The organism is Candidatus Chloroploca mongolica, assembly GCF_004762035.2.
Taxonomy (GTDB): domain Bacteria; phylum Chloroflexota; class Chloroflexia; order Chloroflexales; family Chloroflexaceae; genus Chloroploca; species Chloroploca mongolica.
Genome location: NZ_SIJK02000017.1, coordinates 50,159 through 107,829, shown reverse-complemented (window position 1 = coordinate 107,829; position 57,671 = coordinate 50,159). Strand labels below are relative to the sequence as shown.

At 60.7% G+C, this 57,671-nt stretch carries 45 protein-coding genes and 1 pseudogene (1 of these 46 cut by a window edge); 32 read left to right on the top strand and 14 right to left on the bottom strand.

Annotation, left to right across the window (positions count from 1 at the left end; all coding sequences use genetic code 11):
* From EYB53_RS11330 to EYB53_RS11280, 11 genes are all read left to right on the top strand, one after another.
* Positions 1-531 carry the 3' portion of a carboxypeptidase regulatory-like domain-containing protein gene (locus EYB53_RS11330; protein ID WP_135478298.1) on the top strand. It extends 45 nt beyond the left edge of the window, so the window shows 531 of its 576 coding nt (coding positions 46-576); its start codon lies beyond the left edge, outside the window; its stop codon occupies positions 529-531.
* A 14-nt stretch (positions 532-545) separates the two neighbouring features.
* Entirely contained in the window at positions 546-1,769 is a 1,224-nt protein-coding gene (locus EYB53_RS11325) for a phage tail sheath family protein (RefSeq protein WP_135478297.1), read from the top strand.
* Positions 1,770-1,780: 11 nt separating this feature from the next.
* Positions 1,781-2,242, top strand: coding sequence for a phage tail protein (locus EYB53_RS11320; RefSeq protein WP_135478296.1), 462 nt, complete (start codon positions 1,781-1,783; stop codon positions 2,240-2,242).
* Positions 2,243-2,514: 272 nt separating this feature from the next.
* Complete coding sequence (locus EYB53_RS11315; protein WP_167857357.1) at positions 2,515-3,693, top strand: hypothetical protein; 1,179 nt, start codon at positions 2,515-2,517, stop codon at positions 3,691-3,693.
* A 3-nt stretch (positions 3,694-3,696) separates the two neighbouring features.
* Complete coding sequence (locus tag EYB53_RS11310) at positions 3,697-4,503, top strand: CIS tube protein (RefSeq protein WP_135478293.1); 807 nt, start codon at positions 3,697-3,699, stop codon at positions 4,501-4,503.
* A gap of 202 nt (positions 4,504-4,705) precedes the next feature.
* Entirely contained in the window at positions 4,706-6,226 is a 1,521-nt protein-coding gene (locus EYB53_RS11305; protein WP_135478292.1) for a phage baseplate assembly protein V, read from the top strand.
* Between the two features lie 28 nt (positions 6,227-6,254).
* On the top strand, positions 6,255-6,596 hold the full coding sequence (locus EYB53_RS11300; protein ID WP_135478291.1) for a hypothetical protein: 342 nt from the start codon (positions 6,255-6,257) through the stop codon (positions 6,594-6,596).
* Positions 6,597-7,031 (top strand): GPW/gp25 family protein, encoded by a 435-nt coding sequence (locus EYB53_RS11295; RefSeq protein ID WP_135478290.1) that lies wholly within the window; start codon positions 6,597-6,599, stop codon positions 7,029-7,031.
* A complete protein-coding gene (locus EYB53_RS11290) occupies positions 7,031-9,592 on the top strand; it encodes a baseplate J/gp47 family protein (protein ID WP_135478289.1) in 2,562 nt (853 codons plus the stop codon). Before EYB53_RS11295 ends, EYB53_RS11290 begins: the two co-directional genes overlap by 1 nt.
* Complete coding sequence (locus EYB53_RS11285) at positions 9,579-10,103, top strand: hypothetical protein (RefSeq protein ID WP_135478288.1); 525 nt, start codon at positions 9,579-9,581, stop codon at positions 10,101-10,103. The genes EYB53_RS11290 and EYB53_RS11285 overlap by 14 nt, the downstream gene beginning before the upstream one ends.
* Before the next feature lie 408 nt (positions 10,104-10,511).
* Complete coding sequence (locus tag EYB53_RS11280; RefSeq protein WP_135478287.1) at positions 10,512-11,570, top strand: type IV secretory system conjugative DNA transfer family protein; 1,059 nt, start codon at positions 10,512-10,514, stop codon at positions 11,568-11,570.
* A gap of 148 nt (positions 11,571-11,718) precedes the next feature.
* Here the strand turns inward: EYB53_RS11280 and EYB53_RS11275 are convergent, their stop codons facing one another.
* The gene (locus EYB53_RS11275; RefSeq protein ID WP_167857355.1) at positions 11,719-11,871 is read right to left on the bottom strand and encodes a hypothetical protein; all 153 of its coding nucleotides are present in this window, start codon (positions 11,869-11,871) and stop codon (positions 11,719-11,721) included.
* Between EYB53_RS11275 and EYB53_RS11270 the strand changes: the two genes are divergently transcribed.
* A complete protein-coding gene (locus EYB53_RS11270) occupies positions 11,870-12,856 on the top strand; it encodes a hypothetical protein (protein WP_135478286.1) in 987 nt (328 codons plus the stop codon). The genes EYB53_RS11275 and EYB53_RS11270 overlap by 2 nt on opposite strands.
* Before the next feature lie 179 nt (positions 12,857-13,035).
* On the top strand, positions 13,036-14,211 hold the full coding sequence (locus EYB53_RS11265) for a transposase (RefSeq protein ID WP_135478285.1): 1,176 nt from the start codon (positions 13,036-13,038) through the stop codon (positions 14,209-14,211).
* A 109-nt stretch (positions 14,212-14,320) separates the two neighbouring features.
* Here the strand turns inward: EYB53_RS11265 and EYB53_RS11260 are convergent, their stop codons facing one another.
* From EYB53_RS11260 to EYB53_RS11250, 3 genes are all read right to left on the bottom strand, one after another.
* Positions 14,321-15,553 carry a hypothetical protein gene (locus EYB53_RS11260; protein ID WP_209949609.1) on the bottom strand — a complete coding sequence of 411 codons (1,233 nt, stop codon included), beginning with the start codon at positions 15,551-15,553 and terminating at the stop codon, positions 14,321-14,323.
* 140 nt (positions 15,554-15,693) lie between these two features.
* Positions 15,694-16,989 (bottom strand): ABC transporter ATP-binding protein, encoded by a 1,296-nt coding sequence (locus EYB53_RS11255; RefSeq protein ID WP_135478283.1) that lies wholly within the window; start codon positions 16,987-16,989, stop codon positions 15,694-15,696.
* A gap of 17 nt (positions 16,990-17,006) precedes the next feature.
* A complete protein-coding gene (locus EYB53_RS11250; RefSeq protein WP_135478282.1) occupies positions 17,007-17,843 on the bottom strand; it encodes a helix-turn-helix domain-containing protein in 837 nt (278 codons plus the stop codon).
* A gap of 399 nt (positions 17,844-18,242) precedes the next feature.
* Between EYB53_RS11250 and EYB53_RS11245 the strand changes: the two genes are divergently transcribed.
* The 6 genes from EYB53_RS11245 (at position 18,243) to EYB53_RS11220 (ending at position 22,677) form a co-directional block, all read left to right on the top strand.
* Positions 18,243-18,446, top strand: coding sequence for a hypothetical protein (locus tag EYB53_RS11245; protein WP_135478281.1), 204 nt, complete (start codon positions 18,243-18,245; stop codon positions 18,444-18,446).
* Positions 18,447-18,774: 328 nt separating this feature from the next.
* Positions 18,775-20,028: a 7-cyano-7-deazaguanine synthase gene (locus tag EYB53_RS11240; protein WP_135478280.1), complete on the top strand. Its 1,254-nt coding sequence runs from the start codon at positions 18,775-18,777 to the stop codon at positions 20,026-20,028.
* Positions 20,029-20,060: 32 nt separating this feature from the next.
* Positions 20,061-21,263, top strand: a complete 1,203-nt coding sequence (locus EYB53_RS11235; RefSeq protein ID WP_135478279.1) for a helix-turn-helix domain-containing protein — start codon at positions 20,061-20,063, stop codon at positions 21,261-21,263.
* Between the two features lie 98 nt (positions 21,264-21,361).
* A complete protein-coding gene (locus EYB53_RS11230; protein WP_135478278.1) occupies positions 21,362-21,847 on the top strand; it encodes a hypothetical protein in 486 nt (161 codons plus the stop codon).
* Positions 21,848-21,979: 132 nt separating this feature from the next.
* The gene (locus tag EYB53_RS11225) at positions 21,980-22,411 is read left to right on the top strand and encodes a hypothetical protein (protein WP_135478277.1); all 432 of its coding nucleotides are present in this window, start codon (positions 21,980-21,982) and stop codon (positions 22,409-22,411) included.
* Between the two features lie 62 nt (positions 22,412-22,473).
* On the top strand, positions 22,474-22,677 hold the full coding sequence (locus EYB53_RS11220; protein WP_135478276.1) for a hypothetical protein: 204 nt from the start codon (positions 22,474-22,476) through the stop codon (positions 22,675-22,677).
* A 186-nt stretch (positions 22,678-22,863) separates the two neighbouring features.
* Here EYB53_RS11220 and EYB53_RS11215 read toward each other — a convergent pair whose 3' ends face one another.
* The 5 genes from EYB53_RS11215 to EYB53_RS11195 all read right to left on the bottom strand — a co-directional run bounded on the left by EYB53_RS11215 (position 22,864) and on the right by EYB53_RS11195 (position 29,955).
* A complete protein-coding gene (locus EYB53_RS11215; protein WP_135478275.1) occupies positions 22,864-24,363 on the bottom strand; it encodes a KAP family P-loop NTPase fold protein in 1,500 nt (499 codons plus the stop codon).
* Positions 24,364-24,503: 140 nt separating this feature from the next.
* Positions 24,504-26,663 carry an SUMF1/EgtB/PvdO family nonheme iron enzyme gene (locus EYB53_RS11210; RefSeq protein WP_167857354.1) on the bottom strand — a complete coding sequence of 720 codons (2,160 nt, stop codon included), beginning with the start codon at positions 26,661-26,663 and terminating at the stop codon, positions 24,504-24,506.
* A gap of 28 nt (positions 26,664-26,691) precedes the next feature.
* Entirely contained in the window at positions 26,692-27,051 is a 360-nt protein-coding gene (locus tag EYB53_RS11205) for a DUF5615 family PIN-like protein (RefSeq protein WP_135478273.1), read from the bottom strand.
* Entirely contained in the window at positions 27,048-27,377 is a 330-nt protein-coding gene (locus tag EYB53_RS11200) for a DUF433 domain-containing protein (protein WP_135478272.1), read from the bottom strand. Before EYB53_RS11200 ends, EYB53_RS11205 begins: the two co-directional genes overlap by 4 nt.
* Positions 27,378-27,705: 328 nt before the next feature.
* A complete protein-coding gene (locus EYB53_RS11195; RefSeq protein ID WP_135478271.1) occupies positions 27,706-29,955 on the bottom strand; it encodes an SUMF1/EgtB/PvdO family nonheme iron enzyme in 2,250 nt (749 codons plus the stop codon).
* Between the two features lie 481 nt (positions 29,956-30,436).
* On the opposite strand from EYB53_RS11195, the pseudogene EYB53_RS26615 reads away from it, so the two are divergent.
* The 8 genes and pseudogenes from EYB53_RS26615 to EYB53_RS11155 form a co-directional block, all read left to right on the top strand.
* Positions 30,437-30,502, top strand: a pseudogene (locus tag EYB53_RS26615) (hypothetical protein); the annotation flags it as partial.
* Between the two features lie 566 nt (positions 30,503-31,068).
* Positions 31,069-32,502, top strand: a complete 1,434-nt coding sequence (locus EYB53_RS11185) for an ABC transporter substrate-binding protein (RefSeq protein WP_167857353.1) — start codon at positions 31,069-31,071, stop codon at positions 32,500-32,502.
* Between the two features lie 66 nt (positions 32,503-32,568).
* Positions 32,569-34,224: a carbohydrate ABC transporter permease gene (locus EYB53_RS11180; RefSeq protein WP_135478267.1), complete on the top strand. Its 1,656-nt coding sequence runs from the start codon at positions 32,569-32,571 to the stop codon at positions 34,222-34,224.
* Between the two features lie 9 nt (positions 34,225-34,233).
* Entirely contained in the window at positions 34,234-35,448 is a 1,215-nt protein-coding gene (locus EYB53_RS25590) for a carbohydrate ABC transporter permease (protein WP_254151027.1), read from the top strand.
* Between the two features lie 230 nt (positions 35,449-35,678).
* Entirely contained in the window at positions 35,679-37,334 is a 1,656-nt protein-coding gene (locus EYB53_RS11170) for an IS1182 family transposase (RefSeq protein ID WP_135478266.1), read from the top strand.
* Positions 37,335-37,486: 152 nt separating this feature from the next.
* Positions 37,487-37,741, top strand: coding sequence for a DUF4160 domain-containing protein (locus EYB53_RS11165; protein ID WP_135478265.1), 255 nt, complete (start codon positions 37,487-37,489; stop codon positions 37,739-37,741).
* Positions 37,742-37,757: 16 nt separating this feature from the next.
* Positions 37,758-38,036, top strand: a complete 279-nt coding sequence (locus tag EYB53_RS11160) for a DUF2442 domain-containing protein (protein WP_254151028.1) — start codon at positions 37,758-37,760, stop codon at positions 38,034-38,036.
* An 89-nt stretch (positions 38,037-38,125) separates the two neighbouring features.
* Entirely contained in the window at positions 38,126-38,428 is a 303-nt protein-coding gene (locus EYB53_RS11155) for a hypothetical protein (protein ID WP_135478264.1), read from the top strand.
* A gap of 162 nt (positions 38,429-38,590) precedes the next feature.
* Here EYB53_RS11155 and EYB53_RS11150 read toward each other — a convergent pair whose 3' ends face one another.
* The 3 genes from EYB53_RS11150 to EYB53_RS11140 form a co-directional block, all read right to left on the bottom strand.
* Positions 38,591-39,955 carry a GIY-YIG nuclease family protein gene (locus EYB53_RS11150; protein WP_135478263.1) on the bottom strand — a complete coding sequence of 455 codons (1,365 nt, stop codon included), beginning with the start codon at positions 39,953-39,955 and terminating at the stop codon, positions 38,591-38,593.
* 292 nt (positions 39,956-40,247) lie between these two features.
* Positions 40,248-40,667, bottom strand: coding sequence for a type II toxin-antitoxin system VapC family toxin (locus tag EYB53_RS11145; protein WP_135478262.1), 420 nt, complete (start codon positions 40,665-40,667; stop codon positions 40,248-40,250).
* A complete protein-coding gene (locus EYB53_RS11140) occupies positions 40,658-40,924 on the bottom strand; it encodes a hypothetical protein (RefSeq protein ID WP_135478261.1) in 267 nt (88 codons plus the stop codon). Before EYB53_RS11140 ends, EYB53_RS11145 begins: the two co-directional genes overlap by 10 nt.
* Positions 40,925-41,043: 119 nt before the next feature.
* On the opposite strand from EYB53_RS11140, the gene EYB53_RS11135 reads away from it, so the two are divergent.
* The 5 genes from EYB53_RS11135 (at position 41,044) to EYB53_RS11115 (ending at position 49,253) form a co-directional block, all read left to right on the top strand.
* On the top strand, positions 41,044-43,245 hold the full coding sequence (locus EYB53_RS11135; RefSeq protein ID WP_135478260.1) for a hypothetical protein: 2,202 nt from the start codon (positions 41,044-41,046) through the stop codon (positions 43,243-43,245).
* A 385-nt stretch (positions 43,246-43,630) separates the two neighbouring features.
* Positions 43,631-44,785, top strand: a complete 1,155-nt coding sequence (dnaN, locus tag EYB53_RS11130) for a DNA polymerase III subunit beta (protein WP_135478259.1) — start codon at positions 43,631-43,633, stop codon at positions 44,783-44,785.
* A gap of 342 nt (positions 44,786-45,127) precedes the next feature.
* Positions 45,128-45,781, top strand: coding sequence for a JAB domain-containing protein (locus tag EYB53_RS11125; protein ID WP_254151026.1), 654 nt, complete (start codon positions 45,128-45,130; stop codon positions 45,779-45,781).
* 575 nt (positions 45,782-46,356) lie between these two features.
* On the top strand, positions 46,357-48,066 hold the full coding sequence (gene ltrA / locus EYB53_RS11120) for a group II intron reverse transcriptase/maturase (protein ID WP_135478258.1): 1,710 nt from the start codon (positions 46,357-46,359) through the stop codon (positions 48,064-48,066).
* A 650-nt stretch (positions 48,067-48,716) separates the two neighbouring features.
* Positions 48,717-49,253, top strand: coding sequence for a hypothetical protein (locus EYB53_RS11115; RefSeq protein WP_135478257.1), 537 nt, complete (start codon positions 48,717-48,719; stop codon positions 49,251-49,253).
* Positions 49,254-49,330: 77 nt separating this feature from the next.
* Here EYB53_RS11115 and EYB53_RS11110 read toward each other — a convergent pair whose 3' ends face one another.
* Together EYB53_RS11110 and EYB53_RS11105 are read right to left on the bottom strand one after the other, a co-directional pair.
* Entirely contained in the window at positions 49,331-51,271 is a 1,941-nt protein-coding gene (locus EYB53_RS11110; RefSeq protein WP_135478256.1) for a type I restriction enzyme HsdR N-terminal domain-containing protein, read from the bottom strand.
* 11 nt (positions 51,272-51,282) lie between these two features.
* Positions 51,283-57,192 carry an MIT C-terminal domain-containing protein gene (locus EYB53_RS11105; protein ID WP_167857352.1) on the bottom strand — a complete coding sequence of 1,970 codons (5,910 nt, stop codon included), beginning with the start codon at positions 57,190-57,192 and terminating at the stop codon, positions 51,283-51,285.
* Positions 57,193-57,671: the final 479 nt, after the last annotated feature.

Below are 57,671 nucleotides of genomic sequence, written 5' to 3'. Positions count from 1 at the left end.
AAACGCGCACCGCTTCAGGTCTTGTTGCGCTATGTCGTTACCACCTGGGCCGAAGATATTCAGGAGGCGCATCGCCTGCTGGGTGTTCTCGTGTTTGCGGCCCTGGATAAAGCAGAGTACACCGTTGAACTGGTACCCCAGACGGCGGCAGTCTGGTCTTCATTTGGTGTCCCTCCACAGCCAGCCTTCCTCCTCCTCGTGCCCGCCCGCTTTCCCCGTTCTGAACCGGATGTGCCGATGGTTGCCCAACCACTGGTTATACATTCCGGATTAATGGTGTCGCTCTATGGCAAGTTGGTTGGTCCAGGTGATAAGCCCATTAAGGGGGCACGCATCGAACTACCTGCACTCCAGATGGGACATTATACCGATACCCAGGGCTGTTTTCACTTTGCTAGCGTGCCTGATATGCCCACCGCTACGCTGTTGTCGGTGAAGACGAGAGGACGCGAGTTTGAGGTGAAAGTCAAGCCTGGTCCGTCGTCGCTTGATGAGCCGCTGCTGATCCATGTTGATTTGTTGGATCAATAAGGTAGAGGGGTGCTATGCCAAACTATATGACCCCAGGCGTGTACGTTGAGGAGATCGAACGTGGTCCAAGGCCAATCCAGGCTGTTGGTACCAGTACAGCCGCTTTTGTCGGGCGTGCTCCCAATGCCAACGCCCATGTCAATGAAGCTGTTGCGCTGAATAATTGGCAGCAGTTTGTTCGCGAGTATGTTCCTGACAATGCTGCAAGTACGCATCTGTCTCATGCTGTCTATGGCTTCTTTCTGAATGGCGGGCGACGTTGCTATGTTGTCAATATCGGGTCAGGGCAGTCAATCGCTGGAGGTGGGAGCGAGCGTTCAGGTGTAGAGGTATTGGAGGAGATCGATGAGGTGGCCATTGTGGCGGCTCCGGGGTTTAGCGATGTTGCATCGTATGATGCCTTGCTGACCCATTGTGAGAAACTCAAGGATCGCGTTGCGATCCTTGATGCCCCTGCTCGCGTTGACAACATTGATCTGCTTACGCGAGTTGCTACCGTTCAGGTTGCGGCGCCACCCGCGGCCGCAAGTGGCGAGGACGCTAGTGGTAGCCCTCCACGTCAGCCACCGAAGCCCCAGGGTTTACGCCCACGTCAGTCTGATCGGGGATATGGTGCCTTCTATTTTCCCTACATTATTGTGCGCGATCCGCTTTCTGGGCAGCAGATGGCTGTGCCGCCTTCAGGTCATGTTGCCGGGGTGTGGGCACGCAGCGATGCTCAGCGCGGTGTGCATAAGGCGCCGGCCAATGAAGCGCTCCGTGGGGCACTCAATTTGACCTACCGGCTTACACCTGATGAACAGGGCGAGTTGAACCAAAATGGAGTGAATTGTATTCGCTTTTTCCTCCGCGAGGGTATTCGCATCTGGGGCGCTCGTACGGTCGCTGATGGCAGCAGTGAATGGCGGTATCTCAATGTGCGCCGTCTGTTCACGATGATTGAAGAGTCAATTGCGCAAAGTACGCGCTGGATCGTCTTTGAGCCTAATGATCAGTCGCTCTGGAAGTCGATTCGACGCGATATTCGTGCGTTCCTTACGCGTCTGTGGCGCGATGGCGCCTTGATGGGGAATACGCCCGAAGAGGCGTTTTTTGTCAAATGTGATGCGGAGACTAATCCCCCCGACGTGATCAATGCGGGGATGGTTGTCACCCTGATTGGTGTTGCACCGGTGAAGCCAGCTGAGTTTATTATCTTCCGCATTAGCCAGTCTGAAGGAAGCGTCGAGATTGAGTAAGGAGGTCACGTATGTCAGATCCAGGTGCCTCTGGAGGGCAAGCCGGCGTCTTTGCCGATCCGTATCGTGTATATAATTTCAAGCTTGAAATTCAGGGTATTACCGCAGGTCATTTTACTGAATGCAGTGGCTTTGATATTCAAGTGCATGCAATCAGATATCGCCAGGGTGGGGTGAATGAAGTGGTGCATCGTGTTCCCGGGCCGGTCACGTATGGTGATATTGAACTGCGCTATGGGTTGACTGATTCGCGTGAACTCTGGGATTGGTTTATGACTGCAGTGGAGGGGCGGGTTCAGCGGAAGAATATTTCGATTTTGATGCTTGACAGTCGCGGTGTGGCAGAGGTGATGCGTTGGGATTGCATTAATGCCTGGCCTGCACGTTGGCGCGGTGCACCGCTGAATGCGCTGGATCATGCGTTGGCGATTGAGACCTTGACGATTGTCTTTGAAACCCTTGATCGAGCGTGAGGTATGCCGCTATGCGTCGCTGGCTTTTGTATGCAGTCGGTCGGCAGATGGAGCATTGGGGTGATGTCTTGCTGCGCCGTGCCGGAGTTGCTTCAGTTACAACTGAGCAGCATATCCCGACACCCCCTGCACCTCCACAGACGGATGCTGCGCCTGCTGCAACAAATCCGCTAGACCAGCGCCCTGAGCCGCCAGAGCATTGGCGGCATCATGTGCGCAGCAGTGGCCCACCTGCCCATTGGCTGGCTGTGGTTCGTCAGCATGCGCCTCAGTTGCTCGATCCTGTCGATCGTTCAAGCACATGGCAGATTGCTCCGCCCTCGACTGCATCAGAATACCGAGCACCGCACCAGCCCTCACCAGCCATGCAGCCTGAGTCTTCCCCATACGATGCGCCCTTCCCGCCCGCGCAAGAGGTTGACGCTGAACGTGATCTGCCTCAGCAGCGTGATGCTGAACCGCGTGGGCTTGATCATGGGCCTATCTACCATGTGCCGTTGCCACGTCGCACCCAGTCAGTTGCTCATATTCGCCCTGATCAATCAATTGCAGTGCCCAATGAACGCCAGGGGCAGACTGCAGATACATCCGAAGAGCATGGTGCTTCCTTAGCTAGCCAGCAGCTTCATGCCCCTCTGCACGAACGCGATGATCAGCGTGAGGTGCAGGGCATGGCTATGCGTCGCCAGATATTTCCAGAGGTCGTTCATTCTGTCGCTCCCTCGCTCAGGGAAGATGCGGAAGAAAACGCGCCCTCCGACCAAACGCTCGCCGCATCTCTGCTTGCTCATGAAGTTCAGGCACAGACAGCATATGCCGCTGGCGAGCAAGCAAGACTAGCATCCGGCCCCAACGCTACCCCCCTCGCCCCAGAGTTCGCAGATGAACAGGAGGGACGCCTTACAGACGCTTTGTCGCATAGCGATGTTGGCACTTCACTTTCCGCTCGGCATGCAGCGATGAAAAAGGCGGTAGAAGAACATGCCAGCCCCATATCCTTCACTGATGTTGGCACTTCACCTTCCGCTCGGCATGCAGCGATGGAAAAGGCGGTAGAAGAACATGCCAGCACCATATCCTTCACTGATGTTCGCACGTCACCTTCCGCTCGGCATGCAGCGATGAAAAAGGCGGTAGAAGAACATGCCAGCCCCATATCCTTCACTGACGAACGCATGTCACAAAGGCACTCACGTCCTTCAGAAGAGGGCGATCGAACGGCACGTCTGAACCCTGCTTTCCAACAACAGGCTCCCTATGAAGATCCCTGGCCCAGATTGTTCCCTGACCCTCACGCCGAAGTGCAGTTGTTGCCTCCATCATTAGATGAACGTTGGATTGCTCTACCAGATATAGCAACCGAACCAGGAGGCGAGATGCAGCAGCAGTTACGTCAATGGGAACGGTATCAGCGTCTGGAGCAGGAGCGTCGTGGCTGGCACAGGTGGTGAAGCATGGAGCGTGTCGTTTTTTTGCTCGAAAGTACTGGTGAACAGATCAGTTGTCTGTTGAATCCCAACACGTTATTGATGCGACGTGTGGCAGGCATCCGCACACGCCAGTCGGTAGGTGGGCAACTGACTGGTGCAGGTCTGACCGACGACCCGCTCATCTATACGGGTGGTGGGCACACAGAGCTTGAACTGTCATTGCTCTTTGATGTCAGTCTGACTGGCTCTTCAATTCAGACTGATGACGTACGTGACCTGACTCGCCCTCTATGGAACCTTACCGAAAATACGCTGTCAGCAGATGGCACCACTCAACTCCGACAGGTGCGGTTTGTCTGGGGCAAAGCCTGGAACATCCCTGGCATCATCACTGCCGTGACTGAGCGTTTGGAGCAATTTACGATGGTAGGGGCACCGGGTCGTTCCTGGTTGCGTATGCGCTTCGTGCGGGTCAGTGAGCCCATTATGCGCCCGACTGGCAGCCAGTCCACCTCTCAGGCCACCTTAACGCCAGAAGAATTGGCCATGCTTGGACCTGACGCCTTAGTAGAGCATGTAACTTCGTATGAAACTACAGCTGGCAGTACAGACGATCAACCAGAACTCGGTGAACGATTATATGTCGTAGCATCGCGATTTTATGGGGAGGCACCACTATCATATGCTGACCAGGACATGCAAACTGCCGCGCTGTGGCGCCTGATTGCTTGTTTTAACGATATTGCAGACCCATTGCGGATCACTGCAGGCAGCATACTGCGTCTTCCACCACTGTCTGCACTCCTTGCTGCCTTACGTCAGCAACAATGACCCGTGGTGGAATTCCGGGGCTAATGAATATTCAATATTAAATTGGGTATATGGTAGTGCCGACTTCAGTCGGCTTCTAGCTCAGCCGACTGAAGTCGGCACTACCGAATTTAATTCTTAAAACTCATCAGCCCCGGGCGCAACTCCCTCTACATAAATAAACCCATATGGAATATTATAACTAATAAGTGACAAATAAAATATGCAAAAACGTATCTATAGACCACATGTAAAAATAGAATTAAACGGCATTGAAATGCCGTCTCAAGATACACACACATTGCAGGCCATCATGGTACAGCAGCAACTGTCCTTGCCGTGCCAATGTGAACTGGTATTTGTTGACCCTCCCCAGCATCTGAGTGCCGCACACCGCCTTGCCCCCGGTACCTCGCTGCGCATCCGTGTGCCTGATCAGCGTGATCCTCTATTCGTGGGCGAGATCACGGCGCTCGAATATACCTATGATCCAGCGGGTGGGCGTGAACTACGTGTGCGTGGGTACGATTTGTTGCATCGCCTACGCAAGCGCCAGTCTGTGCGCAGTCATGTGCAGGTAAGCCTGTACGATCTAGCTCAAGAGTTGGTCGCTGACATAGGATTAACAGTAGATGCCACTGAACATGGCCCACTCTGGCAACAACGGATCCAGGCTCGCCAATCTGATTTAGAATTATTGACCACAATTGCCGACGCCTGTGGTCTCTATGTGGTGGTGCGTGAGCATGTGCTGCATTTGTTGACGCTGGCAGGTATCGGCGAAGCTGTGCCCCTTATCTTGCGTGAGACCCTGTTTGAGGCTCGCATTGAATTGAATGGAGATCCAGCCTGCCGTGTGGTTGAGACGCTAGGCTGGAATCCCTTGCGCATTGAACAGTTTACGGCGAGTGCGACTACGCCGCGGAGCAGAAGATCAGTCAGGGCTGAGGTGCTCCCTGATCAGGTTGGTGGCAATGGTATTCGCACGATGGTAGATGAGGTAACGCAAGACAACAGCCATACTGAAGCAATGGCATGCGCTGAACTGGATCGGCAAACTGCACGTGAAGTGACGTTCTGGGGCATAGCGGATGGCGATACCCGCTTGCAGCCAGGTACCCCAGTTGAGGTGCGTGGTGTCGATGATCATCTTGCCGGGACATACGTATTGACTGCGGTCAAGCATACCATTGATCATCAGATGGGCTTTGTGTCTGAATTGTCAACAATGCCTCCTATGCCCGCTCCACGCCCGCATAGCACAGTGACGACAATTGGCATTGTAAGTCGAGTTGATGATCCCGATCATCTGGGGCGTGTGCGTATCGTTTTCCCTACCTACAATGATGTTGAGAGCGAATGGCTGGGTGTTCTGGCGATTGCCGCTGGTCAAAACAAAGGCTTGATGGCCCTTCCGGATGTGGGCGATCATGTGCTTGTCCTGTTGCCCCATGAAGATCCAGCGCAGGGCATTGTGCTGGGTGGGTTGTATGGCATGGGCGGCGTACCTGATAGTGGGATTAATGAGCGTAGTGTTCGACAGTATACGCTGCTGACTCGTGGCGGTCAGCGCATCAGGCTTGACGATGTCGGCAACTTGATCCGCCTCGAAAATAGTGACGGCAGCTATCTGGAGCTGTCGCCAGAAAAATTGCTGCTGCATGCTGCAACTGACCTTGACCTGGAAGCACCAGGTCGATTAGTGACAATTCGAGGGCAGTTTATTAACTTTGAACGAGGGTGAGTTGCCTGATGAGCAAAGAGGCATATACATGTATTTCTTGAGTGAGGATGGTGTGCTGGTATGTGCGCATGAATTGGGTATAGTGAACCATAAGCCAACCCAGGATCTGGTCACTATTGCCCATCGCCGCGTACTGGTCGCAACTAATCCTGAAAGCCAGACAATTGTCGGATGCCCAAATATCGGGCCGACGATCAAGCCGTGTACAACCACTCTGGCCGTGAAACAGGGCTATTCTGACCTGGTGCGCATCCAGGGGAAACAGGTCTGTTTGGATACGGTCATTGGTTTGACTGATGGTACTCCACCAGGCATTGTAGAGTATCACGTACGACGCGCTGGTCAGGATCTGGTCAGGGAGGGAACATAGATGACAGCTGGTTCACGCTACCAGGCCTGGCGCTTTGTCGTTCCTGGTATGGATGTAATGGATCCATCCGCCGGGTTGCAAGTCAACGATCAGGGTGGTGTGGCGATGGTCTCAGGTGATGCGAGCGTACGCCAGGCTATCTTGCTGCTCCTCTCGACGATCCCTGGTGAGCGGGTAATGCGACCAGATTATGGCTGTTTATTGCACCGCCTTGTCTTTTCCCCTAATGATGAAACTGCGGCTGGCCTGGCTATCTATTATGTGCGGAGTGCTCTGGAACGCTGGGAACCGCGTATCGAGATTGTGCATATTGATGCGCAACGCCATCATCTGGAACCTGATCGGCTCTTGATAATCCTGGATTACCGTGTCCGGGCGACCCGACAGATTGAGCATCTGGTCGTTTCGATACATCTGGCAGGAGAGGATTTCTAATGTCCCTGTCATCGCCTAACCTGGATGATCGTGATTTCCGTACGCTGGTTGAGCAAGCCAAACAGCGTATTGCGCAAACATGTCCCCAGTGGACAGATCTGTCTCCGGGAGATCCGGGTATTGTGCTGCTGGAGTTGTTTGCGCACTTGACCGAAACGATGATCTATCGACTCAATCGTTTGCCCAACAAGGCCTATATTGAGTTTCTGAGCTTGATGGGCGTACACCTCCAGCCACCATCTGCCGCACGGGTTGAATTACACTTCAAGCGCAACCAGACTGATGTGCCACTTGAGATTCCCCGTGGAACACGGGTCACCCTTAACCGCACGGCAGGCGGAAGTGAGCCACCAATCTTTTCTACAGTCCATACGATCACCCTTCAGGTAGGCGAACACGAAGGGCGTGTGCTGGCCTTTCACTGTGATCTGGTTGCAGCTGAATTGGCAGGGATGGGGACAGGCTTGCCGCAGTTTGTGGTGTCTGCAAGGCACCCGCCTATTATTGCCCCTACGGGTGATGATCTGGATCTTGTTGTGGGGACAGAAACGCCGCAGGAAGATCTGAGTGACCGCGTTCCCGCACTTCAGTACAACGGAAAAACATATCGGATCTGGCGCGAAGTCCAGACGTTTGCGAATCTAGGTTCCGATGGATTTGTCTATGTAGCCGATCGGCTGCAGGGTCGCATTACTTTTGCCCCGGCAGGCCGTACGCGCTGGGACGCAGGGTTGCTCGAAGCCCAGCCGCGCATGCTGGCTGCCTTGCCCATAGCAAATCGCGAGGTTCGCCTGTGGTATCGCCGCGGTGGTGGGTTGGCAGGCAATGTGCCTGCTAATACGCTGACGGTGTTGAAAGATGCCATACCTGGAGTAGAAGTTACCAATCCATCTGCCGCAACTGGTGGACGCTCAGCAGAGACCCTTGAGAATGCGTTAATTCGTGGGCCACAAGAGTTGCATTCTCTGCAACGCGCGGTTACGGCTCGTGATTTTGAACTGCTCGCCCTGTCTAGTTCACGCACACTCGCGCGTGCTAAAGCCTTTGCCCGCGCCTCCCTCTGGACACATGCAGCGCCCGGAACTGTAGAAGTGCTGCTGGTACCATATCTTGCGCAACAGGATGGGCAGCGGGTTGATGTGGCTACGCTGCAAGCCCATGAAACAGCCGCAGCGTGTGAACAGATCCAGAAGGAGTTGGATCAGCGTCGGCCGCTTGGCACAACGTGCCTGGTCAACTGGGCCCATTACAAAAGCTTGCGTGTCAGTCTCCGCATTGTTGTGCGCCGCGAAGAAAACCTAGCGTCAGTGCAGCAGCGTGTGCTTCACCGCCTCTACGAGACGATCAATCCTCTCCCGACGCAGATCAATCCAGCCGGGTGGCCGTTTGGCCAGGCGTTGCGTGCGTCTCATATCTATGATATTGCCCTGGCCGAGCCGGGGGTACGGTGGGTCGATCAGGTGAAACTGATTGTTGATGATGTGCCCAATGCCCATGTACGTTCGCTTGCTGCTGATGTGTTCCAACCACGCACATGGTATGCGAGCAGCAGCTCACGCCTGTTCCGTTCACTGAATGATGGGAACGGCTGGGAGTCAGTCAGACATTTTTCTGACGAACAGGTCAGGCTGGTGCGTACCCACCCTACCCATGCTGGCCTGGTCGCCGTCATTACGCAGCGTGAAGATGAAAGCGGTTCGCGTCTCTATATCTCACGTGATTGCGGCGAAATGTGGGAGTCCGGTTTTATGCTAACCTTTGATGTGCAAGATTGTGTCTGGGTTCCCCGTGAGGGCATACCTGTGATCATGATGGCAACTGATGGTGGGCTGTATGAACAAACATTGCACCCGGATGCCAGTCCCGTCCAGATTCTCGTCAATCCATCAAAGCAGCATCAGGGCTTTTTTGCGCTTGCTACGGCGCAGAATCTGCGTGGTGAGGTCAGTGTGGCTGTGGCAGCACAGGGTCAGAGCGGGGTATTTCTTTCCCGCCAGGGTGGGATGCCAGCCTCGTTTGCCTCAATTGGACTGGAGGGTGAAGATATCCGCACCCTGGCTGTGCAATCTGAAGGCCCCAACGCATACTTGTGGGCGGGCACAGCGTCGGCAGGTGGGGACGATCCTGGCAAAGGCTGTTTTATGTGGGATATGAATAGTGCAGGTGGCTGGCAACCATTTGGGCGTGGCTGGTCGGGAGGAAGTTGTCGTGCATTTGCTTTTGCCGGTACCACCGTACTTGCTGGCTCACACCGTAGCGGAGTACTACGTCTGGATCGGGCGAAGCAGATGCCAGAGTGGGAAACGCCTGATGTTAGCTGTGGTTTGCCTTTGCGCGATCGAGCACGCTTTCAGCCAATCGATAGTGTGGCTGTTGTACCTGATGCCCATTTTGTACTTGCAAGTGGGAGTGACGGCGTCTTTGGAAGTGCTGATAAAGGTGTTACATATAACCGTGTATCACATACAGAATTTACTGAAAAAGTCGCTCTGCCAGAAAGCTGGCTTTTTTGCTCAGGTAATCATGAAGTTATCGTGGTGAGCGAACATGAAACAGAATGAGCTTATCCAGCTTCTTCCGGGTGTCTTTCAGCGCACCATGCGGTCAGATAGCATGCTGGCTGGCGTGTTGGCTGCGATGGAAGCCTTGCACGAACCGTCGGAAGCAGTGCTGGCTAATCTGGATGCCTATTTTGATCCCTACCGTGCCCCCAACTATTTTGTCCCTTTTCTGGCTTACTGGGTTGATCTGGGATGGTTGGTAACGATACCTGATCCTGAACGCTCACCAGGATCAGCGGTATCACCGCCTTTTCCAAGCGGCATCGCTCGATTGCGCAATTTGATTGCGAATGCCGCCCATCTGTCACGCTGGCGGGGGACAGCATACGGACTGTGCCAGTTTCTCGAAATTGCGACTGGTCTGACTGGTTTCACCGTCGACGAGCACCTGCATCCCTTTCATCTGCACATACGCGCCCCGCACCAGAGTGAGCGTTACCGTGTTCTAATTGAACAAATTATTCAATCTGAAAAACCAGCCTATGTTACATACAAAGTAATATTCGAATAATTGAGTTATAATGCCCTCGCCACAATCATACCGCGAGCGGCTCCATTTTACCCGCTAAACGCGAAAAGAAGCGACCGAGGCCGTGGGTCTTGTTCCCCACTTTGCTGACTACCGTCTTACGAGGTGCCCATCTTGGCGAGGGTATTGATTATACCCAAATGCTTTCAATCGCTCAAGAAGCGCCCCGCTGTCAAGGCCGGTTTATTTTTGACCCAGATCGCCGGGTTGCTTTTGACCCACCCCGGCGGTTCGGGTGGCGCGGCCGGGCGGAGGGCACGGGCCGCGCGGGCAATCAGACTTCCGGGCGTGTGTGGCGGTGTTAAATGTCAACTAGATTTGCCGCCCGTTCTGCCTCACGAGAGAATCTTACTTTGTCGGGGCTCGTTGCCTCACGAAAGATCTTACCCGTTGTTGCGCTGCCTGGCCGGGTGCGCGAGCCGGGTGGGGGCGGCACTCTTCCAGAGCATCGTCAGCGCGACCTTCGCCCAGCAGGACGAAACTGACCCGGAGCAGCGCTGGGACTGGCCGCTCTTTGTCGACGAGGTGCAAATGTTCGTGAAGGCCGAGCGCGCCGAAGACGCCGAGCGCATGTGGACGCGCACCCGCTCGATGGGCGTCGGCCTGATCGGTGCGCACCAGGGCTTGAACCAACTGGGCGAAAAGCTGGGCGGCATCGTGCTGAACGTGATCGGCGGCATGTGCCTGACGAGCGGCGTGCGCGACGACACCCGCGACCTGGTCAATGCCTACGCCAACCAGGGGCTTCAACCCGAAGACTTCACCGGCGTCAAACCCCGCGAAGAGCTGCTCATTCGTTTCCCCGTGGAACGCCGCGACATGGGCCTGATGTCGGCCATCCCCCGCGAACGCCCGCCCGAGCAGCCCGCCCCCGCGCACCCCCCGACCGCGCGCCCCCCCTTCACGCCCGCCTCGCCCGCCGAAGCGCTCGACCTAGCCACCCTCGAAGCGCTGGAGCAGGGCGTCCGCGAAGCCCTGGCGACCCACCCAGACCTGCTGCCCGAGACCGTCTATCGCGCGGTGGCCCACGCATGGCTCAGCGCCCTCCACCAGGAACACCGCGCCGCACTGGTCGCCGAGGGGCACGGAACGAGGACGGGCGAGTTGAGCGATCAGGCCTGGGCCGCGATCCAGCACCTGATCGAACGCCTGCGCGCCGTCGCGACTCGCCGCGCGCAACACGACGCCGAGCACCTGGCGCAGTGCCCACGCACCCTCCCCGCCGACCAACACCTCGCCCAACTCAGCCAGCAGCGCTACGGCGTCCACCCCCTGATCAACGCCTGCTACGTCGCCGCGCTGGTACGCCGCTACCCCACCGACGAACGCAGCATGGCCCAGCCGGATCGCGGACGGCGGCCGCGCGAGACATCCCGCTCGCCCGCCGGGCCAGCGGTCACCCCGCCCGCCGTGCCCGGCCCACCGGCGAGACGACAGGCTCCCCCGTAGATGCGCTCACCACCGCCATCCCAGGCCCGCCCGCCGCCCGGCACCCAGAGCGACGCGCCTCGCCGCCGCGCTCAGCCTGGCGCAGCCGCATCGCAGAAGCAGGCAGCGCGACTCGTCTCGCGCACCCGCCGACGCGACGGTCACATCGTCAGCCGAGCCAGGCCCGCCAGCGTGCAGTCAGCGCACGCCGTCGACGTAAGGCCGAAGCACCCGCCGCCGCGAGGTTCGCCCCCGGCGAACCTCGCGGCGGCGGGTGCTTCGGCCCAACCAGCCCATCAGCAGCAAAGGATCCATCGCCCATGCCCACCACGCGATCACGCCGCCGCGTCACCTGGTCGAACCTCGGCGAACGCACCCGGCTGATGCTCCAGCGGCTCAACGACAGCATCCTGCTCAGCGAAAACGACCTCTGCGCCCTCGTCTGGCCCGAGGCCGTCAGTCGGCAAGCGCGCACCGAACGGCTCGCACGCTGGCTGGCCGAGCAATACATCCAGCCCATCGCCATCCCTGACGGGCGCGGCTACCAACTCGGGCGGAACGGAGCCCGCCTGCTGCGCGAAGCGGGCTTCCCACGCCTCGCACCGGTGCGCCCGGTCGCCGAGCGCGTGCACCCAGGGCTGCTGCTCGCCAACCAGTTTGGCGTCGCGCTGCATGAAGACATCCGCACCGACCTGGGCATCAGCGGCATGGGCTGGATGATCCGGCCCTTCAGCGGCAGCGACGCCCGCGGCGACGGGATCGCCGCAATCGGCTACGACCTCGACGGGCTGCCCGCGCAGCGCACGTGGCCCGTCACCTACGCCCCGGAGTATCTCGGCGCGGATTACACCCCACCGCCGGGTTTCGGCATCATGCGCCTGGTCGTCGAGATCGACAGCGGCAGCGAAGACGCCCGCCAACTCGCCCAGCGCGCCCGCAACTGGCGCACCCGCTGGGATCAGACCACCTGGCCGCCCGCCACGCACACCATCTTTCTCTGGATCACCGACCAGGGCTGGCTCCGCCTCGAAACCATCTGGAGCGCCTGGACGCAGCACGCGCTGCTGCCCGCCTTCTTCACCACTGTCGAGACGCTCACGCTGGGCACGGGCACGCATTGGCACCCCTGGAACCCGCGCCGATACCTGCCTGACGGGCGCAGCGTCTGGGTCTGGCACGACATGGAAGGCCGCCCGCGCTCGCTGCGCCCGTGGGATCTGGAGGAGGGGGTGGTGAGATTTGAGCAGCCGAGGCCGGTTTCGCGCACGCGTTTTCAGGTTGACAGCCCGGCGTGGGATGGGTGGTAGATAAGAGGGAGGCTAGGTGTGTTTGTCAATCGAAAAGTGACTCTCCCGCACTTTCGATACCCCTGGCGAACCCCATCTCCGAAGGCTTGGGTGCTGGGGATGCCCAAAAAACGCTAGCCTGCGCTATCATCGCTCCAACCTCAGATTGGAAGTGGCGCGAAGATCGGTGGAGGTAGGAGATGTCGCTCAACTCGCCGCTGTTCTACGTGATACCGGAAGAAACGGTACGGGTGGCCAAAGCCGCCTTTCCCAAGGGCAATTGCTATCTCTTGCTGCGGGATACCTTTGGGCCGCTGTTCCACAACCCCGACTTTCAGCACCTCTTCTCCCATCCTGGTCAGTCCGGCGAAGACCCCGCGCGCCTCGCCCTGATTACCATCCTACCGTTTGCCGAGCGGCTTTCTGACGAACAAGCTGCCGACGCAGTTCGTAGCCGGATTGACTGGAAGTATCTGCTGGCCTTGCCGCTGACCTATGCCGGCTTTGACCCATCAGTGCTCAGTGAGTTTCGCACACGCCTGGTCACTGGCAATGCTGAGCATCTGCTCTTCGACAGCGTGCTCACCCAATTTCGTGAGCACGGCCTGCTTCGTGATCACAGGCGCCAGCGGAGTGATTCGACCCACGTGCTTGCCGCGATGCGCGCCCTTAATCGCTTGGAGTGCGTCGGCTCGACCCTGCGCCACGCCCTCAACTGTCTGGCGCTTGTCGCACCTGACTGGCTGCTCAGCCTCAGCCAGCGCGAGTGGCTCGACCGCTATGAAGACCGCTTTGAGGACTATCGGCTTCCTGAGGCAGCCGCCGCGCGGCTTGCCTTGGCCAATGAAGTCGGGCGAGATGGTTCGCAGTTCCTCAGTGCGGTGGTTGCGACTGATGCGCCAGCGTGGCAGCGCAGCGTTCCCGCGGTCGAGACCCTGCATCGGGTCTGGCTCCAGAACTACACCTGGACGGAACAGGGCCAACTGCATTGGCGCGCCAACGATGAAACCCCGTCGGCAGGCCAGTACATCAGTTCACCCTACGACCACGACGCACGCTACAGCCAGAAGCGCGGCATGACCTGGATCGGTTACAAGGTTAATCTGACCGAGAGTTGCGATGCCGATCTGCCGCACCTGATTACCAATGTGGAAACTACGATGGCGACCACCTCGGACGATGCCGTCACGGAGCGCATGCACGAAGCACTCAAGCAGCGCGAGCTCCTGCCTGAAGTCCACCTGACTGATACCGGCTATATCGACGCCGAACTGCTCATCGAAAGCGAGCGCCAGTATCAGCTTGACCTGCTGGGTCCAGTACGCGGGGATTATCACCGGCAAGCCTCAGAAGGGAAGGGCTTCGCCGCCACTTGACCATCGACACGGGTCGCAGTCTGGTCGAACGCGACCCAGTCGCCACTGACCATGCCCGTGGCGTGGAGAGCCGTCGGCACCCTCGGGCTGTTGGAGTCCATATGAAGGCCTAGCGGACGATCTGCGGCAGCGCAAGCCGACCACCGACACTGGAGCCGGCGACAACCACTGCGGTGAGCGCCGCAAGGGCGGCGAGGGCGAGCGCACCGTCGAGGGCCACGATCAGCCAGATCTGGGCCGTAACCAGGAGACTGCCCAGTCCGATCAGGATGAGCCGCATCGGCGTCACCGGCACCTCCTCGACGAGCAGCGCCTGCATCGCTCCCTCCACCTGGCGCGACAGATCGCTGTCCCAAACGCTCCCGCCCACGAACAGCGCGACGAGCCCGAGGAGCGCCACTAGCACCTGTGCGAGCACAAGTAGCACGGCCCCTGCGCCAAGTTGGAGCAGCACCCCAAGCGTCGCCGTGACGAAAAGCGCCTGGACACCGACAGCCAGCAGCATCGCCAGCAGCTTGCCTCGCAGCAGCGCGCCCGCGCTCACTGGAGCTGTGAGCAGCACGGCTAGCCGCTCGCCCTCGCCACCCACCGGGCTCGCCGCTCCGTCGGCAATGGTCAGCAGCGCCAGCACCACCGCGAAGGCGGCTAAGCGTTGCCCGTCGCCCAATCCAGGGAGTGTGACCTGTCCGGAGAGCCAGAGGCCGCCGGCGCAAAGGACCGGGGTCATCAGCACGCGGAGGCGGAAGGTCCAGTTACGGCTCTGGCTGATCAGGCTGCGCCAGAGGATCGCTGCTACGGGCGTGCGCCGCCGCGCGACCACCGCGCTAAGCAGGGCAATACCAGGCAGGATGTGGGCGGTGGGCGCACGATCGCGACTGCTCTGGCGCAGAGTGAGTGCCTCCAGGCAGCGTCCGCCCAATCCCGCGAGCCAGCCATCGCTGCCTGACGGCAGCGGGAGCCGCAGCAGGAGTGCGGCCCCACCGACGGCGATCAGGGGGCCAGCAACGAGGGCCAGCGCCACTCCGACGCCGGCGGCGAGCAGCCAGAGCAGGCTGGGCGTGCCCAGGGCCGTCAGCCCGCCACCGAGGGCGGTCAGGGTAAGGGCGAGCGGTACCAAGCCCACCCACTCGCGCACCACGCGCACCAGCAGGGCATGCCAGCGATCCGCCGGACGCAATGGCAACGTCAGCAGGAGCTGCTGCTCGTCGCGCGCCAGCCCGAGGCGCAGTGCCCCTACTCCCGCCCACGCCCCGAGCCCGAGCCAGAATAAGACCAGCGTGAACGCAAGGTTCCGCGTCAGTTCTTCTAAGCCCTGATCTTCTCCCCAACCAGCTATCCGCAAGTGTAACGTCCACCCGCCCCATGCTGCGAGCACGAGTCCGACAATGAGGCCAACTAGGTTGCCGATGCGAAAGCTTGGGTCGCTGCAGCGTGCGTTGGACAGCTCGCGGCCGACCGTGCGCCAGAACAGCCGGGCGGCGCTCATGGCGTCACCGTCAGCTGGAGAAAGGCTTGCTCCAGACTCTCCGCAGCGGCCAGGGAGCGCACCTCGTCTGGGCGGCCCTCCGCGACCAGTCGCCCTGCGTGGAGCAGACCCACCCGGTCGGCCACCAACTCCATCGCCGCCAGGTCGTGGGTCGAGAGCAAGATTGCGCTGCCCGCGTCGGCCAAGTCGCGCAGCAACAGCTTGAGCCGGTAGGCCGCGCGGGGGTCCAGTCCGTTGAACGGCTCGTCGAGCACCAACACCGGCGGGCGGTGGAGCAGCGCTCCAGCCAGCGCCAGCTTGCGGCGCATCCCCAGCGAGTAGCTGCCGCTGAGGCAGTCAGCGTGCGGCCCAAGCTCGAACTGGTCGAGCAGCGCGGCGCTGCGGGCCTGGGCTTCCGGCAGCGGGAGCGCACGGAGCTGCGCCAGGAAGTACAGGTATTCGCGCCCGGTCAGCCGCTCGGTGAGCAGCGCCCGATCAGCGACGTAGCCAAGGGCGGCGCGGGCTGCCAGTGGTGCCTTCCATACGTCGTGGCCCGCGATGCTCACTCGCCCCGCATCAGGTGTCAGGAGCCCCACCAGCAGCTTGATCGTAGTCGTCTTGCCGGCGCCGTTTGGTCCAAGGAAGCCATAGATTTCGCCGGCGCGCACCGCGAAGCTCAGCCCCGCGACAATGGATCGCTGTCCATAGCAGCGCGCGAGCCCGTCGGCGACCAGCAGCGGCATTCCTGTTGGCCCTGGCCCGACCGCCACGGCCATTGGCTGCGTGATCTCAGTAGTGGGGGCAGCTGGCGCCGACCCAGTGAGAGCCGTGAGGAGGAGTTCGGGTTCGTCCAACGCAAGGATGATGCGCTCGACGGACCCGCCCCCGCGCAGCCCGACGCGGATGCTAAGCGGCTCGGCCAGTTCCAGCTGAATCAGTCCCTGGGTATGCAGGCCCAGGCGCAGCTCGCGGCGCTCGGGCGTGTAGGTTGCCCCGGCCATCACCCCGGACGGGACGCTCACCAGGGTCGCGGTGGCAATCTGCGCGCGGGGAAGCTTGGCGCGCACTGCCAGGCCAAAGCGCAGCTGGAGGGTCTCGGCGTCGAGGTGATGCGCCGTCACGAACGGGCTGAGGGCGCTCAGCATTGCCCACAGGGTCAGGGCGGCAAGCGCGGCGAGCAGCACCCAGCGCAGCGGTGACGGGACGAGGACGCTGATCAGCCCGCCGATCAGGGCTACCTCGACCAGAGCGAGGCCCAGTAGCCCAAGGATGAGGGTCGAGGAGCCAGTTCGCTGGCTGTAGGTGAGGCGCATCGCATTCTCCTCTATTGCTAGCTGGTTGAAGTCGGCGGATCGGCGGTCGCTGCGGTCGCCCCGGCCAGCGCGAAGACCCGCAGCTGAGCAGACGAGAGCACCTTCGGCGCAGTCAGGCCGAGCAGGTCACCGAGCAACTCCGCCGCAGGGCCGTCGGGGACGGGCAGGGCGACCATGGCGCGCATGAGTACATTCTCGGTGACGGCGATTTGGTAGGCGGCAGCCAGGTCGGCGATCTCGGGTACGGTGGGGTCGGCATCGCGCAGTGCTTCAAGCCGTCGGCCAAGAGCAACGAGCTCCTGGTAGGCCGTCGGGTGTGCGGCGGCAAGCTGGGCCAGTTCCTGCATCTGGGCGTGGTAGGCCGAGTCGTTGCCGAGCACAGTATCCAATTGGCCGAGCAGATAGGCGTCGGCCTCGCGCATCCACGGGCTGACCTCGTCGGCGAGATCCCCGAGCGAGGCCTCGATGAGCGCGGCGGTGGGCGAGGGAATTAGAGGCTGCTCCATCAGTGTCTGCGGGTCGGCCGCGAGACGGGCAATCAGCGCACGACGAGCCTCCAGCTGAGCGATCTGGATCTCTACTTCAGCCGCAAGCTGGGCCAGCGCTGCTTGCAGCGACGAATCGGCGTCCGGCGCGTCAAGCAACGCCTGAACCTGGGTAAGCGAAAGACCCAGGCTTTGGAGTCGACGGATCTGCTGGACGCGCAGCAGGTCGGCAGCCCCGAACGAGCGGTAGCCGTTGGCCTCCCGGTGCGTATCGCTCAAGAGCCCCCGGCGCTGATAGTGGCGCAGGGTCTTCGCGCTAACGCCGAGCAGTTGGGCCGCGACGCCGATGGTCACCCGTGTTCCACGCATGAACCCCTCCTTACGCGTAGGATATACCTTACCCTAAGGGCAAGGTCAAGTGGGGTTTGAGCAAAACGCCTGCGCCTTTTGATCAACTTTGACCCGCTTACCACCCGCGGCTCGGTGTCGTCTCTACCACACTGGACTTTGCTGACGCCCGGCGCAACTCGACCCTGATCCGTGACAACATCATCAAGCAGGTTCGCGCACGCAAAGCAGATCCGAAATCGCAGATCCTGCTCAACGGCAGCAGCGTCCTCGTCCACACACTCATCCAGCACGACTCGGTCGATGCGTAAGATTTCTGACATTTTTCTAAAAATTACCCCTTAAACATTGACAATGTCATATATTCCTATTATACTGCACCTACTGACACTACGGATCCACAGTCAGGGGGGCAGTACTATGCCGGACGGCGATCGGGTCCATCCTGGTCTCACTCGACCATATCAAAAGGTTTACAAGCAACTCTGCGAAGGCCAGTTCAACGAGGAATCGCTTGCGGAAGGAGTTGTTGAAACGCTCAAGCGTCAACTCCAACAAGGCGGCGATGTACCAGCGCAAATGATCGCACAGATTGCAGAGCGATTGAATGAGATTTCCAGATAGCCGCTCTTTACTAACTGGCAGAGCGTCAATCGTGAGATTGAGCATTTGGTTGCGCAGTGTAACATTCCCAAGCGTACTAGCCAGCAAATTATTGAAGCAAGCAAGGAACTGCTATATGACATACGCAGAGGTAATGAACTGTCAAATACCAATGTCCAGTTGATGGAGCGCACCCTGCGTCGAATGTATACCGCAGAATTTGAAGAGCGCGTACCTATGGCTCAACACTACAAAGGCGTCAGTCAGCAGTTGTGTACGAATTGTTGACCGCCATACAGGCTACTCGCGGGTCATTTCATCCACAATTGATGACTCACAGTTGCCATATATGCTGTCTCGTCAGATTTCCTCACTGCAAGCTGATCTTGTCGACTTAGCGATAGCAGTTCATGTTGCAGATCGCTTCGCAATTGGTCGAGCAGATTTCCCGCGACGTCTGCATATTAAGCTGCCTTTGCGTCACCGCGAGCTGTTTGAGCAACCGGTAGTATCTGATATGTTGAGAGAACTTCTCTATTGGTATACGGAAGACAAATGGGACTTTGAATTTACTTCGCGCCAAAAGAGTGGTCGGTGTGCCGAGCGTCAAGGATGCCTCGACTTAAGCGGGAAATCACGTGTGACAGAGGTCGCTCTCTGGAGCGGGGGACTTGACTCGCTGTCCGGGCTGGTTAATCGTATGGCTTGCGAGCCATCCAAACACTATTTGCTGTTTGGATCCGGTAGCAACTCGCAACTTCACTTCCGGCAACGTGACCTGGCTGTCAGACTGGCTGAACATCACCCACAGCGGGTGTCTTGCACCCAAGTGATCTATCGATATACCGCTACCAACATCCCTCGCAATCGTAACCAGCGCGCTAGAGGTTTTGTTTTCATGCTCCTTGGGGCTGTGTGCGCCCTGCTTGCTGACGAGAATCAGCTTCACATCTACGAGAATGGTGTGGGTGCAATTAATCTGCCCTTTCGTGCCTCTGAGGTTGGACTTGATCACACGCGGGCAGTCCATCCCATCTCGCTCACCTTGATGAGCGAAATGGTATCGCAGATCATCAGCGCATCTTTTAGCTTCGTGAACCCCTTTATCTTCTGGACCAAGGCCGATATGTGCCGTATTTTTCATGATGAACGTTACTATCCACTCATTGTCCAAACGGTTTCATGCGATCGTCTTCATCGCGAGGTACCAAGCCAGTGCGGTGTTTGCTCCTCTTGCATCCTACGGAAGCAGAGCCTACTCGCTGCTGGTGTCCAAGACGAAACTAAATACCTGTTTCCCTCGATCCCAGAGGAGCAAGGCTATCGTCCTTCGATAGGCAATCATTTGCGAGCTATGCTCTGGCAAGTTCAGGTACTGCGCCAACTCCTCTCAACCGATAAGCCTTGGGATAGCTTGGCGAGTTACTACCCTCGCATGATGGACATCATCGACCGCATAACGCTGTTTGAGGGCCTGACGCCTACATGGCTGCAAGGCCAATTCGCGCAGATGTATCAGCGCTATGTAGACGAGTGGGAACAGGTGCGGCCATACATCGAGCGAGGGCTGCTTGGGGAAGAGGAACTACGCGAGGCCGCGTAAGTTGGCAAATTGCTGAATGAAAGGATCTTCCCATGACGGCTAATATCCTCGATGATCTCGACCTACGTGCATTAGGTCGGGAACTCCAGCTAGCTCGAAAGCGCTCTGGGCTTACTCAAGAGCAGGCTGCCTCCGTAATTGGGGTTGCTCGTACGACTCTTACCGCTATCGAGAAGGGAGAGCGCCGAATAAGACCGAATGAGCTAATCAGTCTGGCTCGAGCTTATAATCGACAAGTTAGCGATTTTGTCCGCACCCGCCCTTCCATCGAGCCATTTGAGGTTCAGTTTCGCGGTCCCGCTGTGCTCGCAGATATTGATCAGGCACGGATCGATCCGCTAATCGCCGATCTTCAAGAGTTATCTCGTAACTATTTCGAACTTGAAGAGATTGTCGGCAGCCCACTTTCGCGGCGTTATCCTGACGAATTCTCCATTGCGGGTCTGCATATCGATACGGCCGCTGAAGAATTGGCCACGCGCGAACGAGCAAGACTGAATCTCGGTGATGCCCCCTTACCTGTCCTCCGCGACATCTTAGAACAAGAGGTTGGGCTCCGAATCTTCTATCTGAAATTCCCACAGCGCTTTTCGGCGATGTACTTCTACGATCACACACTCGGTGGATGCATTGCGGTCAATAGCGATCATCAAGAAGACCGGCGACGTTGGTCACTTGCGCACGACTACGGGCATTTCTTGGTTAGCCGTTACAAACCAGTGCTCTATGTGGAGAACGCTTATCAACGCAAGCCTGAGAGCGAGCGATTTGTCGATCACTTCGCAATGTATTTCTTGATGCCGACGAGCAGTCTATCACGACGTTTCAATGATATTCGTCGGGTGAAGTCAAAGATAACCCCCGCAGATCTCTGCATTTTGGCACACTACTTTGGCGTCTCTTTTGAGGCGTTGATGGGGCGTCTTGAAGGTATGAAGTTAGTAGCGACTGGCACTCTTGACAAATTGCGTGCAGGCGGATTCAAAATTCGAGAGGCTCAGAAAGAGCTAGGTCTGTCTCCCATCCCGGCACGGGACAGTGTATTGCCGCTCCGATATCAGTACCTAGCATTGGAGGCACTCGATCGAGAGCTTATTACGGAAGGTCACTTCGCTCACTTGATGCATCTTGAGCGTCTGGAGGCTCGCCGATTGGCCGATCTGCTCAGGGATGATGTTGGCGTCTATGGAGAAGACAATCAGCCGGTATCTCTCGATCTATCACAGCCACTCTAGGGCGAGGAGGGGTATAGTTGATCTCACCACTACCCATCACGCATAACTGCCTTATCCTAGACGCTTGCTGCATCATTAATGTCTATGCATCAGGTCGGATGGGCGATATTCTCACCAGTATTGCACGCTCAGTCACGGTTGCCGCCTATGTGAAAGACAACGAAGCAAGAGCAGTCTATGCAGCTGATGGGTCGGGGGCTCGGGAGGTGATTGATCTGAGCCCCTTCATTACTCAAGGGTTACTCCATGTTGTTGATCTTAACACGGCCGCTGAAAATGCAAACTACTTGGAGTTCGCATCTAAGTTAGGCGATGATGGTGAAGCTATCACTGGAGCTATCGCTGCTGAGCGAAATTGGGCTATCGGCACTGATGACGGGGCAGCAATACGATACTTCAACCAACGCTGCCCTTCGCTCCAGATTGTCTCATCACTAGAACTGCTCAAGCATTGGGCTGATACAACTGATATATCTCTTACCGAATTGGGTTCGGCTCTGCGATTGATGCGTATCCGAGGAAGGTATCAGCCCAAAGTGAAGCACGCGCTGTACAATTGGTGGCAGACAAACTACGCCAAGTAGAAGATCTGAGACTCCCACTGGGTCGCGAGGGGTCTCCCATATGCCATGGGCTCTATGGCTTCAGAAAGACTTAGGGGCGATCGTGCGCCCAGTGGAACACCTGATCCAGAAGGGCGACCGCGCAGTAAGAATTTGACCGTGATTGTCGGGACGGTGCGCGTCGTCACCACGGGACGCGGCGAGGGGCGTCGGATCTTCACGGAGCTCGGCGCGGCCGAGTATCGCTACGAGCTGAGTATCCATGAGGTCGTGGGCGATGCGCAGGGGGCGGCGCGGGCGAGCTATCGCTTGCCGTTTACGATGAGTGATGCGGTGCGTGCCCGGGCCGAGCACCTGCTTGTGGATGGGCAGCGCATCGCGATCCTTGGTCCGTTGGGCATGGAGGAGTACTATGACCAGCGGTTCCAGCGCGATGCCTACGATGCGGGACGCCGTACCTGGGATATCCGCATTGATGTGCTGGGCGTGCAGGAGGTCGGCGATGCTGTGCCCGATATGGCCTGGGTGCAGCTTGAAGGCGAGGTCATCGATCGGCCGCGGGTCTATCCACCCGGCTCACGCTAGAGGTCGTTGGTGCCGCACGGGTCGCCAGCGTTGCGCAGCAGTTCGGTGCTGGCAGTCGCGTCTTGGTCGAGGGCCACCTGGAACTGCGCGAGGCCACCGGGATCGAGCGCCTGCCGCTGGCTGATGGCACCGGCGAGGTGCTGGTGCGTGTCCCGCGCCGCGAACTGATGCTCGTCGTGGCAACGATCTTCAATGCTGACCCCCCGCTGCCAACCGCGGAGGCCCAACGCCAACCGGCGCAGGTCTGGTGGGACGAAGCGGCGTAGGGTGGTTCACCTGGTCGTGAGGCGTGCCGCGCCTGATTGAATGGTAATCTGGCGCGGATGATGCTCATAGCTGCCCTGGTCAAGACCTCCGTGGAGGTGGAGCTCGCCGACCGTCTGGTATTGCTGCTCCGTCAGGATGCGCCGTACTAGCCTTATGGGCCGCACGTGTGGTGTATGGCGCGCAGTTTATGCTGGTGAATTGCCATCAATCGTTACGCTGCTCTGGTAGATTAATTCGTGCAGTTCGTCGTTGGAGAGCTTTTCGTACCATGGAGTGTTGTGGAGCATGTCGCGCAGACGCGCATCCTGCTTGCCCATGTCCTCGCGCTGCTCCTGCGTAATTGGTTTGGGGATCGTGATGCCACGGGCGATCGCTTCATAGGTGCGGAGCAGGGTCGGATCACGGGCAATCTTTTCGTACAGATCGGGGAAACTGCTCTGGATCACCGTGAGCTTGGCGATCAGGCCTGCGGGGGTGGTGCGGCCCTGCGCACGATCCAGGATGAGGTGCAGACGGAAGATGTTGAAGCTGCGCTTGACCTTGCGCGGGTTGGGCAGAAGGCCTGCACTCATCAACTTGGCGACAGACGTGGCCTCGTCGTCGGACAGGCCGGGCAGCTTTGGCAGCCGATTGCCGAGAAATTCGTGGATCGCGGTTTGCGCCAGTGGCGGCAGGGCGAAGGGGATCTGGACGATCTTCTCCAGATAGTCGCGTTCAGGCACGGGGAAGGCACCCGGTGCCGCGCCGCGTTCGCTCAGGGCGAATTCCTTGTAGCGAATACGAATCCCTCGCTCGATGATGGCGTGGTCGACACCGAGCACAAAGACGCAGCCGCGTGCGTCGAAGAAGACCTTGATGGCTTCGAGCACGCCAAGCGCCTGATCGGGGAGGCAGCGGTCGAGGTCGTCGATGAAGATGACCAGGCGGTAGCCAGCCTGCTCGGCCCACGCTTCGATCAGCTCTTTCAGCTCGCTGTAGAACTGTTCCAGGGAGCGAACCTGATCGCGGTAAATCTTGGCTCGCTCGCGGCGGATTGCCTGGGCAAACGCCGTCGCGTCCTCGCCCTCGGCGAGCTTGCCCTGCGCCGCTTTGACGGCCTCCTCAAGCGCTTTCTGCACCGTGCCGACAAACGGGATGGCGGCCAGCCCAAGGCGCACGGCGGTGCCGACTGCGGCCTTGCCCACCTCGGGCCAATCAATCGAGACACTGCCGAGCTCCTCGCGCTCGACGGTGCGGTACAACCCGGCGATCATATCGTCGAGGCGCTGCTCCAGCTTTTCGCGCTCGGGCTTGAGATCGGCTGGTCGCGCTTGACCGGCGGCGATGGCATGCTTGCCGACGAGGGTGCGCAAGCGGTCGTCGTCCTGAACCACGTGCGTGCGGATCTCCTCGACCACGCTGATCAGCAGGGCGCGCCAGAGCGCCTCACTCTGGGCGTAGCGCCAGGCGTCGAACCAGATCGGCAACACGCCGGGATGCCTGGTGCGGTCGTCCAGCGTCTGACACATCATGCGCATCATACTCGTCTTGCCGCTGCCCCAGGGGCCATAGATCCCGACCGTCAGCGGGGTATCGCGGAGTTCGGCCCCACCAACGACCTCGACCAGCGCGGCCACTGAAGCCCCAAAGCCCAACTCGTCCTCGGTCGTCCAGAGATCGCTATAACCCAGGGGCGCCACACTCATAGTCTACCTCGCGATTCCGCAGCGATCCGCGCTGCGCGCGGGTGGGGAAGGGCGACCCCTTCCCCACACCCCTTCCCCTTCGCTGCCTAACCCGCCTCGCTGTGCCAAATGAAGGGCACGCCGAACACAGAAAACAGCAATCAGGATTCAGAACCGGGCAACGGAGCATGACTGGCGACCCGCAACCCGTAGTCGTGGTTGCGGTTGCGCGGGTAGAAGTCGTTGCTGTACGAAGCCCGGACGAATTTTTGTTCGCTGTACCACGATCCACCACGTCGTTTCCGAACCTTGTCAGCTTCCAGATACGCTGCCTGCCACTCATCTTCCAATTGATACAGGTACCTTTTGCCAGACTGCTGGGTCGCGCACCACTCCCAGATGTTCCCGGCCATGTCCAGCACGCCGTATGGACTGGCACCGATCGGATATTGATCAACTGGGGTCGTGCGTTCGTGTCCAGCCTCCTTGCTGTTGCATCGCCCGCTCTCCCAGGTGTTGCCCCAGGGCCAGATGCGCCCGTCGGTGCCGCGAGCGGCTTTTTCCCATTCAGCCTCGGTCGGCAGGCGGAATGCGTGCCCGGTCTGCACGCTGAGCCAGCGACAATAGGCGACGGACTCAAACCAACTCACCCCAACCACTGGGTAGTCGTCGCCATTCCATTTCGTAGCGTTCCAGAAACCTGGCCTGACTATCCTCTCCTTTGCCCGCCATTCCCACCCCACCTTCGTCCAGTAGGCGGGGTTGGTATAGCCATCGCCCTCGACGAATGGTCGAAACTGCGCGTTGGTCACCGGGGTTTTGCCGATCCAGTAGTCGGGCAAGGTCAGCGTGTGCTGGAGTTTCTCGTTCGCTTCAGCCATCGTATCAGCGTCGCTGCGGCCCATCAGGAAGGGGCCGGCAGGCACCTTGACCAGCACGGGCACCCAAGGCGGCAATGAGGCCCTGACTCCCTGGCTCCTGCTCTCGCTCCCGTGTCCGGGAACGGGAGGAGGTGTATTGACGTTGGTGCCATCTGGTGACGTTGCTGTCAATGGAGCGCCAACGTGCATCACTTGCTGCAAAGCCTCGACTCGCGTCAGTTCATCGGCCAGTTCGTGTATGCGCCGTTGCAGGCGCACTTGCTCAGCCGGTGAGGTAGCGCGTTCGGTGTGACTGGTGACAGCGCGCTGTTCGAGCCGTAATTCGTCGAGGTATTGCGCCAGCGCACGCGTGCGCACCGCCTTGGCTGCCGTTGGCATCGCGGCAGCGATGGGTAACGGCAAGCCTAGCCACTCCGCCAGCGCCACACTGAACAGTGGGCTCCGTGGCACCCAGTGACGTCCGCTGCGCCGGGCTACCCCGAGCAGATCGAGGCGTTCGATCCCGTTATCAGTGCGGCTCGTGCGCTGTGAGCCGCTCAGCAGTCGCCGAGCGGCATCCTCCAGCTTCAGGTCGGCGATGCTGCGCCGCAGATGCTCAAGCAGCGGGTCGTCTTGCTCCAGCAGCGCCCAGGCCAGGTTCTCGACCGCAGCCTCGTCGGGCGGCTCATCGCCAGCGATCTGCTGTGCGGCCAGCAGTTCGCCCAGGCGCTGGGTGAAGTAGGGGTGACCGCCCACCCGCTCGTAGACGGCCAGGCCCAAGGCGTGGGCGCTGGTCGGCGCGACCCCAACGAGCGCCAGGCCGTCGGCGATCACCGCGACCGCATCGGCCTCGCCCAGGTCGCCTAGGCGCTCGATCTCGCAGACATTGCGCAGGGCCGAGGCTTCGACCACGGCGAGGCGGTAGAGTTCGATGCCGCCCGCCAGCACGAACTGGGCTTTGGCGAGGGCCAGGCTGCTGAGACGACGGGTGTGCAGCGCCCGCAACACATGCGCCAGATCCTCGCGGGTAGCGTCGGGTAACGTGCCAAGTTCATCGAGCAACAGCACCAGGCGCTGCACGGCAGCACCCGCCAGGGCGTCTTCGAGGAAATCGCCCAGGGCTGGAGCGTCGAGCGTTTCAGGGGGGCGGGGCGCATTCGGCAGCACCCGCGCCGCGCTCCGGGCCAGGTGCAGATAGGCCTCGGGCGAGGTCGCGCGCGGGAGACCCTGGAAATCGACGCGGCAGACCCGCACGCCGTCACCGCTCCGCTCGTGCAGTTTGGCTTCGAGTCGCAGCAAGACGGTGGTCTTGCCATTCTGGCGCCCGCCATAGACCAGCAAGAAGAAATCGAGGTCGCTCAGACAGGCCTGCTCGAGCCGGGCAAGCTCGCTCGCCCGCCCACGGAAAAGCGGATGGTTCAGGCGCAGCGCGCCGCTACGGGTGAAGGGGTTGTGCCGCATGGAAGATTCATCCTCGCACATCTGCTGCTCACACTGGGAGCCATTCCGTCACATCGCGCCACTGCGTAGCCTCGGTCGTACTCCAGTACACATACAGGGCTTCAGCGAGCAGCAAGAGCGAGGTGCGCTTCCGCACCAGAAAGATGCCCCAATGATGCTTTCCGGCAGCAAAATGATCGGCAATGTGACCAGGTATGCTCTTCCGATTGTCGGTCACCAGGACGCGCTGATACACGTCGAGCCAGTCGAGCATGTCAGGATCGAGTGTCCCCAACGCTGGCGCGTCCTCATCACCAACGCGTAGCACATCAAGTTCAGGATAGTGGCGCAGGATGGTCAGTTTGACCCGTGGCGACAAGTTTTCGTCCAACAGATAGCGGATCTTCATGGTGCAGCACGTTCTTGTTGCCGCTGCGTGATCAGCGCACGGATCCGTTGCGAGAGTGCGGGCATCGTTGCGGCCCATTCCTGGTAGCGTGCCTCTGCTGCGGCATCGATCCGCACGATGTAGGCATCAACCTGCGCTTGATGATGCAGATAATAGGCAAGGACGCCATAGATCTGCTCCAGGCTGACCCCCGGATATTCGAGCGCCATCTGCTCCGGGCTGTAGCCTTCGTGATAGCGTTCGACAATATGTTCCAGACCAATGCGATGACCTTTCAGCCGGATCACATCTTCAGCGTGGAAATCAAGGTAGTTTTCGAGATGCATCGCACGTACTCCTGCACGATATCGTTTGCGGGCATTTTATCACGCACGGCATGCGCATGTCCAGGTTCTGCATCGAGACACGTAGGACGATTGCAGCTTCCTGCCGTGGCCGTGAACGGCTCGGCTCATAGTGAGCGAAGGCCACCTTCGTGGGCTGGAGCGGATTCATTTCTGAAAGACCATAACACCATCGGCGTCAACGCCTCGGCCACGAGCGCGAAGCCGACCTACGGCGGCTGGATCAACTCTTCGCGCCTTTGCGTCAAAAAGGGGTGGCGCCCGCCTGGCTCGATCACAATGAGGGCCGCCCGAGTACAGCAATCAGCAATCAGGATTCAGAACCGCGCAGCGGAGAATGACTGGCGACCCGTAAGCTGTAGTTGATGCTGCGGTAGCGCGGGTCGTAGCCGCCGCGGAACGAAGCCCGGGCATGCTTTTGCTCATCGTGCCACGATCCACCACGAAGAATCCGAGCCTGGTCAGCTTCTAGGTATGCTGCTTGCCATTCATCTGCCAATTGATACGGGTATGTTTTGTCAGGCCCACTCGCGCACCACTCCCAGACGTTGCCCACCATATCGAAGGCACCATAGATACTGGCACCGCCAGGAAACTGGTCGACCGAATTGGTCTTGTTGATCCCCGCCTCTGCACTGTTGCAGCGTCCCGCCTCCCATTGATGACCCCATGGCCAGATCAGGCCATCCGTCCCGCGTGCCGCCTTTTCCCACTCTGCCTCGCTGGGCAACCGGAACGTGTGGCCAGTCTGGGCAGTGAGCCAGCGGCAGTAAGCGACCGCCTCGAACCAGCCAATGCCCACAACAGGATGCTGTGCATAGCTTGAGGTCGCATGGTTCCACCATTGAGGAGCGACAAGCTGTTCCTGCTCACGCCATTCCCATCCCACCTTCGTCCAGTAGACGGGGTTGGTGTAGCCATCGCCCTCGACGAAGGGCCGAAACTGCGCGTTGGTCACCGGGGTCTTGCCGATCCAGTAGTCAGGCAGTTCCAGGCGATGCTGGGGTTTTTCGTTGTCGCGCGCCATCGTGTCGGTGTCGCTGCTGCCCATCAGGAAGGGGCCGGCGGGTACTTTGACCAGCGTGGGAACCCAGGGCGGCAATGCGGCCTTCGTCCCTTCGACGGTGCGCAGGGCAGATCCCTGGTTCGCGATCCTGGGAGCAGGGGGTGTTGCGTTCGCGCTGGACGCACCTGGTTGCGCTTGTTGCTCGGGTGTCTTTGGGATAACTGGCGTTGGGACGGGCGGTGGTGGCGCTGCCATGGTCGGCGGTGTGCGATCCGCCGGGGTGGGTGCGGCCTCGGATGTTGATGGGCCAGGATGGGCGGTCGATGTTTCCTCCGCGCGGCGCAAATCTTGGATCTCCCGACGCAGGTCTTCGATCTCGATCGTGATGTGGGGCGGTGTGTCAATGCCGTAGCGCGCCGCCGTGAGCTCAAGCGCGTGCAGACGGCGGCGCTTCTCGGCGAGGATGCGCTGATCCGCCGTTGGAGGATCGTCGGGGGCAACGGTCGCCGGGCGCGCCTGCTCGGGCGGAGGCGCGGCCACCCCAAGCAATCGGTGGAACACCGCCGCCAGCAACGGGTTGCGCGGTGCCCAATGCGCGCCGTCGCGTTTCGCGAGGCCAATCAGTTCCAGACGCACCATGTCGTCGTCGAGGCGGTCGAAGGGCGGGCGGTCGCGCAACAGGCGTCGGGCGGCCTCCTCCAACTGGTGCGCACGCAGGTCGTCGCGGATGCGGCGGAGCAACGGCGGCGCGTCGGCGACAATCTCCCTCGCGGCAAGCTCCACGTCAGCGAGGCTCAGCGCGGTGCCCGCCGCGTGGGCGCTTGCCAGCAACTCGCCCATGCGCTGGGTCAGGTAGGGGTGGCCGGCCACCTGCGCGTAGACCGCCCGGCCAAGCGTTTCACTCAGGACAGCTTCGATGCCTGCTGCCTGGAGGCCGTCGGCGATCAGCGTCACCGCCTCAGGCGCGGGCAGGTCGGGCAGGTAGATCTCTTCGCAGACACTGTGCAGCGACGAGACCTCGCTCACGACCATCGTGTAGAGTTCGACCCCGCCGCTGAAGATTATCTGCAACTTCTGGAGTGGCGGTGCGACCAGCCGGTTGTGGAAGAACGAGCGCAGCGCATTGCCGAGGGCCTCGCGCGAGTCTGGCGGCAGCGCACCGAGCTCGTCGAGCATCAGGACAAGCCGCCCGACCTCGGGCCGCGCCAGCGCCTCATTGAGCCGGGCCTTCAGCCGTGGCGCACTGACAATCTGCCCGAGGTCACGCCCAAGCGGCACGACCGTGTCGATCTGCTCGGCCAGATACGCAAACACCTGCTCCGGTCGTGCGCCCTGGATCTCCTGAAAGTCAATCCGGCACAATTTCGTCGGCTGCTCCACCGCGCCCAGGAGTTGGAACAAGAGACTCGTCTTGCCATTCTGACGCCCGCCGTAGATCACCCCGTAGCGCGTCACCTCCTCGCGGCAGAGGCGCAGCAGGCGTGCCAACTCGGCAGCGCGCCCGCGAAACACAGGGCTGCCCGGGCTAAGGGCCGTGGTTGAGAAAAAAGCCATACGCGCCACGCTGCTCCATGAACCGTCCACGTCGGATATGAATCCATTGTAACAGACGAATGCGTGCGTGCGTACGGATCAGCGAGGGAAAGAGGAAAGCTGAAAGAGCAAAGCTGAAAAGGCGTCGACACAGCCTGGGATAACTGTGTCAGCACCTTATGCCGGGTCTCGCCGTCAGAAGCACCCAAGGTTCAGCCCGATCACCGCGGTTCGTTCGGGGTCGCCGCAACGACGGCATCAGCCACGCCGTCGTTATGCCAGCGATCGCGTTTCTCTGCTTCTGGACGAAGGATAGTAGTTTCGTGCGTGCGCGAGATAAATTGACAAATTCGCGGGGGCGGTGTATGCTTTTTCGCATAGATCTTATACACGCCGATATCTGCACGTATCGTTTCGCCACCCCGATTCCGGCGCAAAATGTTTTACATGTTGTGGTGTGACACGGCCCAACGCCGGGCCAGCCTCACCGACGGGTGATCACATGGCGACGATCGATGAGGTTGCACAGGTCGAAAGGGTCTCGCCTGCGACCGTATCAGACGTACTCAACCAGCACCTTTACTTGAGTACGGCGACCCGGGCCAGGGTCGAGTGCGTGACCGCCGCGACGGGTTGCGCGCCAGGATCGTGGGCGCGGTTGCGCGGCCCGCGCCGCTCGTGTATGCCCGGTCTGCTCATCACCTCCTCCTCAGACCACTTCTTTGCCGATCCGCACCTGTTCGCGATCATACGCGGCATTGAGGCGGCGGCCACCTGTCATAGCTACAACCGGCTATTCTCGACCGCGCACGGCACGAGCGGCGGCGCCGCTCGGCTTGATTGCCCGCTCTCGCCCCGGCCATGCTGCTCATCCTACTGTTCGGCACACTTCGCCCATCCGGCTCCCGGCCGGTCGAGGCGGCCTGCGCTTGCCTTGGCGCGATCCTCGCGGGTGACACGATCGCGGCGCGACGGTTCCCGAAAGGAGGTGGTTGAAACATAGAGCGTAAAACACCGAACACGGAGCACCGGGCAGTACTATGGATCGCCTGATGCGCTCGTCACACGTTCTCCCTTCCCACACCGCTGTGGGGAAGTTTGCACTGTTGCACATATGTGAAAGGACACAAGCTCATGCAGCGTATGCAACGCAGATTTTCGTGGATCAGTCTGATCGCGATTCTTACCCTGGCTCTTGCGGCCTGTGGCGGCGGAACTACCGCGCAGCCTACCACCGCCCCAGCGCCTACGGAAGCGCCCGCCCCCACGGAAGCGGCCGCCGCCACGGAAGCGCCCGCCGCCACGGAAGCGCCGGCACCTACGGAAGCGGCTGCCGCCACGGAGGCCCCGGTGGCCATGGACGAGGTCGCCCTTCGCTGGCGCACTCGCCCCGACAACCAGGCCGAGATCGACGTGTATAGCCAGATCTCCAGCGAAATCGACGCCCAACTCGACAACATCAGCCTAACCTACGAGCCCGGCGGATCTGAGACATCGTCGTACCAGGATGTGCTCAAGACCGAATTATCGGCCGGCACTGCCCCCGACGTCTTCTGGATCCCCGGCACCGACATCGCCGACTTCGCCACTCGCGGCCTTATCCTCGATCTCCGCGACCTGGCCGATGCCGACTATAACGACAGCGACTTCTATCCTGGCCCGATGTTCCACTTAACCTTCAATCCCGAGACCGGCATGACCGGCGAGACGCTCTGGGGCCTGCCCCGCGACGTCTCGACCTTCGCGCTCTACCTCAACAACGACCTGATCGAGCAGGCCGGCGCCGAGGATCCGCGCGTGCTGGCGGCTAACGGCGAGTGGACCTGGGACAAGTTCCTTGAGACGGCCATAGCGGTCAACAACCTGGGCGGCGACGTCAAGGGCTTTGGTATGAACGCATGGTGGGCCAACCCCGGTCTGTTCATCAACTCGGCCGGCGGCGGCTTCTTCAACGAGGATCGCACCGCCTGTGCGCTCGATAGCGATGCATCGGTGGCGGGCATGGAGTTCGCCTCGCGGCTCTACAACGAATTCGGCGTGGCCGTGCCCTACGGCGAAGACTCCGAGCCACCCTTCCTAGCCGGCAATGTCGGCATGTTCCTCAACGGCCGCTGGGCCACACCCGGCACCCGCGCAAGCGCCGAGTTCGACTGGGACGTTGTCGACGTGCCGATCGGCCCCGGCGGCGCTCGCAGCTGGCTCTTCTGGGGCGCCTATGTGGTCAATGCCAACACCGCGCATCCCGAGGAGGCCTGGCAGCTCGTTCGCGCCCTGACCACTGCCGAGACCCAGAGCAAGATCGCCGAGTTGGGCGCCAACATTCCTTCGCGTGTCTCCGATGCGGCGATCCAGGCCTTCCTGACCTACACCCCACCGGCCAATAATCAGGCGTTCATCAACAACCTCGCGAACGACCCGGCCATTGAAGGCCCACTATGGGCCGGCTCGTGGCCTGAGTTCGACGCCGCCACAGGCTCGAAATTTACCGCATTGCTCAATGGCGACCTGACTCTCGAGGACTACCAGGCTACCGTCTGTGAGGAGGCTAACCAGGCCTTTGATCAGTAGCGGTTCATGCGTGAGGGGTCGCAAGGTGAGCCCGGCTCACCTTGCGACCCCATAAAAGGGAAGCCCATGGCAACCACGACCGCACGGAAGCCGGCCACAACGGCCGGCGCGGCCCTTGTGATCAGGCTTGGCGCGGCCTGGCACGCCCTGCTCGCTTTCGGACTCGTCGCCGCGGCCTGGGCGCTGCTTCAGGCCCGCTGGGTGCAGCGCGACGGCCTGCGCCTCTATGTTGCGGGCCTGATCTTGCTCGGCGCGGTCGCCAGTGTTATCGCGCTCGTACTGCTGCTCCGTCGCGACGGGCGGGGCCGTGCGATCAGCCTTGGCCTCAACTATATTTTTGGGGTCGGGTCATTGCTCAGCCTGCTCGGCGTGCTGGGCCTCTACATCAGCCTTGACGAAGTCGCCGCAAGTTTCAACCGCTGGGTCTGGCTCCTGCTCGGGGTGCTGGTGGGCTTTCTGATCGGGTCCGTCGGCGATCGCTTCACCCACGCGCCGACAACACAGGCTGCCTTCCACCGTGCCGGCGGCTGGGTCATGGGTGCCAGCGCGATCATCCTGCTGCTGGCGATGGGGCTGATCCAGGGCGTGATCGGGCTGCTCAGCGGGCTCGGCAACCCATTGGCGCTGGTGCTCCTTTCGGCCACGGTGCTCTTCGGCCTGTTCTTCTGGCTGATGCTGCGGCCACAGATTGCCGTCGCTTTCGGGGCAGGTGAGCGCGATGCCGAGGCAGTCAGCGGCTTCCTGTTCATCGCGCCGAACCTGCTTGGCTTCATGCTCTTCTTCGCCGGGCCGCTGCTCTTCTCGCTCTACCTCAGCTTCACCAACTCCGACTCGTTTACGGCCGAGTTCGTAGGCCTGCGCAACTATATCGAGATCTTCAGCCTACAGTTTGCCCAGGTGCCGCCCGGTCAGCGCTCGGGTGCGGTCTTGAGCAGCGGCTATATCGAGCTCGTGCGCCTGGGTGACTTTGTGGTCGGGGCGAAGGATCGTATCTTCTGGATCGCACTCTGGAATACGATCGTCTACTGCTTCTGGGTGACCATGCTGAGCGTCGTACCGGCCCTGCTGGTGGCCACGATCCTCAACAGCAAGATCCCCGGGATGCAGTTCTTCCGTGCGATCTATTTCATCCCCAGCATCGCCGGCGTGGTCGGCGTCGCGGTGATCTGGAAATGGCTCTACAACTCGAATATCGGCTTCCTGAACTATGGCATCAACCAGGTGCTCGGTCTGTTCAACCGGCTGCCTTTCGTCGAGATTGCGCCCGTCCAGATCGCCTGGTTGGCCAGCCAGCAGACCGCCCTGGCCTCGATTATTATTATGGCGGCATGGCAACTGCTGGGGTTCAACACGATTCTGTTCCTGGCCGGACTCCAGGGCATTCCCGGCGAGATCTACGAGGCCGCGACGATCGACGGGGCGAGCAACCTGCAGCGCTTTCGCTATATGACGCTGCCGCTTCTGGCGCCCACAACCTTCTTCGTTGTGACGACGACCCTGATCACCACCCTCCAGGTCTTCAGTGAGCCGTTCGTGATGACGCCGCCCCCCGGCGGCGGCCCGAACAACTCGACGATGACCGCCGTGCTCTACCTCTACCAGCGCGGCTTCAACCGCTTCGAGCAGGGCTATGCCGCGGCAGTGGCCTGGGTGGTCTTCCTGTTCATCTTCGCCGTCACCCTGGTGCAGTTCCGGCTCCAGCGCCGCTACGGCGACATGTAGGGGAATATCATGAAGCGTGCCCGATCATACCAGACCCAGAAGTGGCTCACCTATATCGGCGCCTACGCCGTGCTGACCATGTTCGGGTTGTTGATCATCTTCCCGTTCATGTTCATGTTTTTTACCTCGTTCAAGGCTTCAGGCGATGTCTTCCGCTCGCCGCCCCGGTTGCTGCCTTACAGCGTTCAGACGGCCAGTGTCAATGGTGAGACGGTGCCGCTCTACTGGGTTGAGACGCCGGAAGGCTTGCGTACGTTGGCCCTGGTCGATCAGGGCGCTCCGCTGGTGATCTTTGCCAGCGTCGATGATCCGAGCCGGACGTTTGAACGAGCCCCTCGTGACGCGAAACCCGTCGGCGGCTTCACTGCTCAGGAGCAGATCACGGTCGACGGAGAGACGAAGCTGCTGTGGGAAATCGAGGAGGGCGGCCAGACCCTGCCGGTTTTCGAGTTGAGTCGTGGGCGCATGGGCGTTTTCGTCGACCCGGACGACCCGCAAGTCACTTTCGACGCGAGCCTTACCGATGCGACACCGGTCGAGCGGATCAATCTGCACATCGAGAATTACCAGCGTGTGCTTGAGTTGCAGAACATCGATCGTAGTTTGACCAATACCATGCTGGTGACGATCCTGGTGGTGATCGGGCAGGTAGTGACCTCGGTGCTGGGCGGCTACGCCTTTGCCCGGTTGCGCTTCCCCGGGCGCGACAGCTTGTTCGTGGTCTACCTGGGGACGATCATGATCCCCTTTGTGGTGTTGATCATCCCCATGTACCAGTTGATGGTGATCGTCGGCTGGGTCGACCGCATCGCGGCCCTGGTGATGCCCTGGATCTTCACTGCCTACGGCACCTTCCTGATGCGCCAGTTCTTCATCAGCATTCCAAAAGATCTGGAGGAGGCGGCGCTGATGGATGGGGCCTCGCGGTTGCGCATTCTCTGGCAGATCTTCGTGCCGCTGGCCGGCCCGGCCATCGCGACCCAGGCCACCTTCACCTTCCTCTATGCCTGGAATAGCTTTGTCTGGCCTTTGATCGTGATCAATACGGGCAACTTCGGCAATCAGGTACTGACCCTCTCGCTGATGGTGCTACAGGGTCGCGCCGCCGAAAGCCCGAATCTGGTAATGGCCGGCACGACTATCGCCGTAAGCGTGCCGCTGCTGATCTTCGTGCTCGCCCAGCGCTATTTTGTCGAGGGCATTGCAACGACCGGGATCAAGTAGAGGCGTCGTGCGTCTGGTATAATGTATTGCGAGGGCCTTCGCGACCCGTAGCCGAGGGCTTCAGCCCGACGGTGCTCCGGTCAGGTGGACTTTGCATGATACTGCTGGCAAACCCCTCCTCAGCGGGCTCCTGCGCTGATGGCGTCTGCGCAAAACCACCTCGTTTGTGCTATGCTTGGTCATACGAGCCGCAGACAGTTGGGTTGCTGCGTAGGGATTGGAGGTTACCGATGTCATTGCATGCCCCCCTGTTCTCCTGTATTCCGAACGAGACCGCACGGGTCGCCCATGCCGCCTTCCCCAAAGGCAATCCCTCTATGCGGATGCGTGACACCCTTGGCCCGATCTCTGCCAATCGCGATGTTGCCGACCTCTTTCCGAGGGACGGCGCACCCGCGCAAGCGCCGGCCCACCTTGCGCTCATCAGCGTGATGCAGTTTGCCGAGAACCTGTCTGACCGCCAGGCCGCCGACGCGGTGCGTGCGCGCATCGACGGGAAGTATGCCCTTGCCCTCGAACTGACTGACCCCGGCTTTGATGCCTCGGTGCTCTGCGACGTTCGCGCCCGCCTGGTCGCCGGAGGCGCGGAACAGCGTCTCTTTGAACAGATGCTCCTGCTGTTCAAAGCGCAGGGACTGGTCAAGGGCAAAGGCCGCCAGCGCACCGATGCCACCCATGTCTTGGCCGCCATGCACGTCCTTCATCGGCTCGAGTGTATCGGCGAAACCGTGCGTCACGCGCTCACTACCCTGGCGACCAGCGCCCCCGCATGGCTCACGTCCTGGGTGCCCGCCGAGTGGTCTACCCGCTATGGACGCCGCATTGACGAATATCGCCTGCCTGAGGCCAAAGCCGACCGCTCTGCCCTGGCAGAGGAATGGGGAACCGATGGTCGCGAGCTTTTGCATCGGCTCTGGGATCCGGCGACTGACCCAGCCCTGCGTGCATTGCCTGCCGTGCAGATCCTCCGCCTGGTCTGGCTCCAGCAGTTGTACGCCGAACCGCCCGCGGCACCGATGCGCTGGCGGGTGGCTGAGGATCTGCCTCCAGCCCCACAATTAATCTGCACGCCCTATGATGTCGATGCCCGCTTCAGCAAGAAGCGCGAAACCAGCTGGGTCGGCTCCAAGGTGCATCTGACCGAAAGCGGTGATGATGATGCGCCCCACCTGTTCACCGATGTGACGACCACGCCGGCGACCACGGCAGACAACACGATGCCTGCCATCATTCAGCAGCAGTTGGAGACGCGCGGCCTCGCACCCACCGAACACCTGGTGGATGCCGGCGATGTGTGTGCCGAGAACCTGCTGACGAGTCAGCAGGCGGACATCGATCTGGTCGGTCCAACCCCGCCCGAACCGGGCTGGCGGGCCAAGGCCAAGGAAGGGTTTGCGGGCTCTTGCTTTGTGCTGGATTGGGACGCGGAGCAGGCGACCTGTCCGCAGGGACAGGTGAGCCGCAGCTGGACGGCGAGTGCGGATCACGAGGGCCGGCCCTCGGTGGCCATCCGCTTTGACAAGTCAACCTGTGCCGCATGTCCGGCACGCACCCCATGCCTGGGAAACGCGCAGGGGCCGCGCTCCTTGCTGGTGCATGAGCGAGCGCACGATGAAGCGCTCCACGGGGCCCGCACGCGCCAGCAGACCGAGGCCTTCAAGACCGTGTATGCCGACCGGGCGGGGATTGAGGGCAGTCTCTCGCAAGGGGTACGGGTCAGTGGGATGCGCCAGTCGCGCTACATCGGCTACCTAAAGACGCGCCTGATGCACTTCCTGGTTGCGGCCGCGCTCAATTTCATACGGGTTGCGGCATGGCTGGCCGAGGTGCCGCAGGCGCGCACGCGCACCTCGGCCTTTGCGCGCTTGGCGCCGGCCGCGACGTGAGCGCGTCTCCCAGGAGGGGTTTGCCAGCAGTATCTTTGCATCAGCCCTGCTGCCCTGCCCTCCCACGGATGGCTCCTTCAAGATGGTATACTATCATTGTATCGTTGTGGTGGTGGGTCGCCCGATGACGGCAACCCACCAGGATCGACCCTATGCCACGGATTGCCGAGTTTGATGGGATCATCATCCTTCTGTACTATGATGACCACCATCCGCCCCATGTTCATGTACGGTATGGCAGCCATCAGGCGTTGATGCAGATCGATCCGGCAAGCATTGCGGCCGGAGCACTTCCACGGCGGGTTGAACAGCAGGTTCTCGCCTGGGCAACCCGCCGCATGGCAGCGCTCCAAGCGAACTGGGATCGTGCGCAACGCCATCAGCCGCTCGAATGGATTGATCCATAGGAGGAAGGGAATCGTGATGCAACTTATGGACATTGTGGCGGCCGAGCCGCTTGAGGGCTTTCACGTCCGCCTGACCTTCACTGACCACACCACCCGCGAGGTGGATTTGTGGCCGTATATTCACCGTGGCCCGATCTTCGCGCCCGTTCGTGACGATGTTGCCTTCTTCCGCCAGATGGAGATTCGCGACGGCACGATTGCCTGGCCCAACGGGGCCGATATCGACCCGAATGTGCTCTATTACCCTGAGTTGCACCCGGCGGCGTGGGCGCACGAGCAGACTCCGTCGCCCTGACGGGGTTGTTTGCCTCTGCGTGCCCGTGCTGAAGACCCTGACGGAATTGCTGACGCGCCGTCGGGGTTTTGCGTGGCTTCCATATCCGCATGCCCATGCTGGCCCTGCCTGCGGCCTGTCGCCGCTACCGCGAAGTGCTCGTGGTCGGCATTAGGGCAATGGCATCTTCGGTTGGTGCGGGTCGCGAGACCGGTGGATCGCCCCTCGCCGCCGCCCCCGTCGGCGTAAACGCCTCGGCGACGCAGGGCCAAGCCGACCTTCGTCGGCTCGATCAGGCCACGCAGGTGGCCTTCGCTCCCCACGAGCCGAGCCGTTCACGGCCACGGCAAGAAGATGCAATCGCCCTATGGTCGGCATCGTGCGATCAGGCTGGCGCAGCGGCGCGGAACTGAAGGAACGTGCCCGCCTAGCTGACCGGCGACGTGCTAGAGCTGACGCAGCAGGACGCCCCGCGCTATACCATCTCATTGATCGCCCGTCGCCAGAGGTTGCGGATGGAGATGATCGGGAGGCTGAACATGAGGACTCCGAAGCGGTACGCTTCACTCCTGGCCTTACGCATCAGCAAGCAGCAGATCGGCTAAGTCGTAACAATGGTAGCGTGCGTACAGGTTGGTGCGTTTGCGCATCAGGTGTAGGTTGAGCAGCCGTGCCGCATACTGGACACCAGGATCGGCGATGAGCCGCTCAAGCTGATCGAGGCCATCAACCCTCAACCGCAGTTGATCGTGGCCTGCTGCCTCATAGTTCGACGGCTCAAAACTCGCCTCGGGATGGGCCGCCTCGAATTGCTCAGGCTGGGCGTACATCTCGGCAAACCCCTCCATTGAGACGTTCAGAAATGCCCAGAGCAGCCTCGGATCTTCCTTGAAATACCCCACGACAAACATCTCCATCACATTGATGTTGAAGCAAGCCAGGCGCGGCGAGGTGCTGATGTTCGTCGAAGGCAGACAACTGATACTCCAGTAGGCGGGTTCGGTCGCGGCAGGACGGGGAATACAGTGCGTAAGATACGTGCGCCAACAGGCGATCAGCCGGTCGGCGTCGGGGCGTTGCTGCAGCCGCTTGAGTTTGCTCGCCTGTTTCATGCGCTGTTCAGGACTCACCGGCGGGCGCACGCCATGATCGAGATCAAGCGGGCTGGCAAGCCACCGTTGCTGCGCATCGGGGGTGATCAGGTCGTCAAACGGCGAGGATTGGTGCGTAATGCTGGCATGCACGATATTGAGCAACGGAAAGCCTTGGAGTTCGAGAATCTGGATTGTCTCTTGTTCGCGGAGATCAAGCTCGGCTTGGTTGGCACGCAACTTGAGCAGGCTCACAGCATGGAGATCGGGATAGATCCGGCGGTGCGCAGCGAGGCGTGCAGGCAAATTGACCGATTGACCGACATAGTAGCGGTCGTCAGCCAAATGCAAGACATATATGCCACTCTTCCAAGCTGGAACAACGGCGGTCATTGGTGGGTGGAAGCCCAAGGCGGCGAGGATTTCATCAAGGCCCTGGACTGCGAAGGCCGCAGTGCAGCGCCGGATCGCAGCCGCCCATTCGGGCCAGTGCGTATCGGCATCAATGATGCCGAGCTCACCGAGCAAGACTGGCTCATCAGGGAGGCACAACTCCCACAGATTATCCTCAGTGATCGGCCCCTCGACCAGCAGGGTAACGTCGTCCTGATCCACCGGATCAGTCCAGACCGCGACCGCCCAGGGGTAATTGTCGAGCGTCGGTAACGGAATGCTCAGGTTGCCATGCTCATCAACATCAATCGCCACCGGCGCGGCAACGCGATACACACCTTGATTAAGCGGATCATAGATCAGGCCAGCAAACGTCCAGTAACCCTCACCGGATTCATCGGCCTCCAGGAACGCATAAGCTTCACTCGGATCCAAATTGCGATAGATGTGTGTCATGCAGTTTGCTCGTTAGGTGAGGTTTCAGGGGTCACGGGTCAGGGGTCAGCCCGGGCGTATCAGAACACGGTGTTCATCGTCAAACTGTAACGTTGCCTTGAAACCCGCCTTCCAGCACACAGGATTCAGGACTCAGAACCGGGCAGGGCAGCATAACTGGCGATCCGCAACCCCACACTGACGCCGCGGACGCGCGGGAACCCGTCGTCGTTCCGCTCGACACCGAGCAGGAGGCGATTACACGTTCGCTGGCTGGTCTACCAAAGCCGTATGATGGAGCAGGGGTGATATGTTACGCCAGCAGCAGATCGATAACACTTGCCCCCACGACAAGACCGTCAATATGCTGAAAATGCCCGTCAAAGCTGAAGAGCGCACAGCCAGTTTGCAACGCCGACGCAGCAATCCACATGTCGTTGGTCGGGATGGGCTTGCCTTTCTGCTTCAGAATGCGGTAGATACGAGCATAGTACTGGGCCGTGAGATCATCAATCGGACGGATACTGACGCGTGGCGAAGCGAGGAACTGCTGCAACTCAGCACGATTTTGCGCCTCGCGAGAACCTATCGCAAACCCAGCCAGTAATTCTCCAATGACGATGCTACTCAGCGTGAGGACTGGCGCACGCTGGATGATCTCCAATGCCTCGGCCTGTCCAAGCTTGAATGCCGTGTAGGCATTCGTATCCAACATGACGGTGATCACTGCCATAGGGTCGGATCCAGTTGATTCATGTCGTCAAGCGCCTGCTGAAACACCACAGCATCAGCAGTACTCCACGTTCCAGCCAGGTCATCAAGGTCGTGGTAGCGTTGGGCGGTACCTTGGTGCCGTGCTACTTCCATCCCTTGCACCAAAAGCCACCGCACAATGGCTTCGACTGATTGTCCAGTGCGTTGTGCCTCACCTTCGATCCATTCCGTCACCGCCTGGTCGAGGTGGGTAATGGTTACTGATTGATCGATCATCTGGCTCCTCACATGCGTTAGCCGAAAAACCGTTCGCCAAAAGGTAATCAGGTTCTCTTCATTCTAGCATACCGCCTGGCAGGTTCGCAGACGACGCGGAGTGCCCTGATGCGGAGGTTATGACCTGGCGGGCCGGGTTCTACCAGCGCTTGCTCGAAGAAGAACGCCGCGAGTGGGACGCGCTCAAGCAGCGCGAGCAGGCGCGCCGGAAGGGCGCAGCGCGCTGCGCCCCAACCGCCCGCGGTGCCCCAACCGCACGCCAGGCCCAGCGCGTCGCGGCGGCCAACGGCGACGCGCGCACGACCCAGACCTTCGGGCCGGGCGTGAGCGCGCGCACCATCCGTCGTGATCAGCTGTTCCGCTGTGGAACGGCGCATCGTGAAGCGCGCAATGGCGGTGACTATACCCCGCTCTGGCATTTCGACGGCGTCTTCTGCCCCGATTGTGGGCGGCGGGCGCGCACCCGGGATGGCATGCCCCACACCCGTGACTCGCTCCGGCGGGCGGGGATGGTGGCTTGTCCGTTCTGTGGCGGCACGCTCGGCCAGCTTGACCGCACGCAGGATAATGTCGGCGACCGCGACCTGCCCATCTTCACCGACCCGGCCTTCCTGCACGGCCACGCGACCATGAGCGTCGCGGGCGAACCGCGCCGGGTCATTCCCTGGGGCCAGCGGCCCACCTCGAACCCGCGCATTGCGCTGGGGGATTTCATCGTGACCCGCGGCTACGCTCGCCGCACTGACCTCACCATCACCGACGAGTTCCACGGCATGAAGGGGCTCACCTCGGCGCGGGGCCGCATCTGGGGCCGCCTGATCACGCACGCCCACCGCTCGCTCGGCCTGACCGGCAGTCCCTACGGCGGCAAAGCCAGCACGGCCTACTGGCTGCTGCAACGCATGGCCAATCCCTTCGTCCGGGCCGCGTTCGCCTGGAAGGAGGAAAAAGAGTTCGTCGAGCGGCTGGGCATCATCGACACAATCACCTCGCAGGTGGTGGAGGAGGACGCCCAGGCCTTCAGTGGCAAAGCCGGACGCGTCACGGTGCGCGTCGAGGAGCGCAACGGCATCACGGCCGAACTGGCGGCGATCATGCAGAGCCAGTTCCTCTTCATTCTGTTGCGCCAGATGGGCTTTCTGCTGCCGGACTACCACGAGGGCGTGGTCTTCTTTGACCTGCCCGCCGGGCTAGCCGACGCGTATGCCACCCTGGTGCAGCGCGGCAAGGCCATCATCACCGCCCCAGGGGGCAACGACGCGCTCAGCAGCTATCTCCAGGCCACCCTGACCTACCCGATGGCCCCGTGGAAGCCGGTCACGGTGCAGAGCAACCACACCGGCGACGCCTATCGCCCACCAGCGCTGCCCGCCGCGACCATCCTGCCCCACCACCGCTGGTTGGCGGAGCATGCCGCCACGCAGGCCCGCGCCGGGCGGGGCATGCTCGTCTTTGCGGAACATACGAACAAATTGGACGTGCTGGCCGACCTGCAGGCGAAGATCCAGGATCTGGCGCTCGCCGAGCACGGCACGCCGGTGAAGGTCGCCATCCTGCGCAGCACCACGGTCAAACCGGGGGCGCGGGGAGCCTGGTTCGCCGCCCGCGCGCAGGACGGCACCCATGTGGTGCTCTGTCATCCTGGCCTGGTCGAGACCGGGATGAACCTGATCGCCTGGCCGGAAATTGTCTTTGCCGAGCCGACCTACAGCCTCTACCGGGCGATGCAAGCACGCAAGCGCGCCTTACGACCGACGCAGACCCGCGCCTGCCACGTGACCTGGCTCGGCTACGACGACACGATGATCGCGCAAGCGCTCGACATCATCGGCAGCAAGGCCACGGCCGCCACGCTGCTCAACGGCGACGACCTCAGTTCGGGCCTCTTGCAGATTGATCCTGGCATGTCCCTGCTGCAAGAGCTTGCCAAGCGGGTGATGAACGACGACACCGTCACGACGCGCACGACGATTGCCACCCGGCTCGCCACGGCGGGGGCCACGCTCAAGCAGGCGCTGGACGTCGGTGCCCGCGATCTCGTCGGCGTCAGCGCCGATCAGGTCGCCCCGCCCGATCCCACCCGGCGGCTCGTGCTGCCGCCGCACGTGGTCGCGGCGCGGTCGGCACCACCCGTCCTGTCTCGCCTCACGGACGAGGCCACGGAACCATCCGTCCTGCCCTGCCTCACGGACGAAGCGACGGCCCCGAGCGCCCACGACGGCCAGGTCATGACCTGGCATGAAGTGCTCGTGCGGCGCACGAAGGGCCAGCGCAGTTCGACCACCGACGACCCGCCCACCGTCCAGTTCGCCTTCCTGTAGCCGACGATCTGCCCACCGTCTCGTTCGCCCTCGTTCGCCTTCCTGTAGCCGACACATCGCCCACCGTCCAGTTCGCCTTCCTCTCAGGGCGATTGCATCATACGAAACCGGATAAAAATACGCGCTCTTTGGCAGCATGGGCATGCAACCAGCGGCGCACACGGCGGCGCCCGGCAACAACGAGGCACCCGCAAGGGGTGCCCCTACAGGGCCGGGGGCCGGGCTCGGTGTACGGGCACCCCTTGCGGGTGCCCTGGTGGGGTGCATGCACGGAAGATGCAATCGCCCTGGCCTTCCTCTGAACCGCTGACCCGCTCCCGCCGCCCAGTCTGGCCCACGCCGGCTGGGCGGGGGCGGGTCTCCATGATCATGAAAGGAACCCCCCATGAATCTCGTCATCCAGCAGGAGAATCTCAAGCACGCGCTCGTCCACGTCAGCCGCGCCGTCCCGGGCAAAGCCGTCATCCCGGTTCTGAGCAACGTGCTGCTGACGACCGACCAGGGCCGCTTGCGCCTCAGCGCGACCGATCTCAACCTGGCCATCACCGTCTGGGTTGGGGCGCAGATCACCCAGGACGGCAGCGTCCTGCTGCCCGCCGGGCTCTTCGCCGACCTGGTCGCGGGCCTGCCCAACGACGCCGTGACGCTCGCGGTCAACCCCGATCACCACCTCGTCACCGTGACCGCTGGCCGCTTCAGCACGGAGCTCAACGGGATCGCCGCCGAGGAGTTCCCGACCGTGCCGGTGACGCCGCCAGACGGTGCCCCGCAGGTCACCTTCACCGCCGCGACGCTCAAAGCCGCCATCCACCAGGTTGCCTGTGCCGCCGCCACCACCGACACCCGCCCCGTGCTCGCGGGCGTCGCGGTGCGCCTGCAGGACGCGGTGGCAACACTGACCGCCGCCGACGGCATTCGCCTTGCCGTGAAGCAGATCGCGCTGCCCGAACCCGTCGCGACGCCGCAGGAGGTCATCATTCCTGCCCCAGCCCTGCGCGAACTCGGCGGGTTGCTCAGCGACACCACCGCGCCGGTCAGCATGAGCCTGGTGCCTCCCGCCACGGGCAGCTCTGCCGCGACCCAGGCCATCTTCACCACCGATCATTTCACCCTCACCACGCGCCTGATCGACGGCCAGTTCCCCGATGTCGCCCGCATCCTGCCCAAAGGCTGCACCACCCGTGCCATCCTCGAGGTGCGCGAACTGAACCGGGCCGTGAAGCTCGCCGCGCTGATCGCCCGCGTGAGCCAGAACGTCGTCAAGCTCAGCGTCAGCGTCGACGCCGCGACCCATGCTGGCACAGTCATGCTCAGCGCGAACGCCGCCGGCATCGGCGCGAACACCGGCGCCGTCGAAGGCCAGGTCACCGGCGAAGGCGGCCAGATCGCCCTCAACGTCACCTACCTCGGCGACGCGCTGGCGGTCATCGGCACGCCCCAAGTCGCCTTCGAAATGGTCACCGCCCAAGCCCCCGGCGTCCTGCGTCCCGTCGGCCAGAACGGCTACGTCCACCTGATCATGCCGATGGCCCTGCGCTGACAAGCGCCACCCACCACGCCGCCCACCGACGGACAGCCGAAGCACGTGGCCCCTCACCCATCGCACCCTCACCCCCTCTCACGTGCATCGGCCCACAGCCACACCAGCGGACACACCGCCTACTGCGACCACCCACCGACGTACGGCCGCAGTACGTGACCCCTCACCCATCGCAACCTCACCCCCCCTCACGTGCGTCGGCCCACGGCTGCACCAGCGGACACACTGACGCTCACCGCGCACCGCCTGGCACAGCCTTCGCTGCACCAGGCGGTGTTTGTCTCACGAAGAACCTGAAATCCCACGCACCCCCTGGCACGGCCTCGCTGCACCAGGGGGTCTTTGCATGACGAAGAAGAAGAGGACGAGACGATGCGCTATACGCAAACAACGCTGCTCGACCCCAGCCCGGAACTGCCGGTCGAGCCGATCGCCACCCCCACCCGCACCTGCCGCTGCCGCCAACCCGGCGTGCCGCCCCTGGCCAACGGGGCCGTGCGTGAAGCCCTGGCCCCCTACATCGACCTGTCCCGGCTGCGCCACCTGGCCGCGCACCACGGCGATCTGCAGGAGGCGCTGATCACCGGCGCGGTGCCGGAGGACGTGCAGGCCATGATCACCTTTGTCGCCGAGATCCTACGCCCAGACACCCGCGACCAGGTCAAAACCCCCACCGACGCCGCCGCCTTCCTGATGGTGCGCATGGGCCTGCTCGACCAGGAAGAACTCTGGACGATGATCCTCAACACCAAGAACCACGTCCTCAAAATCCACCGCGTCTACCAGGGCAGCCTCAACGCATCAATGGTGCGCATCGGCGAGGTGTTTCGCGAAGCACTCAGGTTCAACGCCGCCGCGATGATTGTCGCCCACAACCATCCCAGCGGGATCGTCAATCCCTCCCCCGAAGACATCCTCGTGACGAGGCAAATCGTCGCGGCTGGCAAGCTACTTGATGTGGACATTCTGGACCGTGCGCCGTGCAAGTGCGCGTAGCAATACGCGCATGAAGTGTGTGTAGCAATGCTCTGAAAGGAGACAGGTTCCTACCAAGCCTGAGCCTGACCAGGCAGGCGACGGGAGCGATACCCCCCCGTGGTCTGAAGCCCTGGGAACACGCGGAAACGGGCGGCAATCCAGCCCGACCCCTGACCGCAAGGCTGAGTGTGGACATGACGAACGCAAGTGAACGCTCAGTAGAACCGCCTCCATACGTCACCTCACCCCAAATGCTGGAGCTATGGGTGAGAGACAGCCTACCCAACGCTTGGTCGAGCGACAGGGATGGCCCTTTGGTCCAGGGGCGCGGTCTGACTGGTAGGCACGTCAGACCGAGGTTGTCGAGCCTGCAAGGAGCAGGTACAGGCGGATAGAGCGCGTCTACCTCCACGCGATGACGGTTACACACGCAACACGGGAAGGCGTGGGAGCTACCCGCAAGGGTTCGGCAGGTATGCGGCTTACATACTCCCACGCTGGCGGAGCCGCCGTAGTAGTCCGAGCCGGGGAAAGCCCGGTACATGGCGAAGGGCGGCAGGTTATACGGCCACTGTTGCCATTAGGAGATTCACATGAATATGCCGACGGAATTGTGTCGGATGCAGGTCTCCGAACTCCAACGGAGGCTGGCGAAGAAGGCAACCGATATGCCCGAACATCGGTTCACGAAGCTGTATGACCTCCTCACCTGGGAGCCGTTGATGGCATGGGCCTTTGACAAGCTCATGACAAACGTCGGCTCGCGCACCGCTGGCATCGACGGAATGGGCAAGAGGACAGCTCAAGAGAAGCGCGACCTTATCATCGCGGAACTCCGAGGCCAACTCAAAGCCGGAACGTACCAACACCAGCCGGTACGCCGGGTGTATATCCCGAAAGCAAACGGGAAACGACGCCCGCTAGGCATTCCAACGCTGATAGACCGATTGGTTCAACTGATGGTGAAAGCCATCCTCGAACCTATTTTCGAGAGCGACTTCCGACCGGAAAGCCACGGTTTTCGCCCCCAACGGAGCTGTCACACCGCCATGGCCCACCTGCATTTGATGACGGCCCCAAGCCAAAAGAAGATGTACTGGGTCATCGAAGGAGACATCACCGGCTGCTTCGACCACATTCAGCATAAAACCCTGATGCGCTTGCTCCGGCGGCGCATCTGGGACAACAAGCTGCTTGGGGTCATCTGGCAGATGCTCCGGGCCGGGGTCATGGAAGGCGAGTTGTTCAAGAAAACCTCAGCAGGCACACCGCAAGGCGGCATCATCTCGCCGCTCCTTGCGAACGTCTACCTCCATGAGATAGACGCGTGGTTCCACCAGAACTACACGGGCCTAAACTACAACGAGAAGAACAAACGACGGAAACGCAAAGAGGGGAACGCCTTCTACGTGCGCTACGCCGACGACTTCGTTGTGGCGTGGAATGGGACGAAGGAAGGGGCGGAGCGGATAAAAGCCGAACTGTCTACCTTCCTTCGCGACCACCTGGGGTTAGAACTATCAGCGGAAAAGACGCGCATCACGCACGTCACCGAAGGGTACGACTTTCTTGGCTTTACGGTGAAACGGTATAGCAGCCGCAGACGCGGCAGAAGCGACTTGATCATCAGGCCAAGCGAGAAGAGCGTGATGAAGCTCAAAGCCAAGATCAAGGCCATGACCAAGCGAGGAACCACCCTCGATGCGGTCAGGGACAAGATCAAGGCGATGAACTACCTTCTGAAAGGCTGGGCAAACTACTTTAGGCATCAAGCCTCAAGTAGCACCTTCGACTATATAGGCAACTACGCCTTCAGACGAATGGAAATCTGGCTCAAGAAGAAAACGCGCCAACGGATACGAGCAGTCTACAGGCAGTACTACCGCAAACCCGACACCTATCACACCTGGGTAGCTGGGGGAATGGCCCTGTATCACCCTGGGGTTCAGATAAAGATAGAACGGATGCGGTATGCGCACCGTCCCAATCCGTACCTGAACGCGACGAACGAAGTGTACCTCACCTATCATCGCGACCCTCTCGCAGGGAAGAAAGAATGGGGAGGAGCACACTTCTACGGCGAAGGATGGACGGAAGTGCGAGACGAAGTGCTCACACGGGACGGGCGGAAGTGCCGGGTCTGCGGCAAAGGCGGGCGAGTAGAAGTGCATCACATCCGGCCACACCAGCCGGGACGACCGCACGAGCTACATAACCTGATTACGCTCTGCGCGACCTGCCATCGACAGGTACGCGACCCACAGAGCGAAGTCAGTCGCCAACTCGCCAGAATAACACCGTAGGACTGGAGAGCCGGATGCGTTGAAAGGCGCACGTCCGGTTCGGAGAGGGGCGTGGGGAAACGTACTCACGGAAACGTGGGCAACGCGCCCTGCGCCTACTCTACACTTGATTCTGGGCAAGGGTCGGTGGCTTTCCATGCGCGACAAAGGCTTTGGCTTCTAAACTGTCGGGTCGCGCGTAACTCCGGAATGGAAGCGCATCACACAGAACGTGCGCAAACCGAGCTTCGGTTTTGGCGCATTGCAACGCCATGCCGCAGCGCAGGAACTGAGCCACGCGGTCACCGACGTGATCGCCAAGGGCAGCGCGGAATCTCCGTATTCGCGAGTTACGTGAGACGGGATCTCCGTATTCGCACGTTCCGTGAGACGGGATCGCCGTATTCGCACGTTCCGTGAGACGGGATCGCCGTATTCGCACGTTCCGTGAGACGGGATCGGCCTCGATGACCTCATCTCTGCCCAAACGTGCCGATCTCAGCCAGTTTTTGCCCACCTGGGGCGATTCTCTGCGGACGTTGTAGAAGATCCAACTCACCGACAAGCAATCCAACGACGCGGCGGCCACCCGGCCACCGCGTCGTTTTTTGTTGGTCACCGACTGGTCACACGGCGGGCTTGCTGGTATACTACAGGACATGTGTTCGTTTATGTACAAACCCAACCAGAAAGCCAGGTGCGCTATGGCTGACCCCCACATCTCTCTTGGTCGTCGTGAGCATCGCCTGAGCGATGTTGCTGCGGAATACCTTGTTCTGGCTCAGGAAGACGAGCAGGTTGGCCTGCTGCTGATCCGCCAGGGGCAGTACCGTCACGGGATCTCCTTCCTGGTTCAGGCGATGGAGAAGTACGTGCGGAGCACCATCTTCGGCCTGGTCAACCCAAACACTGAGTACTTCCGCCAGCGCACGCTGACGCACAACCTTGATGATCTCCTGGCGTTTCTGCGGGAGATCGTCTGTAGCAATACCGAACTGCGTGAACAGGTACGGCTGCAGATGCAGGATCATGTGCTTGGCGGAATCAAGTTCGGCGCCTTGCACAACAATCTGCGCTATCCGCACTTCGATGAGCGGCGCGGCTCATACTTCGTACTCCAGGTTGAGCGCAACGATGCGGATACGGTTTATGCTCGGCTGCAAACGCTGAAGCAGTTTCTGAAGGACATGCATCAATTGGGACATTGATGTAGAGCTTGTATAGGAGCAGCCAAGCAGCGGCTCAAATTTGAGGTAAATCTGCTTAGTTGCAAAGTGACTTGCCTTTACCTTTCCAGAAGCGGCCACACATGCCGTTGCTCAAACTGAGCCAGCTTCCAGAGCGGTTTGAGCATTTTCCAGGCATTGTTCAAGCTGGACTGCGGCACATTCATCTCTGCATCATCTAAAAGCGCAGAGAAGGAGCGCATTGCCCGGTCGAGTAGGCGCGGTGAGACTGTAGGCACCTGGTCGAGGTCGTCGGCGATCATCTCGCCTCTGCGAAAGTAGTCATTCAATCGCACGTTGGGATCACCGATTTGTGCAGCAGTGTGAGAGTCGGGCGTGATGCTCGCCATATTGCTCGTGACATAGTGGAGATCCAGGTGCGAATGATCGGCATTTCGTCCAAGGTCCAATAGCATTCTAAAGGGTGCCCTTACGACAGCGGCTTGGAGCGTCCGGGCAGAGTAACGGGTTAGCCAGCGCTGAATGTCCTCAATGTAGGCCACTAGCTGACGTGTGTTGTCAAGCGTTCCTTGGGGAGGATAGGCATGCTTATTTAGGGGGTGACGGATGGGGCTTCGTACGCACCTTCCCAATGGCTGCTCGCCCTGCGTGCGGCATCGTTGCGCGACTTCAGGGAGCAACTGCTCGGTTAGCCAGTTATCGGTATACTGAACGCTCCATTGACCATTTGGGCCGATGTTCTGTTGCCAATCTATCTCCTGAGTGTCCAATGAGGGAAGCGGTCGACCGTCAGGCAGCACGTAGACAAGGTGCTTTAACTCGAACCCGACAGGGGAGCCAAAGCCGAGGGTGCCTATTGCGCCGATCCAGGCATGATCGCCGCGCTCGTGACCGAGGCGAAATCCAGGCATCCAGAACTCGAACCGGCTCCACTCGGGATTCCTTCCCTCACGGCGCCAATCATGATCGTCCGCGAATTGACGCACTTGTTTCCAGAATGGCACGTGGACCGAGGTCAGGTAGAAGGCAGGATCACCCTCGCAACTGGCTATCGGGAACGTCCAGGACTCGAGGATGTCTTCCGCCTGCATCATGGCAGCGCGATATGCTCCAGCGAAACGGTCGATGCAGGAGCAAAGATCCTGTGCTTCCTGATCCGAAAGCCGCGTCTCAGTATTTGCCAGACGAACCAGATATGTCTCTTCTGTCTCACGCTCGATGAAGTGGCGAGTATCCCAGGCAGGTGCGGATCCGATGCCGACCATGAGCATGCTCAGGATCGCGGCGTGATCAAGCTGAATTCGCAGACCACGCCGCAGGATATGGCTGAAGGTAATCTCACACGAGCCGCCGCCAAGACACATCGGTAACTCGCCCTCGATCTGAGCCTTCGGGCGCCTAATCCGTAGTGCTGCGCCTTCCCATGCCTCCGCCTCGGGAAAGTCGCCCTGCGCAAGGATACCCTGGATATCGGGATAAGCACGCAGCGCTTGCTCAAGCCTGATATAGCGCTCGTGGGATAGGTCGTTCAATTGCTGGTGCTGGGCAAGGACTACGTCGAAACGAAGAAGTTCGGTCAGCCGCTGCGCACCATCTGCTGTCGCGAAATCCTGATGCAGCAGGTCAAAGACCTCTTCATCAGAATCAAAACGACGCCGGCGATAGACGATTAAACGCAGTCCGTTCGTAATTACCAGCAGCAGTGGACGAAGCCGTTCGCCATAGGATTGGGCTTGTGCAATTGCCTCTTCGAGATTTATCTCATCGGCTCGCTTCGCCTCGACAATAACCAGTGCAGCCCCAGCAGTCTGTCGATGTGCATCCGCCTCTGCAAAGTAGACCTGGTCAACCTCGTGTTTGCGGCCCTTACGACCTGCATATAGCTCAACCGGGTACTTTCCACGCCGGTGGCTTTCGTGGTAGCCAAGCATCCGAAATAGTGGCAAGACGAATTTCGTCTCCACATCATCTTCGTTGTGGAGCTCCGATACATCATAGCGTTCCAGCCAATCCTGGAGGGTCTTGTAATCCTCACCCATGGCCTGATCGTTCACCCCTTACGCAGATAAATCACCCGACACTGCTTCGCTCGGCGCTGGCTCTGGCTTGGTTCGGGTGGATGGAAGATATCGAGGCCACGACCAAGCACGATCCGCCAGTCAGCGGTTTCGATCTGGCGATCGTGGAGCGTTGGGTCAAAGGTGTAGGTTAGGGTGACACCGCGTGTGGCTAGCTTCCGTTTGAGGTCGTCAAGCCGCTGCCGTACCTCGGCTTCGCCAGAGTAGCTGTACTGCCCGTTCTCATCGTACATGGTGACCAGTTCCACCCTACACCCGCTGGGGACAGCTACCTCGCGCAAGAGTGTAGCGAGATTGCGTATCTGGTACGCCTGACGAATATATGGATCGATAATGCGCAGCCAGGTCACGTCGGCGAGGTATGCGCCAAAGATCTGTTCGTACGTGACGCCAGCCTCGCCGTCGGCGATCTCACGAACGCGATAGCCATCCGCTTTCGGCGCTTGCAGTGTTTCCAGCGTGATTGGTGTGCCGGTCTGAAGACGTGAGCGGACAAACTGCGCCGCAGCTTCGATAACGGTCGGCTCGTTGTGGTAGACGAGGTGCTGGTGGTTGAAGTGCGGGGATAGGTCAGGCAATGCTTCCAGGCTTGCGAGCGCGATCCCCACTGCGTCGCCCCCATGGGCAACAAGGTTCCAGGTGCCGGACGCCGCCGGTTCGATCGCAATCAGTTTGACCCCGGCGTTGAGCAGATCCATCAGCGCCTTGACGGCCATGAAGTTCGCTTCATTCAGTTCGTCCAACTGAGGGACAGCGACGAGTCCAAGCTGCACGATCCGCTCAGGGTTTTCGGTGGCGTAGGTGCACAGGAAGGTCACCCACGCAGTGGCTTGAAGCACCTCCTCGGCCGTGACCCGCCCACAGATGGCGGAGAGGTCGCCGCCGCTGCTGCGCAACATCCGCTGCAGCCAGCGTGATGCGTTCGTCCCACAGTAGCGCTGCGCACCCTGGCCGAATGCGGCGAGGCGGATCCGTTCCTGCGGGCTGTTGATCGCGATCAGGTGATCGAGGTAGCCGCTGATCAGCCGCTTGTCGAGCAGCTTGTGCTCGAACTGGTTGCGATAGGAGCGCAGACATTTGTAGCACGATTTCTCGCACTGGCATCCATCGAGGAGGGCCCGTGCGACGCCCAGTACCTCGCCGAAACTTGTCGCCACCTTGCGCACATAGCCCGCCCCACCGGGCACATTGTCGTAGATCACCAGGTCCTGGCGCAGCTGACCGTTTGCAAGGATCGTGCGCGTGAAGCCAGCGATCTCGCCTTCCTCGGCCTGCACGACTGAGTTGGCAGCCTCGATGATCGCTGCTTTGAGGCTGGCGTACAGCTCCTCTGAGTGTTCCGGTATACCCTCGAAGCGCAGGATAAGTACGTCGGTACGGAAGCGATGCCCCAGATGAAAGTACTGTCCGTTCCCTCCACAGACTTGTCGGCGATTGTGGAGCAGTTTGTGCTCCTCGAAGGGATTCTTGTTGGTTGGCGCATGCCAGTAGCCGCAGGAGCGGCAGATCATGAACCCCTGGCCATCCTCGCGCGCGAGACCGGTGTTGAGCGCCAGGAGTTCTCCCTGGCGGGCGTAGGTTAGTGCCGCGCCAGCGATCGCCCGTGTCTCATGATCCGGCGTCATCTCTAGGAGAAAGGTGCGCCCGCCATAGAACGCACGCTCGCGGTATTCCTCGTCCGATCCGATCGCCTCGGCACGCTCAGCAACAAACGATGCCGCGAAGAGGAGGTTGTTGCTCTGTGGACTGAGCATCTCTTTGCAGTGCGGGCAGTGGGTTGCGCCGAGCTCGAACGTCACGTAGTCACAGGTTTCACAGCGCTTGTAGCTCAAGCCCAGGTCAGGTGTTGGCGAGCGGTGAAAGTCCAGGCCGATCACCTGGTACTTGCGCTTGTCCATGTAGATCTTGTTGCCCGGCGCATACTCGGTCAGCGCAACATCCAGGCTGCGCATCACCGGGCGCTTGACTTCGTCCTTCGCGATCAGGCGCGCCGCATCGGCAGGGAAGGCGTACGAGGGGAGGAAGCCCTGGTCAGACAGATAGGAGAGCGGGTAGCGCCCATCGGTCTGGTCGAGCAGCTTGTAGAGATGCTGCTCCCGCTCGCTTAGCTGTGCCGCCAGTCGCGGGTTGCGCCGTCCCTCGCGAACCTTCTCGGTGTTTACGGCGACAACTTCCTGAAAGATTGCTTCGCGCTCGGTCAACCAGGGCTGGAAGGTCGCCAGCAGGTTGGCATAGAAGCCATCGACGATCCGGCGCACCTCCGCTTCGTGTAACCAGGCCAGCGCCTGCTGCTTGCCTGGCTCGTGGCGATCTTTGTTGAACGCCTTCAGAATGGCATCGACGATCGTGGCGCGCCGAAATTGTACTTCCTGCTCAACCTCGGGCAGCGCAAATGCGCTCGTCTCGTCCTCTGGAAAGTGCTCACCAAGCTTCCGTTTGAACTGGAAATCTAATTTCTCCAGGATCAGCGCGTTGATCTGCCGACGGAGGATGCGCTCGTTCTCGATGGTGAAGTCCGGCGGATCGACTGCTCCAGCGATCATATCAGTCGGTCGGTCGAAGAAGTAGGTGTCATGCGCCCGGTCGAGCGCAAAGGCGTTGATCAGCGCGACACGCTCTTTGCGCCCGGCCCGGCCGCTGCGCTGGGCGTAGTTCGCTGGCCCTGGTGGGATGTTACGCATAAAGACGCTGGGCAGGTCGCCGATGTCAACCCCCATCTCCATCGTCGGCGTGCAGACCAGCACATCGACCTCGCCCTGCTTGAAGCCGCGCTCGACCTCCATGCGTCGTGAGCCTGGCAACTGGGCCGAGTGCTCCTCAGAGACCATGCGGAAGGGTTCGCGGAACATGTAGGTGTCAACGTAGTAGTTGGCCTGTGGGTCGGGTTGGAATAGCTCTAGCCGGCCTTCACAGCGCCAGCGGGCACACATGTTGCGCACGTTGTGACTGGTCACGGTGTTACAGCGGTTGCAGCGGTAGAGATCGTCAGGCATGGTCAGCATGATCCGGGCGTGGTTGACCATGCTGGCCCGGATCGATGCCTTGCCGTCGCCAATATCAACCTGCACCAGGAAGCCTTCATCGTGGAGAAAGGTTGTGAGATCCATGAGCGCCTGTGGCGCCTTCTCTGGCCCCACCAGCTTACCGACAAAGTTCATCAGTGAGGTCTGGCCACCGGAGATCGAGGTAAAGCCCAGGGTGCGGTACGGTAGAGCAGGAACCTTCGAGCGGGTCAGGGTGAAGCCAACCGGCAGGCTGGCCCGGCCAAACAGATGCTCCTGACCCTTCTCGAGCGGGCGCAACAGCATCGGGTGGGACAATGCCCGCTTTAGCCGCATCTCATTCAGCAGCGTTGCCAGCACATGATAGAGCTCGTCGCCAGTGAGTCGCCACTTGCTCTGGAGCGCTCCGGCACGCTCGGCAACTTCGCGTAAGGTTTGCTCAGCCTGGTAGTATTGAACCCCAAGCAGACCAATTCCCTCCAGACTGACCCGCCGCGAGCCGGGTTTGGCGATCTCGCTCAGCATCAGCATCTGGATCTCACGATACTCGGCCGCCACATCATCTGGGTTTTGGGGGGCACGCATGAGATAGCTCACACGCCCGTCCTCCTCGCGGGTTGCCTTCGAGGCATAGATCGCATACTGCATGCGCTGCTTATAGAGCAACTCCCGTAGCCGGTCGAAGCTGACCGGCCCAGCGCCCGCGCCACGCTCCTGTTGCAACACTTGATAAATCAGTTGGCGGCCAATGAATTGGCCGTGCTTGTGGTTCAGGTAGGCGGCTTGGAAGGCGGTGTCCTGGCGGTTGTCGCTGAAGACGAGCAGTCGGCGCTGTTGCGGCATCAGGTGCTGGAAGATGCTTTCGACCAGAATGTTGATGCTGACCATGGTGGCTGAGCGGAGCGGGGTGACCACCTCGGCACCACCGCCGTAGGTGCCTTCGCAGGCTGGACATTTGAAGATCTTGCCCAGGTAGACGTTGGGGGCGGCAAGCTGGAGCGCTGGATCGGCGCTTCCGACGCAGTCACAACGCGTCGCTTTGCCGCGATAGAGTTTGCCGCAGCCTGGGCAATATTGTACGTCCACCTCCTGGCTGTGACGCTCAGCGCTGCCCTCCTCACTCTCCTCGTCACTCGTCTCGCTATTGTCGTAGAGTCGATAGGTGAAGTGGATCGGAAAATCGTTGCCACGCGACTCATCGGCAAGCAGAAAGGTGTTCGGCAAACGCTCAGCGCGTTGACGATCACGCTTTGTTTTGGCAATCAGCGGCTCCAGATCGAGGTCCGGGTCATCAGCATAGGCACGGTAGAAGTCCTGGCCGCAGTTGCGGCAGACCTCGACCGGTAGGCAGCGCGCCTGGCACCGCTCGCAGCGATCAATATACTCGGTATAGAGGGTTCCACAGCTGTGGTTGGTACAGCGGTAGAAGCCCTGCAAGCCACGCCAGAAAATATGCACCTTGGGCCGGATGAGCGGTTGTCCATTGGTGCGTGCCTTGGCACCCAGCAACAGGTAGGCCTCAACCTCGCGTCGTAGGTAGAGCTCGTCGCAGCCAGCGCGCAAACCTCCCTGGGCATGCGCACGGGGCAGTCCGTCGCGCTGCTCAGCCGGTGTGCTCCCGGTCTGCAAGAAGGTTGTCACTTCGTCCAGCGAGCAAGGCTCGACCAGGATCTGCTCAATCGCCCGGAAGAGCGCATTACCGACCAGTATCCGTCCCAAGAACTCAGCCGCCGCATCGTCGCCCTGGTCGCGTACGGCATCCATCGCCGCGATCACCAATTCGTCGGGCGCGATATGGTCAAGACAGAAGTCGTAGACTCGATCCAGGTCAGAGAGGTCGCGTAGCTTTTGGATATCGGCTTCTTCAATGATTGGCGCTGCGGGCATATAGCCAACGGTATCGCGCTCGACCGGCAGGTACTGCTCGGTGCAGATATGCTCGGTCTGGAACGTTTCGCCAAAGAGCTCGCCGGCAAAACGTGCCACTGGTGCCAGTTCTTCGCCCTTGATTGTGGCGCTGGTGCCAATGCATGTCAGCGCACCGTCGAGCTTATCGACGTGCTCCTTAAGCCGACGGATCAGACATGCCACTTCGATACCGCGTGCGCCGTGATAGGTATGCACCTCGTCAAGCACCAGGAACTGCAGGCGCTGATCGAAAAGCACGCGATCATACTTGCGCAGCAGTAAGAATTCGAGCATGGCATAGTTGGTCATCAGGATATTGGGCAGGCTGGCCGGGTCGCGGATGTCGCGCCGATACCAGATCGCCTCGGCACAGAGTTGCTCTGGGCGCAATTCTTTATCGTTGTGCTGGGCATCGTTCTCGTCCTCAGGCGTATCGCCGGTGTAGCGTGCGAAGGTGACCCCGGTGCCGGCCAGGTACCGCGTAAAACGCTCGTACTGGTCGTTTGCCAGCGCGTTCATCGGGTAGAGAATGAGCGCCTTGATGCCGGGACCGGGGTGCTGGAGACAGTAGTTTAGGATCGGGATAAAGAAAGCCTCGGTTTTTCCCGAGCCGGTGCCGCTGGCAACAATAGTGTTATGTCCGGCCAGGATCTGCTCAACCGCCTGCTGCTGATGACTGAAGAGCGTCCACGCGCCAAAGGGCAAATGCCGTTCACCCTTCTCAGCGCCATATTCACCAGCGGTGAGCAGTGAAGGCTGTAACCCGAGATGCGCCGCCTGTGCGCCCAGCGACTGCTCAGCCAGGCGGTAGGGCCGCTGCAGCGAGAGGTACGGCCCGCGCCAGAGCAGGTTGGCCTGGTCGATCCGCTCGTGCATCTGGCCCCGCAGCCCGCCATCGATCACCGGGAAGGCAGTCTTGATGTAGTTACGGTAGTTGGTCTTGACGCGCTCGACGATGTCAATGGGATGCATAGCCAGCGATCCTTCGTTATTACGCCAGTTGGAACTCGTTGTGCGTGCCATCTCCGTGGGCGTAAAAGTCTTTCAGTACATCATCCGCTCTCCGCCCGCTGCCGTGGGGCTCAAGCCCTCGGCTAGGCAATGCGAAGCCCACCTTCCGCTCTCCGCCCGCTGCCGCCGGGCTCAAGCCCTCGGCTAGGCAATGCGAAGCCCACCTTCGTGGGCTGAAGCGGCTTCATTTCGCAACAACCAGAACGCCCCGGCTCGCGTCGGCCAAGGCCACGTACGTGGCCGGTTGAGCCCGCGCAGGCGGGCTTCGCAATCAGAGCCGAGGGCTTCAGCCCGACGGAGTGAACTGCATCAGACCCTCCCTGCGTTGCATGTGCAGTCTGGATCGATTATACCTTGCTCGATAGCCGGTTGCAAAGATCATATCCGCCCGCTGCCGTGGGGCTCAAGCCCTCGGCTAGGCAATGCGAAGCCCACCTTCG

What these genes read in the sequence shown, in the direction of transcription:
- EYB53_RS11325 (WP_135478297.1), top strand. Translation starts at nt 546, where the DNA reads ATGCCAAACTATATGACCCCAGGCGTGTACGTTGAGGAGATCGAACGT.
- EYB53_RS11320 (WP_135478296.1), top strand. Translation starts at nt 1,781, where the DNA reads ATGTCAGATCCAGGTGCCTCTGGAGGGCAAGCCGGCGTCTTTGCCGAT.
- EYB53_RS11310 (WP_135478293.1), top strand. Translation starts at nt 3,697, where the DNA reads ATGGAGCGTGTCGTTTTTTTGCTCGAAAGTACTGGTGAACAGATCAGT.
- EYB53_RS11305 (WP_135478292.1), top strand. Translation starts at nt 4,706, where the DNA reads ATGCAAAAACGTATCTATAGACCACATGTAAAAATAGAATTAAACGGC.
- EYB53_RS11300 (WP_135478291.1), top strand. Translation starts at nt 6,255, where the DNA reads ATGTATTTCTTGAGTGAGGATGGTGTGCTGGTATGTGCGCATGAATTG.
- EYB53_RS11295 (WP_135478290.1), top strand. Translation starts at nt 6,597, where the DNA reads ATGACAGCTGGTTCACGCTACCAGGCCTGGCGCTTTGTCGTTCCTGGT.
- EYB53_RS11290 (WP_135478289.1), top strand. Translation starts at nt 7,031, where the DNA reads ATGTCCCTGTCATCGCCTAACCTGGATGATCGTGATTTCCGTACGCTG.
- EYB53_RS11285 (WP_135478288.1), top strand. Translation starts at nt 9,579, where the DNA reads ATGAAACAGAATGAGCTTATCCAGCTTCTTCCGGGTGTCTTTCAGCGC.
- EYB53_RS11270 (WP_135478286.1), top strand. Translation starts at nt 11,870, where the DNA reads ATGCCCACCACGCGATCACGCCGCCGCGTCACCTGGTCGAACCTCGGC.
- EYB53_RS11275 (WP_167857355.1), bottom strand. Translation starts at nt 11,871, where the DNA reads ATGGGCGATGGATCCTTTGCTGCTGATGGGCTGGTTGGGCCGAAGCAC.
- EYB53_RS11265 (WP_135478285.1), top strand. Translation starts at nt 13,036, where the DNA reads ATGTCGCTCAACTCGCCGCTGTTCTACGTGATACCGGAAGAAACGGTA.
- EYB53_RS11255 (WP_135478283.1), bottom strand. Translation starts at nt 16,989, where the DNA reads ATGCGCCTCACCTACAGCCAGCGAACTGGCTCCTCGACCCTCATCCTT.
- EYB53_RS11250 (WP_135478282.1), bottom strand. Translation starts at nt 17,843, where the DNA reads ATGCGTGGAACACGGGTGACCATCGGCGTCGCGGCCCAACTGCTCGGC.
- EYB53_RS11245 (WP_135478281.1), top strand. Translation starts at nt 18,243, where the DNA reads ATGCCGGACGGCGATCGGGTCCATCCTGGTCTCACTCGACCATATCAA.
- EYB53_RS11240 (WP_135478280.1), top strand. Translation starts at nt 18,775, where the DNA reads ATGCTGTCTCGTCAGATTTCCTCACTGCAAGCTGATCTTGTCGACTTA.
- EYB53_RS11235 (WP_135478279.1), top strand. Translation starts at nt 20,061, where the DNA reads ATGACGGCTAATATCCTCGATGATCTCGACCTACGTGCATTAGGTCGG.
- EYB53_RS11230 (WP_135478278.1), top strand. Translation starts at nt 21,362, where the DNA reads ATGGGCGATATTCTCACCAGTATTGCACGCTCAGTCACGGTTGCCGCC.
- EYB53_RS11215 (WP_135478275.1), bottom strand. Translation starts at nt 24,363, where the DNA reads ATGAGTGTGGCGCCCCTGGGTTATAGCGATCTCTGGACGACCGAGGAC.
- EYB53_RS11210 (WP_167857354.1), bottom strand. Translation starts at nt 26,663, where the DNA reads ATGCGGCACAACCCCTTCACCCGTAGCGGCGCGCTGCGCCTGAACCAT.
- EYB53_RS11205 (WP_135478273.1), bottom strand. Translation starts at nt 27,051, where the DNA reads ATGAAGATCCGCTATCTGTTGGACGAAAACTTGTCGCCACGGGTCAAA.
- EYB53_RS11200 (WP_135478272.1), bottom strand. Translation starts at nt 27,377, where the DNA reads ATGCATCTCGAAAACTACCTTGATTTCCACGCTGAAGATGTGATCCGG.
- EYB53_RS11195 (WP_135478271.1), bottom strand. Translation starts at nt 29,955, where the DNA reads ATGGCTTTTTTCTCAACCACGGCCCTTAGCCCGGGCAGCCCTGTGTTT.
- EYB53_RS11185 (WP_167857353.1), top strand. Translation starts at nt 31,069, where the DNA reads ATGCAGCGTATGCAACGCAGATTTTCGTGGATCAGTCTGATCGCGATT.
- EYB53_RS11180 (WP_135478267.1), top strand. Translation starts at nt 32,569, where the DNA reads ATGGCAACCACGACCGCACGGAAGCCGGCCACAACGGCCGGCGCGGCC.
- EYB53_RS25590 (WP_254151027.1), top strand. Translation starts at nt 34,234, where the DNA reads ATGAAGCGTGCCCGATCATACCAGACCCAGAAGTGGCTCACCTATATC.
- EYB53_RS11170 (WP_135478266.1), top strand. Translation starts at nt 35,679, where the DNA reads ATGTCATTGCATGCCCCCCTGTTCTCCTGTATTCCGAACGAGACCGCA.
- EYB53_RS11165 (WP_135478265.1), top strand. Translation starts at nt 37,487, where the DNA reads ATGCCACGGATTGCCGAGTTTGATGGGATCATCATCCTTCTGTACTAT.
- EYB53_RS11160 (WP_254151028.1), top strand. Translation starts at nt 37,758, where the DNA reads ATGCAACTTATGGACATTGTGGCGGCCGAGCCGCTTGAGGGCTTTCAC.
- EYB53_RS11155 (WP_135478264.1), top strand. Translation starts at nt 38,126, where the DNA reads ATGCCCATGCTGGCCCTGCCTGCGGCCTGTCGCCGCTACCGCGAAGTG.
- EYB53_RS11150 (WP_135478263.1), bottom strand. Translation starts at nt 39,955, where the DNA reads ATGACACACATCTATCGCAATTTGGATCCGAGTGAAGCTTATGCGTTC.
- EYB53_RS11145 (WP_135478262.1), bottom strand. Translation starts at nt 40,667, where the DNA reads ATGGCAGTGATCACCGTCATGTTGGATACGAATGCCTACACGGCATTC.
- EYB53_RS11140 (WP_135478261.1), bottom strand. Translation starts at nt 40,924, where the DNA reads ATGATCGATCAATCAGTAACCATTACCCACCTCGACCAGGCGGTGACG.
- EYB53_RS11135 (WP_135478260.1), top strand. Translation starts at nt 41,044, where the DNA reads ATGACCTGGCGGGCCGGGTTCTACCAGCGCTTGCTCGAAGAAGAACGC.
- dnaN (WP_135478259.1), top strand. Translation starts at nt 43,631, where the DNA reads ATGAATCTCGTCATCCAGCAGGAGAATCTCAAGCACGCGCTCGTCCAC.
- ltrA (WP_135478258.1), top strand. Translation starts at nt 46,357, where the DNA reads ATGAATATGCCGACGGAATTGTGTCGGATGCAGGTCTCCGAACTCCAA.
- EYB53_RS11115 (WP_135478257.1), top strand. Translation starts at nt 48,717, where the DNA reads ATGTACAAACCCAACCAGAAAGCCAGGTGCGCTATGGCTGACCCCCAC.
- EYB53_RS11110 (WP_135478256.1), bottom strand. Translation starts at nt 51,271, where the DNA reads ATGGGTGAGGATTACAAGACCCTCCAGGATTGGCTGGAACGCTATGAT.
- EYB53_RS11105 (WP_167857352.1), bottom strand. Translation starts at nt 57,192, where the DNA reads ATGCATCCCATTGACATCGTCGAGCGCGTCAAGACCAACTACCGTAAC.